We start from the raw sequence: 42,662 nt of genomic DNA, 5'->3' as shown, positions 1-42,662 counted from the left end.
CCTGGCGGGCGGCGCGTTTCGAGGTGGTGACCTCGCGGATGCAACTCGATGAAATTCGTCGAGCCAGCCGCTATCCCAAGCTTCAGGCCATCCTACAGCCCGCCAAGGTGGGCGCCATGATCAATAAGGGGTTGTACGCCGGAATCCCAGAAATTTCCGTCAGCCCAGCTCCAGTCCCGCCACGAGCGCATCCAGGTCGATGAACTTGCCGTCAGTCTGGAAGGTGTAATGCCCGTTCAGCAGGATGTGCCGCCAGGCCGCTGGCGACATCTGCGTGATCAACGCCAGCGCCTTGGCATTGCCAGCTGCCTCGTACTTCGTCAGCAGCAGGGACAGGATCGCCGAGTTGTAGAAGATGATCGCGTTGCCGATCAGCCTGGCGCACTGGTTGCTGATCTCGATTTCGATGTCGGTGCGGCCGGTCAATTCCTTCTTCCCACCGACTTGGGCGATGGTCGAGCGTAGCTGGTGATAGGACTCAATGCGGTTCTGCGAGCGGTGAACATTACGCTCCAGTTGCGGGTCGCGCAGGTAGCGCAGTGTGTAGATACTGCGGATGAGCTTGTCGAACTCGAAGATTGCGCGCCGCGTCGGGTTCGGCGCCGTATAGGTGCACAGCTTGCGGATCAGCGTGCCCTGCGTCATTTCCTTCAGGCCCAGTGTGGCGACGATTCGGTCGATGTTCGCCTTCTCACCGACGATGAGTTGCCGGTCGATCTGGCCAGCCGGCCGGATCAGGCATTTCTCGTACAATGCCAGATCATCGGCGCAATACAGCTCCTGCAACTGGTCGTCGAGGTCGGTGAAGCGCGGCTCGAAACGAAGTCCGAACCAGTGCAGGATGGCGAAGTTGGCCTTGTTGATGCTGTGCATGTCGCCGGTGATCGCGCTCGGCACGATGTCCGACGTGTTGCGGTACCAGATGTCGAACACGTGGTGAGCCTCGTACTCGTGTGCGCCTATCAGGTAGCCGTTCAACGGCACGTGATTGCACAGCAGCGTGTAGGCGACGACGCCCTTGCCGCGGCCGAAATATTTGCGCGAGTAGCGCGCCTTCACAGTTGGTCGCTCGACGCCGAATTTCTGCCCATCAACGGCACCGTACAACGAATCGAGGTCGAACGAGTAATGCGGGAAGATCGGCAGTGCGGCGATGGCGTTGCTGATGCAATCGTTGGCCACATGTAGCGTCGCCTGGCGCAGGTACTGCTGGTAGGTACTCTCCAGGACGTGGTACGGGATGTCGCTGGTACGTGCCATAACCTGGTTGCCGTGGTTCATGGCTTGGGCAATGATCACCGCCATCAGACTGTCGGCGTCGGCTACCTTCTTCGCATAGCGTGGCTGCAATGGTGTCAGCGCCGACAGGAACTGGCACTGGCCGTTGACGAAGCGAAACACGTCGGCGACATCGCAGTATGGCAGTTGCTCGTAGAGAGCTTGCTCGCGCGCCTTCTGGTTCTCCCCCTTGGGCTTGCGCCAGGTCAGTCTCTGCGTGTCCTTGTCGTATTCCAGGTGCGTCAGCTTGCCCTGTTTCAGCTCGCGATTGAACGCCACCCATTGCGCACGCAACTCGGCCGCCAGTGCATCGAGCTGGGCACTGACCGGCTGCCGCAGGAAGGGGATGTCCATCTGCGCGAGCACGGCGGCTTTCTCGTCCATCGAAACCAACTCGTCGGACAAATGCCGGTGCTGCAAGCTGTCGTCAATGTAGAGCTCGCCCGCCTGGAAGCGTTTCCTGACCTGACGGTAAAGCCAGAATTCGTAACGATCGGCATGCAGGCCTGTCGGCGTGCCTTCGGCATCGAACATCAGCAGGTACGGACGCAAGCGTTTCGGCAGCGTTGCCGCCGGACATTCGTCGAGTGGCCGTTGTGATAGGCGCTGCTGCTTGGCGAACACGCTCTTGGCCCAAGTCAGCGCCGCGAGCCATGGGTTATCGGGGGCCGTGCCGGCGAAGTCGAGCGCGACGTACAGCGGCCGTAGATGGCGTCGAATGCGTTCGGCCAGGCCGTCCACCGCCTGCCAGTGCAGCGCCAGTTTGTTCAGTGGCTTGACGCTCATGCGCTGCGCCGTGTTTTGCAGCAATTCCCTGGACATGATTTTGTAGGCGCGTTGGCGCACCTCGCCGAACGGCGTCGGATCGGCCACGCTGTCGTCCACGTACAGCGACAGCAGGCGGCCAACCTGCGGCGTTTCCTGATGGCGTCGCAGCTGTTCGGCGACAAAGGACTGTTTCGCACCCGTGCGGCTCTCGTCCTCAAGTTTTTTCATGTGGAAGGCCATCGCGTCGACCAGGTTGTCGGTGAGCTGCCGGTAACGTACCCAGGCATAGCACAGCAGGTAGAGCCGGGTCTGCTCCGCCTTCAGGTGGCGCAGGTCATGGACGGTATAGAAGTTCGCCAGGCTCGCGTAGTACAGCAGGTTCTGCTGCGAGATGCCGAGCTTGGGCAGCAGCGCCTTGGCGATCCCGTGCAAGGACTTCAGCGTGGCGCGCTTCTCGCGCTCCCCTGCCATCTGACGCCAGCCGAAATCTTTAGCGTCCTGCTTGAGCGCTGCCAGTTGAGACAGGGTGTCGTCACGCACCAGGAGCTGGCCCAGCGCAGCTTTGGCCGATTCGTCCAACACTTCTGCCAGCAAGCCGCCCAAGCGCCTGCGTTCGGTGGACAGGGCTTCACTGACCAGCTCTTGTAAGGTGGTGTGGCCGGGCCGGATGATTTTGTGCTCGCTGAGCCAAACGATCAGTTCGGCGGCCACGAATCCTGGCATTACGTCGCGCCGCACGATCTGTTCAGCCTGCTGTGCCAGTTGCGGCAGGAAGCTAGCCGCCCACGACCGGTAGCCGAACAGTTCGGCGATCTGACCCCTCTGGCTGTAGTGCTCATGCTTGGTGATCGCCTTGCGTTCGAACGCTTCGCCGTGGAAATAGCGACTCAGCACGAAGGCGCAATCGTCCTCGACCTCATGCCAATCGAAGCGGAAGAAAGCATGCTTGGCCTTGAAGTAGCCGATCTGCAAGACGCAATAGACTTGGGCCTGCAGGCTAGGCCGGCTGCTGGCGAACGCCAGTTCAGATTCGGCCAACGCCAGGTATTCCAGCCGCTGAGCATCGTCGAAGTCCGGTAGGCGGTACAAGGCTTCCTGCTCTGCGTCAGAAAAGACGGTGAGTAGCTTATTCTTGTTGCTCATCGACCGTCCTTCCCGCACCACGCCAACCTGCTCGCGTCAATGTTTCGATCAACGTAGTGCGCTTGACATTGAAGTTGCGGCACACCGCCGCCTTAGACATGCCGCCATCGAGCGCGGCGACGATGGCGTCCAGCTTCTCACCAGTGATCGCCTGCGGCCGGCCGCCGATCCGGCCGCGTTTGCGTGCGGCGGCCAAGCCCGCGACGACGCGCTCCTGAATCAAGGCGCGCTCGTACTGCGCGAGCGCACCGAACACCTGGAACAGGAATTCGCCCGAGGGCGTCGTAGTGTCCAGGTTCTCTGTCAGCGAGCGGAACGCCACCCGCTTGTCCTTGAGCGAAGTCACAATGGCGAGCAGGTGCGACAGCGAGCGACCGAGCCGGTCGAGTTTCCACACCACCAGCACATCGCCGGCTCGAACGAACTCAAGCGCCCGCGCCAAGCCGGCACGGTCATCCTTCGCGCCAGAGGCACGATCCTCAAACAGGTGACGCGGATCGACGCCGGCGGCGAGCAGCGCGTCGCGCTGCAAGTCCGTGCTCTGGCGGTCGGAGTCCGACGACACGCGCATGTAGCCAACCAACATAGGCGGATAACCATCAAAAACAGGTTTCCGCATAATAGTGAATAGCGATAGAGTTTTCCGTACATTTTTGAGGGGGTGTTGCACAGGTAGCACAGCGGCGGCTGACAGCCTGTCGCAAAACAAATGTTTTACGACACCTCCTTGAGGTTGCCGCGTTTACATCATTACCTGAACAGGTATAAAATTCCGTCATGACAAACAAAGAAAAACCGCTCGAATGGATCGCGAGCAGCCACAAGGATTTGATGGCGTTGCCGTCCGACGTGCGTCGCCGTTTCGGTTACGCGCTCTCGTTGGCGCAGATAGGCGATCAGGATGACGCAGCAAAGGTGCTCAAGGGGTTCGGTGGTGCCGGCGTGCTGGAGGTCGTCGAAGACGATGCCGGCGGCACCTATCGAGCGGTATACACGGTCAAGTTTGCGGAAGCGGTGTTCGTCCTGCACTGCTTCCAGAAGAAGAGCAAGAGCGGAATCGCCACGCCAAAGGCCGACATGGACATCATCCGCGCTCGGCTGAAGGTGGCCGAGGTATTGGCACAGGAGCTACGAAATGCAAAAACGAATCATTGAAGGCGTCGAGGTTCAGCGCAGCTCGGGCAACGTCTTTGCCGACCTTGGACTGCCTGACGCTGAAAAGCTCAAGATCAAGACCGGCCTGGTGGTCGAGATCAGGAGGGCCATGCGCGCCCTTGGGCTGACTCAACAAGCGGCGGCCAAACGCATGGGCATCCCGCAACCGAAGGTGTCGGGCATGATGCGCGGCGACTTCACCAATCTATCCGAACGCAAGCTGATGGATTGTCTGAATCGCCTCGGCTACGACATCGAAATCAAGGTACGGCCAGCAGCCGAGCCGATCGGGCATCTAACGCTCGCAACCGCTTAATCGGAGCTCTCCTGATGGCAGCCCGCATCACCGACGACGAATGGGACGAACTGACTCCCGAGAATTTCGATACCACGGCACTGCTGCGTGCAGTCGATGCCGTGGACGTGCTGCGCGGCGATTTGAATGACAGCGCAGACGGCGCACCTCCGCAACTGCGCACCGACCTGTTGAAGCTGCATCAACTGGCAATGGCCGCGTTCAACGAGGGATCACGCAGCCGAGTGGCTGAGCTATTTGATCTCGCCGTGGATCTTCAGGATCAGGTTGATCATCTGATGACCTCGCTGGAACAAGTGCAAGAAACCCTGTCCCGGTTGACGGCGCTCTACCCAGAAAGCCTGTCCTGAATGTTCTTGGAGACAACCACATCATGAGCCGCAGCCGCCGCAAAACGCCCATCGTTGGGCACACGACCTGCCGTAGCGAGCGCGAGGACAAGAAACTCTGGCATCAGCGCTGGCGAACCCACGAGCGCACCGCGCTGGCCAGCGCGTCGCCGGAAGCTCTATGCGCCCATCTGCCTCTACTGGAAAACCAGGTCAGCAACGTCTGGTCGATGGGTAAGGATGGCCGCTCCTACTGGCCCATCAAGCGCCAGGCCGCCACGGCGGATCGCATTGCCAACCACAAGGGACGCAATCCGCAAGAGCGCGCCTCCCTGAAAAAGCGTCTGCTGCGCAAGTGGATGAGCAAATGAACCTGTCCACCATCGAGGCGCTGGCTATCGCTTGGGCGCGAATCGCTGAAGAAGCAGAACTCCCAGCCGGCTACGAGGGCACGGCGACGCCAGAGGCGCATCGGGCCTGCGAGGTGATCCAGGAGCGGATTCGAGAGCACGTCGTCGCCACCAATGACATGCGGCTGTTCGGCCTGCTGCACCTGCTTGGGCAGGCGTCGCTGCGCATGGAGCAAGCGCTGTGGCCGGAAGAATATGCGCGGATGACCCGCGAGGTCGAGGAAGCTCTCCGAGAGGCCGACGACCCCAACGCCAAGTCGTACACCCACGAAGAAGTCATGCAGGCGATGCAGGAACGCATCGACCGAGCGCGAGACAAAGCCATGTTGATCGGCTGACGGAAATTTCGGCGGTTCCGGCTGATCCAAGAATCTTGGCGTGACCTTACCTCCGCTCTACCGCTGGGTGCCAGCCTCGGCGCACGCCTAACCACCCAACTCAGAAAGGAAAATAAGTTGGTAAAACGCATTCCCGTATCCGAGCTTCGTCTCGGCATGTACATCCACAAGCTCGCCGGCTCTTGGGTTCGACACCCATTCTGGCGCGGCAGCTTCCTGCTGACCGAGCCTCAGGATCTCTCTGCCATTCGAGAATGTGGCGTCGGGGAGGTCTGGGTCGACTTGGCCAAAAGCCAAGTCGACCCAGAGAGCCCAGAGAGCCCAGAGAGCCCAGAGAGCCCAGAGAGCCCAGAGAGCCCAGAGCCCAGAGCCCAGAGCCCAGAGAATTGTCGGAGGAGCAATCTCTGCCGTCTAGTCCACTAAGCAAGAAAAGTGACGGCGCAACCTCAATGGAGAGCGAAATGTGTTATGCACGGAAACTCTGTCTTGCGGCCAAGTCCCAAGTCATGGACATGTTCCAGGAAGCCCGGCTTGGCAAGGCCGTCGACCCAAGCACGACGTTGCCGCTGGTCGGAGAAATCGCTGCCTCGGTGCTGCGCCAACCTCATGCCCTCATCAGCGTCGCACGCATCAAAACGCACGACGATTACACCTACCTGCACTCGGTTGCCGTCTGCGCCCTGATGCTATCGCTGGCCCGGCATCTCGATCTAGACGAGGAGCAAACGCGCCTGGCTGGCATCGGCGGACTGATGCACGACCTAGGCAAGGCCGCGATGCCGCTGGAAGTGCTTAACAAACCAGGCAAGCTCACCGATGCCGAGTTCGCCATCATGAAGCGCCACCCTGTGGAGGGCGCAAAGATGCTGCGCGCAGGCGGGGCCGAGCCCGGGGTGGTGGACATTGCCCTGCACCATCACGAGAAGATCGACGGAACCGGCTACCCGGATCGCTTGGCCGGTGACGCCATTTCACTCCTGGCCCGCATGGGCGCAATCTGCGACGTCTATGATGCCGTGACGTCGGAGCGAGCCTACAAAAAGCCGTGGGACCCGTCCGCGGCGATGCGGCAGATGGCCAAGTGGGAGGGCCATTTCGACAAACGCATCTTCCACGCCTTCGTCAAGGCCGTGGGCATCTACCCCGTCGGCTCCTTGGTTCGCCTGTCCTCTCAGCGTCTGGCCGTTGTCGTTGAGCCGGGAATGGAATCACTGCTGACTCCCAAGGTTCGCGTGTTCTTCTCGCTACGCTCGAGAGAGCCGATCCCGATGCAGACCATCGACCTGGCGGCCACGAGTTGCAAGGACAGTATCACTGGCCCCGAAGACCCGACGCTCTGGAACTTCAAGAACCTCGACGACTTGTGGATGGAATAGCCCCCACAAAACGACGGCCCCGTGAGGGAGCCGTTGAACATCGTCGAGCGATGCCCGTCCAGGGAGGGATGGCCGAGCTCGATTCTCCAGAAGGTAGCTGGTGACACGAGTGTTGAGCCCACCCAACTAGGGTGACGGAAATTTCTGGGGTTCCGGCTTACATCCCCTCAAAGGAATTCCAGACTGCAGAACGCTTCGCCGCGCATTGGCAGCGCGTGTTGGCTCAACACTACGGTCATTCACACGGTACCTGCTGTTGTCCTGGAAGGGGTGACCGAAAGCTGGCAATCAAGCCTCGGGCGGGCACCTACCACCTGGCGCGATTCCCTCTGACCGGGTACGAACACGCCAACGAATGCCGGTTCTATGCGCCTGCCCCCGAGCATTCCGGGATGCAGGGTTACGACAAGGGCGTGGTGGAGGAGGGGGATGATGGACAGCTGCGGATCAGGCTTGCACGCGGCATCAGGATTCTCCCGGCCAGGGAAGCGGCTGATGACAGCGAGCCTGCTCCTTCCCGCCCCGGTGCTCGCAAACCTGCGATGACTCTGCTGGGCCTTCTGCATCTGCTATGGCAGGAATCACGGCTGAATACGTGGTACCCGGCGATGGCAGGCAAGCGCAACGCATTGGTAGTGGGCAGTGCCCTTCGCCGAGCAGCTGAACGCGTCGCAACGGACAGGCTGACCATCGCTGATGTTCTGCTGGTGCCTGCGCGCAAGGATGGAAAAGGCGCACTGGCCAACCAACGGGTAGCCGCACAAGCGCTGGAACGAAAAAGGCGCCTGGTTGTGGTCGCGCCGCTTGCTCGGTACGACGCCCAGAAACACGGTGATGGGCTTGAAAAATTGCCGCTGAGCTGGCCGTTTGGAATGCCGACCCTGTACCTGCAGAAAGGGCAGTGGGGCCGGGTGCACCAGAGTTTCCGGCAGGAATTATCCGCTTGGATGCGAGGCGATACCGTCATGGCTATCGCCCACGTCGAGATGAAAGCCGGTGCCAAGAGCGCCTATGGCAAGATCCTGGACATTGCCCTGATGCACCTCTCTGAGCAGTGGATTCCACTCGATTCTGGGTTCGAGGCCGTTATCGAGTCGAAGCTGCGCGCCGAAGGTCGGGCATTTGAGAAGCCAATGCGGTTTGACGCCGACGAGGATTGCGTCTTCCCCGATTTCTGGCTGCTCGATGTTGACGCAAAATTCCCGATGGAGGTGTTTGGAATGGGCACGCCGGAGTACCTTCAGCGCAAGGCGGACAAGGTGAACCATTACAACAGCGAATACGGCCCGACTGCCTGGTGGAGCTGGAATGCTTTCCGTGACCCCAGAGGGCTCCAGATCCCGGACTTTCCACCAGCGGCCCGCCGATAAGGATGCTTGTGTCGCCGGCTGAGCAAAATTGTTCTGCGACCGCTTGGGTTTCCCGCGAGGCGTGAGAGCCTGCAAATGCATCAACCTCGCTATCCCGCAGGGGCTTTTACCCAGATAAGATACTGCGCGAGCCATTGGCTTCTGTGGCCAGCACTGAAATGCTCGCATCTATGATCGTAGGGGAAACGAATTGCTCAGCCTGGACGCCCATTCCATCCTCAAGGCCATAGCCGTGCTTCTGATTTGGATCAGTTGCGCGGTGGTCGCCTCATTTTTCATGTTTCCCGCTTGGGAAGTGATGAAGATGATTCTTGTGGGGCTGTCTCCTCTTATCGCAGCAATAGCGGTGCTGGGCGTTACTTTCCTGGTATCGCTGCAGGATAAGCGCCGGTCGAAATCAGAATCCGACAATGAGCGTCAGTAGCTGCGATCCCGACTCAATGCCCCACCCAAGATCAGGATCGGCAGCGTCACCGCATAGCCTCAGCCCAATAGAAAGGAATCCCCTCCATGATCGAGCAGCCCATAAGCCCTGAAGACGAAGCCCGCTTTATGCAGATCATGGCCGGTTACGACGAGGCCATGCGCGAGCACTTCACCGGCCCGGCGCCGATGTGTCACTTCACGCCGATGGAGTTTCACGACGCCGAAGCCGGCGACGGCAGCGGCTACCAGTGTGTGCATTGCGGCCACACCGAAGACGCTGACGAAGCATGGGCCAAGGTCGCAGCGCGCAAGCAGCGTCAAGCCGCCACCAACTGAAAGGAACCTCTACATGACGCAACTAGAACAGACCATTATCGCCAACGCTAAACGGGAACTGGCCGTTGTGCTGGTTTACTACGGCCAGAAAGCGGCCGGCATCAAAGCCGCCAAAGGCGAGGACGCATGGCTGGAATACCTGGGGCATTACAACTCGCTGAACGCGCTACTGTCGCTTGCCCACCAGGCTGAATCAGGGCTCAGTGAAGAGGGCACGCAAGCACTGCTCGATATCGAAGCGCAGCACACTGAAGCCTATCGAATAATGGCGAGTTGAAAAGGAACCCGCCCCCATGTATGTGAACGACGCAGAATGCCAAGCTGCAGGCCTCGACCCCGCCGAGGTGGCCAGGATTACGCGCGGCCTGTCGCGCTACGCCAAGCAGGCGCAGGCGCTGGGGTTGTGCGTGTTTGGCGGCTCGGGCTCGGGCTCACTTCGCAAGGATGACCACCCGCGCGGCGCGCTGGTACTGGCTTCGCTTGACGGTGTGTTCGATGGCGGCGACGGTGCGTGCGCCCCAGACGATGACGGCCTGATGCGCGGTGAATATGCATGACGCAGTAGGTGGGTAAGAACGTCTGACGGCAGCGGCATGTGTAAGCGCTGCTATCACGGCACTCACGAGGCGGCACTAGACCTTGTGTGAGTCCTCAACGGGAATGTCCCGGACATAGAAGGCAATGCCAGCGAAAATGGCTTGCAACACCGTCCAGATCACCAGTTGGGTGTCGGCGCTGAAGATATGAGGCATCTGCTCCCAATCCTCCCGCATCCAAAGCGTTACGCTCCCCAGCAGTAGGAATGTGATCGTGCATTTCTGATGATTGCCGCTATAGCGGTGAACACAGGCCGCGATCACCGATACGAAAAAGAAGGTCCAAGTAATCATCCGGGTATTGGCCGCTCGAACTGGAATGGGCTGGACGCTATGGCCGTGAGCGAAGGCTACAGCATCCCTGATCCCTCAGAAACTCTCATCGGCCAGCGCGTGTAGGGCAAACATTTCACCGCACTGCTGGCGATAGCTCTCAAGCGTCATCGCTGGATCATCCTGACCGAGATCGTAGCCGACATTCTCCTCATACCAGGCTGACAATTCGGCTCGGTTCATCACGGCAAAATCGGGCGCCGCATCCGCCGCCGAAAGCTCATCCGCGAACGCGGTTTCCGTGGTTCCGTTCGGCAAGCTGATCGTGAACATCGGCCCGACCTCTTCTCGGTCGTATTCAGCTGGACTCAGAGGACCAACTACCGTGGCCACCACCGGCCCCGGCCCATCTGAATCAGTGCTGCTCCAGATAACACGAGAGTTGGGCTTGAACATGCTGCGTACCTCTGCGCAATGGTTTGGACGCGTTCAGCATCACTCCATCCTGCAGAAACCCAAGTGCCCGCCTCAGAAGCCGAACGCCGCCTGCTGCCCCCAGCTGTTGGCCTGACCGGAGTCGAACGCCAGATGGACCGGCACAGCAGGGGTGGCGTCGATACGTGCCCGCAGCAGCTCATCGTAGCGCTCAAGGATCGCTACCGGATCAAGGTAGCCCGCTTCTACCCCTACGAGTCCTGCAACCGTATGCCGAACCTCAGCCAGCCGCTTCGCCTCGTCCATCGTCGGCAGGCGAGTGGGCCAGCCCTTTTGGTACTCCAATCCGAGGGGGATTTTTTTCTCTGCAATCTCGCGCAGTTGTGCCGCCCGCTTTGCAGCTTGAAACCGATCTGCAAGCTCGCTGCCCAGCAGGTGTGGAGCGACATCGCCCAGCCAGTTGTTAGACTGGAATGCGAATGTTGAGCTGGTCTCAAGCTCGACCATCGTGCGGTAGATATCCTGGTTGTCGATGCAGGTGGTGGAGGCCTTCAGATCTGCCGCTGAGGACATGATGCAAAATGCGCAGGAAACCCGTGTCATCCCGTACCGGGTATAGGCCTCATGAAGCTCCAGGCCTCGCCGCGCAATCGCAGCCTTCACCTCATCGATCTTCCACTCGATCACCGGATTCCAGGTGAAACCTTGGGCGCCGCGCTGAGCAAGGCGTGGATCTGCCTTGGCAACGTCCGCTTTGCGGCGACCGGCGCTTTCTTCCCGGCGAATTCCGGTGACGTTGAGAATTTCCTGGCCTTTGAAACGCTTCTTGAGATAGCTGGCAATCACAGCGCTCTTCAGCTCTGAGGTGCAGAAACGCATGCTTGGAGTGCTCCAGGGCAGAATCAGCTTCGCGCACGAGAGGTTTTTATAGCGCTCAACGTTGTTGTTCCAGCGAGTCTGCCAGCGTTCCATCATCCCTCCGGCTTTACGCTCTACAACCACCACCTCCCAGCCCAGTCGTTCGCCCAGCGCGTGGCACTTGGGCAGGCTCTGCCGCCACTCCACCGATCCAAGGTCTGCGTGGATCAGTAGGCGCGCCCCGGTGTGACCGATACGGTCCAGATATTCGCTTGTGGCGATTGCGCAGGCGTCTGAGTCTTTGCCACCACTTACGCCGATGGCAACGACAGCGTTACGAGCGAGCATGTTTTCGACTTCGGGGGTTGTGGCGACGGCTGGGGATGACATTCGGCAGCTCCTGTTGCTTTGTTCATCCAGCATCTCGCGATCTGGATGAATCCCAAGCGTGGCCGCCAGCGCCTACCGCGAGCCAAGCGCTCGTCATCCACATCCTGGATGGGTAGATGCCTGTGGCGCTCGCAGCCGTAACCGTAAGCGCGAATGAGGTGATCCCGGCGCTGACGAAGTACGGCGACCGAGAGAGCACTTGGGTTCTTTCGAGCAGGTGAGACGCTATGCGTACCTACAACTCAAGGGGCTGCAGCATGACCACACAAGGCACACAACAACCAACCGAGCTGCTGGGCGAAACCTGTCTTGACGGCGGGAAATGCCATCATCGTTGCGAGCAGCGCTGTTTCCGGCGTGAATGCTGCTCTCCGTTCTCGACATACAGCGGGCCGTGGGCCTACGAACATCCAGGCACAGAGTGGGCCGAGGCTCCATCGTCTAAGGCGCGGCAGGACCAGGGTGAGTTCGAGATTGATGGCATTCAGGTGCGCCGCAACGAGGTCGGAGACTGGGAGTATCTGTGCGAGGGGCACGGCTTCGATCCAGATACCTGGAACGCGTGCATCGATATCTTTGGGCCATTCGGTGGCAGCGGGGTAGAGCGGCTGCTGAATGCCTACGCAGACCTTCTCGCTAAGCAAGCGCCAGAAGAGGTAATTGAGCCCACGGACACCCTGCCTGAGCAGAACCACGCATTCCATCGGGACGCAGGGGGATGGATCAGCGTCGCTGATCGTCTGCCTGAGCGTGACGCTGGCACGGTCTGGTGCTACGGCACATACGAAGGTCAGCATGCAGCGTGTGGGTTTGAGGGGCTGTACCGCGACGGGAAATGGTTCTGCCTGAACAACGGCGATTATATCGACGGTGGATACGGCGCTGACTACCAGGCGCAGGTAGCGTTCTGGATGCCGCTTCCATCAGAACCGAACGAGGATACCAAGGGAGCTGACGCATGAATCCGCGCATCTTGAAGAAGCTAAGCAAGCGTGTAGCGGTCCACGCGAAAGCGCTCGGCTACAGCATCGATCTGGACGGGCCGTGCGCGGCGTACCACACACCAAAGCGGGCAAGTCGAAAACCATCCCACCGCTCACGGTTCCGTCACCGGCAAGGCTCATTGCGCATGGGCGACATGCTGACACCCAAGCGCACGCCGTTCTTCTGCTGGACAGACTATGGCCCAGACGGCGGGGAAGGGGATGGCGATATCGCGTGGTCGCACGCCGTTCGGATTGTTCGGGAAGAGCTGCAAGCCAATGCGTTGGACTGGACGCATCCGTGCGTAGAGGATGGCGCTTATCCTCCCTACGTTGACGGAAAGCCGCCGAAGCTTCCACGCAATACCTGGGCCATGCTTCGCGCCATCGAGCATAAAGTGCTTGTGGAGAAGGAGCGCCAAGCCCTCAAACTGCTTCGGTATCAGCGTATGAGAGACGAATGTCGACATGCAGCAGCGAGGGAAAAATGATCTGCTTTGTTACTGATGTGAATGCTGGCGAGCCTGACATTCTAGTGGCCATCGCCAACGGCCCCTTGGAGATCTGCGATCTGCAGGGAACGCGGATTCATGCTGAGCCGGCTCCAGCATCTGGCTGGACACATGAGGCGTTGCTTGCCATAGCCGGCCTACTGAAAGACCGCACCCAGGATGGTGCAGATGCTTTCATAGCCGGCGAATGGGTAGGAAGCACGGAAGTCTGAAACTGACAACAATCGTGTCAGATAGCAGCCCAATTTCCGGGTTTCGATCTATAGCATGGCGTGAAACTACCCACGCCGTGCTCCATGAAAACCACTGCCCTCATTCTCGCTGCTTTTCCGGCTGCCATCTCACTGGTGTGCACTGCCGCACCGGCGACGTTCGACCAAGCGAAAGTTGAGCTACGCGAGCGCGTCTACTTCGACCGTAACCTTCAGGGTGACACCTACTGCGGCTGCACATGGCGCTGGGTTGGTCGCACGGGTGGACGCATCGACCCCCGGTCTTGCGGATATGAGGTTCGAGCGTTACCTGAGCGTGCGGCGCGGATCGAGTACGAGCACATAACGCCGGCCTGGTCGTTTGGTCACCAGCGCCAATGCTGGCAGAACGGCGGGCGGAAGAACTGCGTGGCGACCGATCCTGTGTTCCGCGCCATGGAGGCCGATGCACACAACCTCACCGTAGTCGTCGGTGAGGTCAACGCTGACCGATCCCATTACAACTACGCACAGCTCTCCAAAACCCCCTATCAGTACGGCGCATGCGCGACCCGCGTGGATTTCAACCAGCGTGCAGCCGAGCCTCGCGACGAAGCCAAAGGACTCGTGGCCCGCGTGCAGCTCTACATGCACGACTGGTACGGCTTGAGGATGTCCCGGCAGCAGCAGCAGCTTTTTACCGCCTGGGATCGCATGTACCCACCCAGCGACTGGGAACTCGAACGCGACCGGCGAATTACGAAGGTGATGGGGCACAGCAATCCCTATGTCACCGGCGAGCGCACCTGGACGGTGGGACAGCATCCGAGTGGCGACGGACTTGCGTCACCGGGCGTGGCCACTCATCCCTTCCAGGGGAAGAATTCCCGCTCCATTCCGCAGCACTCACAAATGACGGGCGCCACGGGAGGCAGCGTTATAGGCAACCGCAATAGCCGCGTCTATCACCTGCCGACTGGTTGCCCCAGTTATGACCTAGTGCGCGAGCACAACCGCGTTACCTTCCAGACCGCTGCACAGGCCGAACAAGCAGGCTTCCGCCTGGCTGGGAATTGCAGATAACCGAAACCTCAACGATCCGAGGGCCACATGCTCAAGATTGCCCAGCAAACCATTCACAGCAGCGACGGAGCCGCCGTCGCAACCGAGGTTCTGGCGCGCCTGCAGCTTGGCGACACCGTGCTAAGCCCACCTCGCTTCATGGCCGGCAAGTCGATGGCTTCATGGTTCGCGCTCGACATTGAGGTGCTGGACATGCTGCAGGCCAGCACGGCGCAGCTCCATTCACCGCTGCTCGTGTTCATGAACATATCGGCTGCAACACTCGACATTCGTACATTCTTCAACCTGTTCCAATCGAAACTGATGGCGCTTGATCCAGAAGTCCGTAATCGTCTGGTGATCGAAATTCCAGAGAGTTCCGGTATGCGTGGCGCTGAGCTTGTGAGGCGGCTGCGTGCGATCAAGAGCACCGGAGCCAAGGTAGCCATTGATGATTTCGGGCAGGAACACGCCAATCAAGAGCGCCTGGAGGCGTTCGATTGGGACTTCTGCAAGATCGATCTCCCGGCAATCCAGACCACGGAAAATCTGAACTGGGTTGATGCAGCAATCCGGCACTGCTATGCCAACAAGACGCACCTGATCATGGAGAAGGTCGAGTCGGTACAAGATATCGACCACCTGCTGCATCCGGTTAGGAATACTGCGTGGTTTCAGGGGTACTGTTTCTCGCGTCCTGAAGTTGTAGGGCCGACTCATGCTCTGGTGGGGCTTGAGCGATCTCGTGCTAACGCTGGGGTGTTGGCGTGGGGCTGATGCCAAAATGGTTTTGCCGGCACGAACAGCCGGGCATGACGGGCAATCTTCAGGTTACGGCCCCTATGGGCTCGCTGGTGCTCCTTTCGGACGCTGAGGGCTAGGACTACACGCCACACCCGCAGAACGACCTTGCGAGGCGTCTCCTGCGGGATTCTGGAAAGCGTAGCGGTCAGTCCCAGGCTTCATTTTGAAGTGGTTCGGCTGAATCACCACCGCCCTCAGCTTCAACAACAGGCCGCTATGCGGCGATCAAGGCCGCTACTTCCAGTGTGCCTGCGCGATTTCGCTCACCAACCACGACCAATAGCCGCAGATCGTGTCCTCATTGGCCACCGCCTCGCGCCACATTTGGCGAGTGAACATCGGATGCTCACCGGCGCCTTCGGGGTTGTACTTATCGTCAAGCTGATCGGCGCTCAGATGCGCGTCTTCATCGTAGCCAGTGTTGATCACCAGGCCCTCATGAAGCTGGCAGACGGGCATGAAGATTTCCGCCTCAGTATCCTCACACACCAGCCGCACGGTCGCCCGATCAGCCGCGAGGACCTTCCACTTCGATCCGGCCATAATCGGCTGGCCATCGCCATCTTCATAAGCAACGTCCTTCTCGGCTTTGAGAACGCACCCGAGGGGAAGCAGAGGGACATCCAGCATGCCACTGTAATCGCCGTCGCTTGGGAATGCCTGATGGCCCTCAGGGGGCGTCAGCCAGCTCTGTTTCTTGGGATCGAACACCATCAGGGTGAAATGTTCGGCTCGGTTCAGGGTGACATTCGCATTGAAGGCATTCAGCGCCGCCGTAGCCTGCTGGGAGGGGTAATCCATGACATCAACCTCAACGCCATGGACGCCTACCAGCTCGCGATCTGCCTCGTGGAGATGGATGGTGGCCTTGTTGGGCAGGACATGAACCTGAATTGAGTTAGTCGTAACCGACATGTGAAAACTCCGTTTTGTTGAAGGTGCAGCGCAATGCTGTCTCATGGGCGATTAAACCCAAGAGCAGGGAAGAGGGGGCTTAGCTGAGCAGGTGGGGAGTCACATAGCGCTCAAGATCCTGATAGGACCAAAAGTCCCAGGCCGCTTTCGCTAGTTCCTCGCAGCGGGCTTCAAGGCGAATTTGTTCCGCCTCAACCGTCATGACAACCGGATGTTCGGAGGTAATTCCTGCGCCCGTTGCATCGGGCCGATGCTCGACATACCAACCGTCCGCACGTCGAGGCTGCACGAAAGCCGACCAGCCGCTGATGATCGACAGTCGGCCGAAAGGAGAGTCCAGCCGGGCCTCGACAAGGCCGTGAGCGAAGTCCTGGTGATTGCCGGAAAATCTGCTCCTCGTGACCGACACCACTACGGGTCCGTCGATTTCGCCCTGGTGCTCCAACCAGTCCACGAAGGAGCTGAACTCAATCGACTCACTCATGGCTAAGCCGCTCGGCAACAGCCTTAGGGTTACAGCCGGCGAGACGGCGCCCGTAGATCGTGTAGTTGCGCCAACCATCGTTCAGGCACTCGGTCTGGTGCTCGATCATGTACGCCTGAATACGTTCAACGACATCAGGGTGCAACTCGAACCCGTACTGGGAACTGCTCGGCAAGATGAAGGCCAGCCAATGCTCGCTTCTGGAGCTAGGCATCACGGGCATCGGTACCGGCGTTAGTACAAGCTCAAGGCTGCAGGCGGTGACGATGGTCAAAGGCGACGGCTCGGACATCGGGGGCACTCCGGGAAGTTGGTGGTGCCCACACTACCGCTGCCTTGGTCAAACCCAAGGACTACGCCGCCTGTGCTTCGCGCTTAAAGGTGAGGGGGATATTCGGCCGCTTGCCGTCACGCCGGCCCACGAATTCGTGCATGATTTCCAGCACTGGACCGTTGATAGCCAGAACCTTCATCGCTCGCGTGCAGGCGACATACAGCAGGTTCATTTCGTCCTCGAACTGCTCAAGCGTATTTTCCGGGTTGAACGGCTCGAAGGAGAAGTCATCGCTTAGCTCCACCGCATCCCATTCCAGGCCCTTGGCTCGGTGCGCTGTACTGACCGAGATTGTGGCTTCCAGCTCGTCCTTGACTGCCGTGCGGCGAAGTTTGGCAAAGAGGTCGGGCAGGGCGTTTTTGTACTGCTCGACCACTCGTAGCGTGCGCTGCATCTCAGCATCTTGGCTCTCTGTAGCGATTTCCTCGTACAGGTCGAACGTAGGATATTCTTGCATCAGGCGCTTGTTCTTGATTTTGTCTCGCTGCTCGGCATAGAGCCAATACAGGTCTTCGATGTCCTGCAGGTGGTAGCTATCGATGCCGCCGACCCAGAAGATTTGCTCATTCTTGGCCTGTGCAATCAGGGCCGTCTCGATGACGCCGATTACGGTGCGGCAGAGAACGGTACGGTGCTCCAGGTCCTCGGGAAGGGCCTTTGTCACTCGGGTGGCCTCGCCCAGCCCTACCAGCGGCCGCGTTTCGCCCTTGAAGTGCAGGATCATGTTCGCCACCTTCGCGACGGCCGGGCCGAAGCGGAAGCTCTGGGTGAGGTAGTGCGTCTCGGCCTTGTCGAGCCAGTGAGCATCTAGCGCATCGACGGCTCCCCTGAAGCGATACAGCATCTGGTGGCCGTCACCGCACACAACAACACCCATACCGTAGCTCGCTTGGTCAGCAAGGACGCCGGCAAGCAGAGGGTTGATATCCTGCGCCTCGTCCGCCAGCACAATATCGAAACGCTTCGACAGATCCGGGCGGGTGAGCGCCCACGCCTTCAGGTACCCATCGTGGGTCTGGAGGACAGAGGTATCGCGCACATCGAGCATGCGATTCCAGAGATGATTGGCGCTGGCGACGATCTTTCCTGCGGCGCGCTTCATGCGTTCGTTCTTGAGCCTGCTCGATGGCACATGATCGATTGTGATGCTGTCATCCGCACTGGCCAGGAAGGCATTGAGCGTGTCTTGCACCGCGCGCACGAAATCCCAGCTCTGACTCGAAATCGCGCGGGCGATATCAGTCAGCCTGAGATTCCCGGTGAGCTTGTGCTGGTACTTCGCACCCATCGAACCATAAGCAAGCCCGTGTGAGGTCTTGCATGTCACATGGAGTGGGAATTTCTCTTTGGCCGTTATCTCGACACTCTTGTTGTAGCAGAGGTACAGAATGCGCTGCTGGGGATGAGCTTGGGCATACCCAACCAGTGTGGTTGTCTTGCCAGTTCCGGCGAATGCGACAAGCCTGATCAGGCGAGCAAGCGAGTTAATCGCAGGTTGTTGCTCGTGCGTGAATGGGAATGACATAGTTGATCCTCCAGGGCTGTTCAAAACTATGCCTCACCCAAAAGAAAACCCAAGCGGATACATAGGACTGATTACGCGCGAATGCGTGATTACAACTTTGTGCTTTTAAGCGCCGGGACCAGATGAGCGCAAGTGCCGCTTAGCCTTAACGATAAAATCGTACCAGTAGAACAGCACAACGATGCCACAAAGGTTTCTTACCCACTCTACAGTAGCCTTTAGCATTGGCCAATCATACCCTGCGTAAGCATGGAGTTTAGGCAGGAATGCAACACTGACGCACAACATAGCAAAGCCTATCGTTGATTTGAGGCCAATTTTTGCATCTTCTTTCAATCTTGAATTTAGTTGCTTAAACATAGTCTTTACCTTCCAAGCTGGAGACTACACTTTTATGCAACGTTCGATAGGTGGTGACAGATCCTGTTAGCGTAACCAACCAGACTAAGGCAATAAGTGCAACCGAACCAAAACCTACGTTCTGGGCGAAGTAATTGAAAACTGTCACAGCAAAAGATGCTGATGTAAAGCCGAATAGAAAGACGTGCCGCACCTGGGATCGAAGCAAGCGCTCTACCATGTGGCTATCCTCAGATTATCTTGAGCCAGCTTTTACGAGCCTGGTACTCAGTGAAAGGGTGGGAATGAACACCTTCGGGAATCTTGCCGCTGAAGCTCGGGAAATAGAAATCAGGATCGTGCAAAACAATCCCGAAAGCATCGTGTCTCTCAGCCACAACCCAGTGCCAGTTGCGAGTGGAAGAATCTAGTGATGATCCAACCGCCACGATGGCGATGTCATCAACGGCATCCCAGCTTGACCAGCGTCTGAGTTCCGACCGAACACCAAGGTGCTCCAAGCAGTGACGTAACTCGGAGAAATTTGTGGTAAAGGGTCGATTTTTTTCACCGAGGCCGCATGTGGTGAAAACACGTTTTGCTTCGCTGTAGCTCTTGCCGGCCACCATTGCGGCGCAGGCTATCCCGCATCCAAAGCGGTCACGTTGCATCACCTTCTTGACTCGGCAGGTCGCCTCCCAGTCATTCATCAAACTATCTCGCGGTTTGGTTTCGAATGTTCATAGCCGCACCTATCACGAGAATGGTCACGCCTGCGCAAACCAGAACAAGGGACAACGGCATGCCAGCCACCTCGATTCCAGCAAGCGTTTGGAAGATGCTCTCCCATTGAACACTGGGATCGGGCTGACCGAGCACAAAAAGTGTGACGCCAATGTGGATGCCCATTACGCCTGGAATGAAAGACCACCCAAAGAAATCAGCAATCGTGTGGAGCATCGTGTAGAACAAGTACAGAAATAACGCTGGCAATGCAAAGATGAAAATCAAAAACTCAACAAGTACGGACATACGGTTTACCTGACATAATTAGCTGATCGCCTTTACCTAAGAATAGTCTAAGCGGCGACTACTGGTATTTCTTCGACATCGAGCACAACAAAGCTGTTGCGTGTTCCTTCATCGCTTACAGCTATGTACTCAAACAACTCCTCTGTGATCAAGGTTTGATCTTCAGTGTCCATATAGCGCAAGAAGACATCACCTAATTCAGGTTTACCTGCAAAGAAAGCCTTCACTCTGGAACCGATAATTTCCGCCTCTGTACCGATAGTGCCAGTCGTACCGAACCGCGATTGCTCGGCTCCAGTAGCGAGATAGAACTGTTCAACAAATGACATGTTTACTGCAAGATCCAAGACAGACTCTCGGAATACTTTATCTTTTGCATAAACAGCCCGAAGATATTTGTTCAGCGCGTCATCTGCTGTAGCTGCAAATACAGACCGCGGAGGCCAATTTTTAACAGACTCGTCAGGTGAGCATATTAAGTAGCGCTTCATACGCTTCTCCTATCGAAGCTGAACGCAAATGGCTGTTGGACGGACTGGACTGTGCTCTTTAACGGCCGTATTTAACCATGCAGCCGCTGCCGCGTTGCACTTCTCCTGCGAGGAGAATCCAGGAACGTGTGTTATTGCCTGGCCACCGCTTGAACTTCCAGTCGCCAAGGACAAAATAAGTACCCAAACATTCATACAATTTCCTCAAAAACTTCAGCAGCCAATCGGAGATAAGATGCAGTAACGATCCTGCCAACCCATGTCAGCATTGATAAACCATAAGATCATCCCAGTGATGATCAAACTTGAAGCTACCCGAGTAATCCAAGGTTTACGGAGGAAATAGCCGTAGGCAAAAACGATAGGCGACAGTGCAACACACATGACGCCGATAGCCCGGAACAGGCTGAAATAGTCAGTAAGTGCGATGACACCAACGGTGATGCACAGCACCGCAGTAACTCGCAGAATGCGACCCATTGGGTCAGCGGCAATGATGCCCATGGTCGATGCCCTCGATCACTTCAGTCCGAAGTTGCGCTTCAGCTCTACGATGCGTAGGACGCGCTTTCGGTGGGCCTGGGCGGAGCCCTCATCAGCCTTAAACGCGCCGTATGCGACAGCTGCGGTGTACTGTTCGTCCTGCTTTACCAGATCCAGCAGTTCCTGAAGCTGTTCCCGCATCTCGTCGAAGATGGCCATTGTCGATTACCGTGGTTTGTTCGCTGAGGTAGGTTGATATGAGTCCAGCATGACGACACTTAGCGCAATCCCAATGCCATGCCGGCATTCTCCCATAGCCCGCATACATGGAAGGCCTGAAAGGTCACCACTTTCTGGTAAGAAAACTAGGACAATGCCAATGAGGTATTGGTAGCCCTGTATGGCCCGCACATAGCTCTCGACGCCTGCTTGCGGCAAGCACAGTCGATTAGGCGATCACCCGTGAGCTACTGCCTCCTGACTGGCAGCCCTTTGACGGAACTGGCCCGCTGATCATCAAGAGAGTTGTAGTAGACATCGACCGTGGTCCTCATGCTCTCGTGGCGCAGATCAGCCTGCAGATCTTTTGCATCACGCAGCGGTGCGTCGAAGGTTGCTGAGGTGTGGCGCAGCCAGTGCAGAGACGCATCACGGAGACTTTCGATTTCCGCCTCGTTCCAGGCGTCGTGTTTCATCCGTTCGATGGCTTGGTCAAATACTCCTTGGATGAGCAGACGAATTTGCCGATCACTCAACCCGGCGCGCCCATTGAGTGCCTGCAGAAGCGGCGTGCGCTCTCCAGGGGCAGGTGTAGCTGAGAGGCCAAGGTGGCGCCGGTATCGCGCCATGTAGGTGTTCATGTAGTCGTCACGAACGCTGATTTTGGCAGCTTTGTTGCCCTTTCCGACAACATGGAAGAACCAAATCCCCTGCCCATTGCGCCGGAAGTCACCCATTGTTGGCTCCCAGTTATCCCGGCCAACTAGATCGGACACCCGCAAGTACATTGAGAAGATGGTGGCTAGGATGAATAGGGTGCGCTCATGTGTGTCGTCTGCATCAGCCATCCTCTCGGCGGTTTCGATCACGTAGTCCCACTGCAGGGGCGTGAGCGACCGACTGCCCACCTCCCAGGTATTTCTCTGCTTGAACCGCGTCTTCTGCTTGATCGCCCGGAAAGGATTTGCCTCGGTGAAACCTTCATCATTGGCGTGCTGATAGAAGCTGCCGCAGACGGCGAAAATCTGCGCCACGGAGCCCTGAGATGGGGTGTATTTTTTTTCCTGGCAGGGCGTTCCTGAATTGAGTTTGGCGCGCTTCGGGGCGACCGCATTGAAGGGGCGCCAAGCCTCGTTGACCTGATAGACATCGCTGTCTTGGGCCTTGCGTCCGCCGATACGGTTGAATCGTGACTTGACCACCGGGCCGACCCATCCAGAAGGAGGATTCAGACAGAACTCCATGAAGGCCTCGGCATCGACGCGGGTCAGATCCAGGATGGGTTTGCGGCGGATCAGCAGCGACCATAGCAGCAAGCGCTCGGCATGCGTTCTGTAGGAGTTGAACGTGGTTTCGTTGCCGGCGTAGGAGTTGAGGAAGCTGCGAACGACTTGGTAACCATCTACAGCGCGAAGCTCGGCCGGAAATGCTTGAAGGTAATCGCGAACGGCCGGTAGCTCAGCGTTGAGGTTCAGGTGATTGAGGGCCTGAAATCTCTGGTACGTCTCGAACAGTGGCGCAGGCGCGGTTTTGTTTGGGCTCGGCATAGGACATTCCAGGCGATGAAATCTGTCCTGATTCTGCTGTGCAGCGGCCTTCTGTGCAATATCCGAGTCTGGTGATTATCGGATATTGCATATCTCTATATCCACTCCCCGGCCGCTGCCACTCCACCTGAATGGCCGGCATCAGGTCAGCTTGGGTTCCCTTGGATCGTTGGTAACTTGAGTACATCTCCCGCTGCAACGAGACACCCATGCAAGCCAAAATCATCAAGCCCAAGGCTCCGCACGCGAAGCTGCGCATGCTCGATCTGATCGAGCGCGGAATCATCATTGCAATCTCGCGCCTCACGGTTGATCAAGTGGAGACAGATCACGGCTGGGTCGTGCAGACGCTTGCCATCGGGGCAACGCACGACGCGCCATCTGCCTTCCCGGTGGTCGTCATCGATCAACACGCCGACGATTGCGAGGCCATGAAGTACGCCGTATCGATCTTTGAGGCATTGAAAGCCCGAGGTTTACTCAGCTCGGATCAGGCTGCTCGGTACCGACGCGCCCTGATCACGCTCGTGCCGCAAACATCCAGGACTGAGGGTTGAATCCATGACCACCACAGATAGCCAGCCCGCACCACATGAGTTGCTTCGTGAGGAGTTCTGCGCTTTGGCCAAGGCTGTTCGCCTGAGCAACCACGGCCGGCGCTGGAATGTGGAGCTAGGCGAGCGCTATTCAGCTTTCTCGGACGCTGAAACGGCAGTGCTTGCCCTTCTTGATGTGCATCGTGCTGCCGTAAATAACGCCCTCTTCTTCAACGATCCTGTGCAGTCGGGCTCGCTCTACGGCACAACCACCCTCCCCCCGGCCCATGTGCTCGATCAATACCCGGACTTGATAGAACTGTTCCCGGATGCCGTTGCGGTATAACGCTGGCCTCTTCTCTGAGCCCGCCTATGCGGGCTTTTTTGTACCTGCCGTAAAAAATGCTTATAAGTCTTTCCACGTAAGCTTTTTAGCTCTAATCAACGCTCGCGTATGACGCAGACTTGATTTACAACGCACACCGTGTAAAGTCTCACCAAAATCACTCAAGGAATCGACATGGAAAACACCCGACCGCCCTACCCTAACTACGATGAGATCGCTTACGCGCCTCAGTTTGCCGCCGACTGCCTGGGCATCTCTCAGCGCGCCCTGCGCCTGGTCGAAGAAGAGCCAGGAATCGAAATTCGTCGGATTAGTAGCGGCTCGGTTGCGCGTCGTGTGTACTCCCCTGCTGACCTGTTCCAGATCGCAGCCATGCGCCGCAGCAAAGGGCTTACCCGGACGCTCAAGCGGCCGATGACGATCTCCACATACGTGCAGAAAGGGGGTACGGCCAAAACCACCAACTGCGTGAATTTGGCGATCTATTTGGGGTTCATGGGGCTGAAGGTCCTGATCATCGATAATGACCCGCAGAGCGATGCAACGGAGATGCTCGGCTACTATCCCGACCTCACCCCGGAAGAGCTGGAGGACCTTGGAATTCCTGCAGATCGCGGCGTAGACGGAAGCCTTGGCAACGTGCTGGGCATTCGTGGACTTTTCGCCCCCAAATCCCTCGATGAGATCATCAAAAAGCCTTTTGGTGAGTATGGGCCTCACCTCATCCCATCGGAGGAGCAGCTGGAAGAGCTGGAGATTGGCATCAACGCATCGCAGAACCACGACTACCGCTACGCCACCCTCATCTCGAAGGGGCTGAAAGGCGAGTTCCCCGGTGTGGACCTGCGCTCTTATGACGTGATTATTTTCGACAATGCCCCTACAGCATCCCTTATGACTCGCAACAGTCTTGTCGCTTGTGACTTGATTGTCTGCCCAATCAGGATGGATAAATTCTCCTCGCGCGCCCTCGCCCGCCTGGGTGACCGTCTTCGCGCTTCCCACGAGGAGTACGGTCGCACCCCGGCCGTAGCAGCCATTCCTACGATGTTTATCAAGAATCGCCCACGGGCCATGGAACACCTGGCGAAGCTGGAAGATGTTTTCCCTGGGTGCGTTACGGAATCGAAGCTGTATATGTCCGAAGACTACTCCAAGGCCCTCGAACTGGGCCTGCCGATCCTTACCTGGAAGGGTGCTTCTGACAATTCCGCTGGCGCCATGCGGTCTGTTTACAGTGAAATTCTTGATCGACTGATTGCGCTGAGCTAATCAGGTCACCACAACGGAGGTTCAGATGCCCAAGAAGGTGCGGCCTTTCGGCCAGGACCGGCCCTCGGTCGAGGAGCTGCAGCAACTGCAGAAGCAGGAGAGTGCAAGCAAGATTCCACCGGCGAGCCTTGGAGTCACGCTTGACGACATTCTCAAGGCAAAAGATCAGCAGCAGCCCGCTGATGAACATTCTGCAAGCGCTACCGCCCTCCCCCAGTATCCTAGTGCTGATGAGCATGCTGATCAGGGTGACGCGACCGTAGCTCCCCTCTCCCGCATTGTCGTCAATCCTGAGATCCAACCGCGCCTCGCGCGTACCGACGATCAGCAGGAGCGTCTTACGACCTCGATTGCTGTAGCAGGCAAGATCACCAGGCCAGTTCTGGTTAGGTTGCTGGATGACGGTAAATTGGAACTGCTTGGCGGCTATGGCAGGTACCGAGCAGCCGCAGATCTTGGCTGGATATCGGTTCCAATCCGAATCATCGAAGCTGATGACGCTGAGGCCGAAATACTCGCGGTCGCCGACAACGAAGGTCATACCGACTTAACGGACTTCGAGAAGGGCCGGCAATACGCGAAGATCCTGAGCCGAGGCAAGATCAAGAATCAAAGGGCGCTAGCTTCTAGGCTTGGTGCAAGCCTAGCGTCCGTAACCCGCTGCTTGTCATTCATGAAGCTTCCTCCCCAGGCAATTCAGTATCTCGAAACCCACCCTTCCCTGGTTGGCGGCCGAAGCATTGCTGACTTTGTAACGGCCGGCGAATCTCATCCAGATCTGGTTTTGCAGGCGCTACAGAAGATCGAAGAAGAAGGCATCAGCCAAGAGGCGGCGTTAAGGTGGATCGAGAAGACCATTAAGGACGATAGCAACAAGCAGAGATCACCTAGCTTTAGCACCTCTGAATTGACGCTGGGTAATGGACGCGCTGCATCAATGACGGTCAGGAAGAACACGATCAGCCTCAAGCTTCCTAAGGATCTGGACATGAGCGCGGCTCAGGAAGTGATCCGCAAGGCTATTGAGTCGATCCAATAGCCAGCTTTATCGAAGCACTACCTTGGCCCTGCTCATGACGGGGCCTTTTTTTTCACTGTGAAACACTGCCCGTTATTATCGACTGAGCCCTCAGCTTGAGTGGCATATCGCCACCCCCCAACATTCAACCGCCCTGCCCTGCCCTGCCCTGCCCCGCCCTGATCTGCTGCTGCCGTTGTTTCACAGTGAAACATGGCAGGCTGAGCGCAGCATGCCCGCGCCTTTGAGCGCCCACTATGTGATGCTGATTATGATGGGTCACCCAGATCTCACTCCAATCACATAGAGAGCGAGTGAGGCGACTCTATCGTCTGCGTGTTTCACCGTGAAACATGTTGATGCGCCCCTCCCCTACGCCGCGATAAACAAATAGGAATGGGCTGGTGTGAAGTCAGGAGATGAAGCCTTATCAATGTTTCACTGTGAAACATCAGCATCTGCTGGAATTCTGATGCTGCCAAATTGGATGCCGTCTGGCATAACGCCCCAAGCGTGGACGGCCAATTGCCGTATTGGCAGCGCTTTGAGCATGCGCACTCATAGTAAAGGACTTCGAGCGCCGCCGTTGCCATAGTGGCCTGCATTCGACGACGCCCGACGCGAACTATTTTTTAAAGCGACAACAAAGCTGCAGGATTCCAGCGCACATAGCTGAAAAAAAACTCCAACATGTCCTCACTCACCACAAAGAGGACAGTCATGGAAAGCGCGCTGAAATTCGATGAAGAAGCCTTCGCACCTAAGGAACGTTGCAGCGACCTAAGCCTGCCGCTGGGATTGCGGGTAGGGCAGAGCACAATGAAATCAGTCTTGGAAGATTTCATAGTCACGAGCGAACAAGGGTTCAGCTTCACGAATGGGCCAGTAGTAGAGGTCATATCGGCGAATGATCTGTACCCAGAGGTGCAGCACATTCTGCTGGCCTTCGACGAAACAAGCATCCTGGATGCGGCCTGGCTGACGCTGGATGCTTCACAGTACGAACAAATGAAAACGAACCTTTCGCAGGCCCTAGAGGTGATCAATACCAACGACCCTATAAGAGGCAGCAGGAGCGTGCTCTTCAAGCTCGAAGATGGGCAGCTGGAGCTTCATGCGCCGCTGTTCAGCCAAGAAATGACCCTTGGCTACAGCACCAGAAAGTTTCATTTAGCAAAAATGTCTAGAACGACGCTTATATATGAATAAATGAGTGAGGTGATCGGAACGAACGGCGTACTAAAATATCAATATGATGTGCCTATGTTTCTTGCATGATGGCACAATGCCAGCCGAGCATTTCGGAGGCGAACATGGAACAGCCAACCAAAACCAGCACACCAGTTTCTCATCGGGCAATCTCTCGATTCGATAGCATGCGCTTGACGGAAACCCTAACCCGTAATGACCTTATTGACGAATCCACTGCTGAGCTGTACGCAGCCGTGATGGAGCACTGGAGAAAATGCACACCCTGCGCGAAACGAGAACTCCTAGAATCCAGCTGCCGTCCCATCAGGGATAATGCCAAATTAATGCAAAAGATTTTTGATATTACCCAATCTGACATGATACGCCTGGTCTGAAAGCACCCGCGCAACAGGTGGCCTTTCAAAGCTGAGTGTCACATCAGCCAGCGTGCCGCAACTGTTGATATTGCTGACTGAGCAAGAGGTTAGCCACAATGAAGAAAAAGTCAGAGCCTAGCGTCGTGCATTCTTTCCCTTATTGGGTCGAACCGCCCGCGCCGGGACAAGATCTCCGAAGCATCGACTGGTGCGTAATGGAGGTCCTGTCTGATAAAACGCTGAGGATCGTCGAAACAAACCCCGATCCTAAGGAACTTGAGGCACTGATCACTGCCCTTGAGAAAGAGAGGGTTTGACGGGTAGATACAAACAACGAAGCACAATGAAGACCAATCAAAGGCCGCTCGACGCGGCCTTTTTTGTTGGCAGGAAACCTACCAGAATCTGGTAGGTTTAAAGCACCGGATCATGTTGATGACTGATAACGTAAGTCCATCAACTAGCCAGGCTCCGCATCATGGTCACACAGTACGAAATTCATCCTTACGCCAAGCTGTTCCCGATGATGCAAGAAGATGAATACGTCACATTCCGCTCAGATATCAGCACCAATGGCTTGCGACATCCTATCGTTCTTTTCCAGGGCAAGATTCTTGACGGTCGTAATCGTTATAGGAGCTGCTGTGATCTCGATATTGAGCCAGCGACGGAGGAGTACACAGGCGACGACGCGTTAGGCTTCGTGCTGTCGTTAAACCTCTATCGTCGGCAACTGAGCGTTGCGCAGCGAGCATTGATCGCAGCAGAGGTTTCCTCCTTGAAGTCCGCAGATGAAGAGGCGAGCATTACGATTGAGGACGCAGCAACCATTATGGGCGTTAGCCCCAGATCCATATCTTCAGCTTGCAAGGTCGTTCGCCAGGGTGTGCCCGAGCTGCTAGACGCTGTGAAGTCTGGCGAAATCAGTATTTCAGCTGCAGAAAGAATCAGTGGACTGGAAGACCAGGAACAAAAAACACTTTGCAACGATGGACCCAAAGCCATATGCAAAGCTGCGAAGCAAATGCGAGAGAAGAGCAGGCCGGCCCCCAAGGCTGCAAGTAAACCCATAACTGCACCATCGCTAATTGATGCAGCTGAATCCAATCCTGCATCCCTCGATGCATCTACTTTTGATACAAACTCCGCATCAGACGATTTGCTTCAGCCAACGATGAAGTCTCCGTCCAGCACCGAGTTGCTATTTGCACTAGCGAAGGAAGCTATGGAGCAGGGCTATGAGGCCGAGACACTGGTGGGACAGATTCTGGATGAGGTAGAACAGGGATTGGATATGCAATTACTACTGTTTACCTCCGAGGCCATGAGTCTTCTATACCCCCGCCTTAAAGCTATGTCGTTCAGGCGTTAAACCTCGCTTGGGTTGTTGCTGGTCCGTGGTTAGATGAAGCTGTACAGATAGAACGAACCGACCACACCAGTTGACTCCAAAGAGGGCGAGTAACACTCGTGAACACAAATGAACACATTTCAGCTCATACGCGGTAAATTTTGGTATGCAGGCATATTTGCTTTCGGTACGCTTGCAACCTACGGATGCCTTACTCTTGTCGGGTTTGGCTCACACGCGATCTAATTGCGCATTCCCAACATAAGGAAAGGATCGAAAATGTCTCTCATCACTGAATACCGCCAGACCGAGGAAGCTATCAAAGAGCTTCAGGCCCGATTGGAAAGCATGAACAATGATGACCGCCTGAAAAAGGAAATGGAGTTCGAAGAAAAGCTGCGCGCTCTGATGGCTGATTACAACAAGTCCCTACGGGACATCATCGCAATCCTGGACCCCGATTCCCGTCAGCGCCCAGCTGCTGCGGCGCCCAAGAAGCGTGGAGAGCGTAAGGTCAAGACCTACGTGAATCCCCACACCAACGAATCAATCTCCACCAAAGGGGGCAACCACAAAACCCTGAAAGCCTGGAAAGCCGAACACGGCAGCGATGTGGTTGAAAGCTGGGTTACCGAATGACCGTTAAGGTTAAACAAAAAAGTCAGCGCTAAGCTGGCTTTTTTGTTTCTATTCTTTTGCTGAGTTTCAGTAGATTTCAAATAACCTTATTGTGCTCGGCTACAAGCTCTTCCTCCTTGATCTCCCCGCTATCGAGCGCTACCTTTAGTGCTGCGTTAAGTTGTTTGGTCTTATGCATGTAGACCGCTGCCCCTCGACACATAGGGTTATCGCCACCGTCAGCAACGTCAGCGTGCTTGCGGCAGTTGGGGCGATAAAATAGGTCGCCTTTCATTTCAGACAGATGATGCCGGCGAATACTCAATGCTTCAGCATCACGGTTACTTTTCAGAAACGGGCACTCATTGCATATCTCTTTTACAGAGCAAATGTGCTTTAAGATGTTTTCCATACAGGCTCTCCAGTCAATGCCTAGATCGACTGTACGGCCAAGCTGCTATATCCCAAGCCATTGGGTTTCTGGTCATCTAGGATAGATTTAAGAAAAACCGGAGGGTTCCATGAATAGCTCAGTCGCACTCAATCAGAATCCAACTCTTGCCCAGATCAATCACCAGCTAATGCGCTTCAGCTTGCCAGTGATCCCGCGCGAAAAGATCCAGGTGGTTCTTGATCATGCTGATCGCGGTAAGTTGATCGCCTCGCTCAACCAGCTCGATGACCCGAACGCATTGGAATATGTCAGATCATCGCTAACAGCCGCGCAAATACTGTCGGCCAATGAGGAAGATGATCAAGGTGGTATGGATGGCCAAACTAACGATGATGACCAGGGCCGTAGCCAACGTGACGAGAACAATCTGATGAGTGATCGTGCGAAGTTCCACGTCTACGGTGGCAAAGCCGCGCTATGCTTTGAAGCCGATGTTACCCGTGGTGGGGTGCCAACCATTGCACTCGATGCTGCAAGTGCAACGGGACCGCGATCCTACAACTGGGGGCAGAAAACTCGCATTCAAATGACGCGCGCTGAGCTACCCGTGGTTGCGGCCGTACTGCTTGGCGCTCGCCAATCCTGCGAGTTCTCTTCTCACGGTGCCGATAAAACGAAAGGCTTCTCTATGGAGCGCCAGGGTACTAAGGTGTTCACGAAGGTCTTCGAGAAGGGCGGGGGTGTGAAAGCTGTACCGATTGAGGCTGCAGACGCCTTCTTTGTCACGAGCTTGTTTCTCTTGCAGATCCGTAAGATCTCTCCATGGTTGGATGCCAGTTCAGCTATCGCACTGGTTCGCTCAACAATGCACATGCAGCAGGCTACCTGATGCATGGTGCAACGCCGACCTAGCTACTTTGGCACGCTGCTGCAGATGCAGCTGCTGCTCATTGCCTGGGGCAGAGAATTAAACCCGCCATTGCCCAGCTCCGGCCTACAACCACAGTCATCTACATGACGGCCACCATTGCTCAAATGGAGGCCTCCCATGAGATGCCTATCCCAGCGTGTTTGCATTAAGCAGCCTCTTGCTGCTCTCTGGTACCCATCAAGAAATCGTTCCACTGCTGCATAAGCAGCCGGCGTTTATCGATCAACTCCGCGCGGTTGTACGCTGCTTCTACCCTGTCACTCAGACCGTGCGCCAAAGCCATTTCGCAGACCTCTCGCGGGAAATCGGTAGCGTCTGCCGCCCACGTCCTGAAGGTCGAGCGGAACCCATGCGGGACGCAATCACCGGCCTTGATCTTCTTCAGCACGCGGCCCAATGCATTCCCCGCCAAAGGGCCTGAGCCCCGACCCTTCTTAAAAACCCAGACAGGATCGAGCCCTTTCACACTGTCGAGAACTTCGATCATTGCCTCGGTGAGCGGTACCCGATGTGTTACCCCAGACTTCATGCGCTCTGCAGGGATCGTCCAGATGCGCTCTGCAAAATCGAACTCATGCCATTGGGCATTACGGACCTCACCGCTTCGGCAGGCAGTGAGAATCACCATCTCCATTGCGCGGGCAGCACTCCCATCCAGGGTGATGAGATCGCTGTATAGCCCGTGGATCTTCTGCCAAGGGTAGGCGGGGAAGGGCCGCTTACTCTTTGATTGCCTGGCCAGCAGCTTGTCGAGGTGGCCACGCCAGCGGGCCGGATTCTCGCCCTCACGCAGCCCCTTGGCTTTGGCAGCATCCAGAATCAGCTCGATGCGATTGCGGACCAGCTTTGCGGTAGCTGGAATCTGCAGCCAGATGGGTTCGAGAACAGCCAGGACGTTATCGGTGTGTACATCGCGTGGGTGCAGCATGCCGATAACATTGAATACGTGATTCTCCAGGCTCGATTCCCAATCCTGAGCATACGCCGGGCTCCAAGAGGCAGAGTGAGTCCTGACGTACTGCTTGGCTTCAGACTTGAACGTCTTTCCCGCCTTTTTGCTGGCAGCCGATTTCTGGCGAATGGCGTAGCGCTGGTCCAGCGGATTTTTCCCCTGCGAGATCGTCACTCGCTCAGCGTCGGCGGCAAGCCGGGCATCACGCAGAGAGAGGGCAGGGTAGGTACCCAACGAGATGTCGTGCCGATCCCCGTGGAATGAATATCGGAACACCCAGCTTTTCCGCCCTGTCTCCGCGATACGCAGTATCAAGCCCCGCCCATCCTGATAGGCGCCGGGTGTGGTCGTGTCCTTCACAAACTTCGGGGTCAGTTTGCTCATGGTTCGATTCCAAGGAAGGTTTCAAGTTGCGGCTTGGCCGGGTGGCTGAAGCCTGCCTGCCAGCCGGCGAGCGTGTCGGAAGATCCGTGCGCACCAACCGGGCAGCCCAGCCAGGCGCGGACAAAACCTGCACGGCGGTTGCCTGTGAACCCCTCGGACTCAGCAAACGCACCGATGGCTTCGATGACCAGGTGAGCGACTGCATCCTTTATGAACAACGGACGCTGCGATGCGCTGAGGTATATCGCGCGCACCTCCATCTCCGCGCGCACCTGGGTGAAGTCCTGATCCAAGGCCATGCTGATGGCTGCTGCGCATATGCCGTCCTCGATCACTGCACTGACGGTTGCAACTACTGATTCCATGCTGATCCTTTTATGCAAAATTCAAATCTCGGCACCGCAGGGCCAGCAGCAGGGTCAGATTTCACGCTTTGTACGCAGATAGAGTATCTGCGTACAAACGACCTGTAGAGCGCATATTTACAGCCCATTGCCCGTTCCGGCTCAATCTGTCCCACAGCCTCTCCCACATTTACACCTGATAGACGTGCCGGGCGCCGTTCGGCATCAGCTCGATCATGGTCAACCGGCCGCCCTCAAAGCAGGCGCCAGTGTCCAGGTAACAGACGTTGCCAATGGTTTTGACCTGATCGACCCGCGTGTGGCCAACGAACACCGCTTCAACACCGCGCACCAGGGAAGCGTCAAGTTGCTGGTAGCGCTTTCGGCTCCAGATAGCCTTGGAGGCGAAGTGGGCGCACACATTGTTGCCCCACTCACCACAAAGTATTTCCTCAAAGTGGGTCCAGTCGTGATGCGGGCATTCGGCATGAACTAATCCGTATTTCTTTCCGCACGGCCCAATAAACGAAAGTGCAACTGGAAGCTTATTTAAAAGCCTTGCGACCATACTTCGCTCAAGTACGTTTAATTCATAAAACCAGTCGCCACCATTATTGATATGCCCCGGCGCATCACCTTCTAAACCTGCGTCAATACACCACTGATCATGATTCCCGCGCACAGCGATGAAGCCTTGCTGGCGAGTCATCAATGCCATTCGGAGTGAGAGAGGGCCACGATCAACCAGATCGCCAGCAGAAAAAATCCTGTCAGAATCCCAGTCAAACCGCGCCATGCAGAGCAGTTCATTGAGCTTTTCAGCCTCTCCGTGAAGGTCGCCAACTACAAAGTCACGACCAACACGATTGGCACCGTACTCGTGATAAAGCCCGTTACCCGAAACAACTGGCGTCCGACCGATCATTGCTTTTCCCACTGAATGTTATTCAATGGACTCTACCTCAGGACCGTAATAACCCAAGCACCCCAAAAAAAAAGACCTGCTGAAGGCAGGTCTTGATCTACGGTACGTGCTTCCTGCGCCCTACAGCATGACGTTGTTGTGCTCGTAGTAGAACGAAAGAATCCACTTGGCGTACTTTTCTGCGTCATTAGCACAGGAGTCCAATGTTTCAAGTGCACTCTTTAGAACATTCACGCACGGGGTCAATGCAAATTGCTCAACAAGATTGGCAATGCGCGCACGAATCTGACGAATAATCATCAGCGCACTTTCTACACGCGGAACGTCTTGTGCAGTGAGCACTTCTGAAAGATTGTAGAATCTCCACAATAAAGCTCTTTGCTCTTGGGCAAGGTCCATCCAACCCCGGAGCGCCGCGTGCATTTTTACTTGGTCATTACCATCGAAGCGCAACAGCGTGTCAAAATTAATCTCTTCACTCACCAGCATACCCACCTCATATCAATTTAAACTCTAACGCCAACAATATAACAATAATCGAATTAGTCAAACCTTTATTTTACCGATTATAGTGAGCAGCTGCAGACTCCATTCGCGCCTGTGCCACAGCGCTTAACTTCGCAGTGGGCTGAGCAATCAGTCGTTCTAGCCCGATTTCTTCGCCGGTATCTTCACACCATCCATACTCATCATCTTTGATTGCCTGGATAGCTCGTGTAATTTCGGCACTCTGCGCATTCAAACGCACCAAGGTGCGATAAAGCGTGTTTCGTTCTTCTTCGATAAGGCCTTGATCTAACGCGTCCGCTGCAATGCCAAGGCCTGCCAATGCTTCTTTGGCAGCACGCGCTGAATCAGCCACTTCTCCAAGGCGAGCCCGCAGCACGCCCTCGAAGAATTCTTTCTGTGCTGGGTTCATATAGTCGCCACCCGGAACGCGATTGATAGTGAAGCTGCTCATATGTCATTTCCTTCTTTGGATATTTTTTCCTGTTTGTGTGCCCGATACATATAGATCCAAATCAGTAACTGAGTGATGATACTGACGGCATTCCAATGACTCTGTGATCTGACCGCACCATAAAGAGCGATCATCAGGTACAGCACAATTAGCCAATAAAACCATTTCATAAAGCACCGATATTTCTCTTAGCCCAATATCTGCGCCTATCCGCTGATAGGCGCGATAAGTCGTGCTCGATTACAATGATCGAGCTTTGGCGAATCCCAACTCTTAGCGCTTAGTTGCCTTGAGAAGGAGCACGCTTATAGACGTACCGGCAAATGCGTTCTCGATTGGCTGCGAAAACTCAAGGTCGAAGCCTGGAAGGAGATCCGCAGCCTTGCCGCGAGCACTCAGAGGGAGCACCGCACCAATACGCCCGCCCTGGGCTACCAGAGTGCCCGCATGCTGCAGATGCGCCTGCCAACGCCCCTCGCTATAGGGTGGGTTCATCGCGATCACAGAGAAGGCGTCACCAGCGCTCCAGGCGAGGAAATCGCCCTCGATGACCTGATGTCCCTTCTTGCGCAGGATTTCGCAGTGCAGGGGGCTGATCTCTACGCACCGGGTACGATCCTTCGGTAGTAGATCCGCAATGCCTCCTTGACCAGCCTGAGGCTCACACACGGTATCCAGCAGGCCGATATCCAGCCAATCCACCAGTTGGCGTGCTACCGCCTCGGGGGTGGGGAAGAATTGATGTGACCGCTGGTCCGGCAGGACCCCCAACGCGGCAGTTTGGTGGATCAGGTCCAGTGCATCAAAATCGAACTGCCAATACGTGATCCTGGGTTGTTCCGCGCATGGCGTCAGCACGCCGCCGAGCGCCTGCATGACGGCTCCGACCTCGGCCCGTAGATGCTTGCTGTGCTCACGGCAGGAGAAGGGCAGGGACACCGCGTTACGCACCGGAATGTAGTCGTATTCGCGACGGAAGCTTTCAGACTTAACCATCTTCTTGAAAGGCTCGATCTGGGCCAGCAGAGCCCCTACCGCATTTGAAAATGGCCGATCAAACAGTGGCCTGTTCTTGGATGTGCCTGTAGGTGCCCGCTTCGGCCGCTTGCGGAACGATTCAGGTATGGCTGCAGGGTGCAGATAAGCAAGGATGCTATTGAGCCGATACGCCATCTCAGGATGCACATCCAGGTGAGCTGTGCCCACCTTGAACGCCTTGACCCGAAATGCGCCGGCGTCAGCTTCGATCCACTCTCCAGACGCCGCGCGAGCGGTCTGCAGTAGTCGTCCCGTTGAAGATCGGCAGGGATCGTCGCGACCCATGAATTTCGCGATCACCATCCGCAGGTCGTGGATATACCCCTCGCGATCATGCGACGTGCTTCCCCACTCGTTGAACACGCCACTCATGATCATGCGCTTGGAGAATCCCTCTGGAACATTCGTTACGTGCTGACGCGATAGTCCCTTGAATATTCCATCTACCCGCTCAGCCAAGAACTCGGCTCTCCGAGCCTGCAAAGAAGTTATCGTGCTCCGAAGATTGTCGATATTAAAATCCGGCATATCACGTTCTGGGTTCTGGCCCTTTACATAATTATGGTCACGCCAAGCGTTCAGGATTTCATTCCACTGATTACGGCGCTCCTGCGGCATATAGTCCATCAGGTCCGTTTCCCGCAGCGCTTTATCCCAGTATGTGGCTTCCAGCTCAAACAGGGCGCCTTGGAGTTGAAATATCTCGGAGAACGAGTTTGTGTGACGAAGACTTGCCGAGTGGCCATACTTGTCTTTGCTGTTCCCATTGAAAAAGTAGTGCATAACACCCGAGACATTCTCTTGGGTGTAGATAGCATGCACTTCCACTATCTTTTTCTTGGTTGTCTCGTAAGCAGAGACAAGGGAGGAGAATCGGTCGAAAGCGACCGGAGCATAAAACGTATCAATAATATCGGCAGGGATTACTTCTGGCTCAGTTGCGGGTATGTTGTTCAACATGGTCATCACCTATAAGGGAATGACCAAATTGTCCCGCGCGACCTGAAATACCCAAACCAGCGCTACCTAACTTTCGGGCTCAGCAATGATATCGTTCATATCTTGCTCAAGATCCTCAGGCGGAAAACTCCCATTCTGGAACTGGAGTGTCATTTGATCGAGCAATCTAAAGTTGAATTTAATTGCCTTAACTGTCCGATGCTCTTTTATTAACTCGTAGTCCAGTTCCATGCTGCATTTATTGCGCAGCTCTTTAACTGAAGCATCGATTACACGACTGCGAAGATTACTAAAGCGCTCATAGGCCTCGCCGAGCTGGAGGCGCCGACGCAGCTCCTCAACTGTGATGTAAAGCCATCCTTTCGACTTGTACTGCATCAGCATCTCAAAGAGTCGAAAGCTATAGGTTGATTCGATGCCGGAAACACGCCAAAGGTCGTAGGACGTGTAATGGCCGATCAGCCTGGAGAGATATGGCTTAACGGTCGTGGAGAAAAGAAGCTCTACCCGGCCTTCGCCTTTGACATAGGTGCAGCGCTCGACCCAGCGAACCTCGTGGATCGCCCGGCCTTTGCCAGTCCCGGTGATGGAGGTGATCTTGGCGTTGAACAGCTGCTTGGCGGCATCCTGGAGCTGGGTGTAGGCATCGCTCTTGTTGACCGTGTACCGGCTCATGAAGTCGTGCGCGGTGACTACGATCCCGTTGGGCATGGGCTTACGCGAATCGATCTTGGCGATGGCCAACAGGATCAGCCGCTGCTCAGCCACGGACAAGCGATAGGACGCGCCCACCAGATCGTTGTGCTTGGAGACAACGTGAGGCGAAATCATCGTTTCATTGCTGGTGTCGCTGTCTGGCTCTGTGGCGACGCTATCAGTCGTGATGATGTCTCCCATGCCTCAATCCCGGTCAAAAGTCATTCAGGGTGTTGAGCATAAAGGCCTTTCCCGGAAACCCCAACCGACCATCCAGCAGATATCTCGCACGGTGCGGGCAGGTAATGGAATCTGTAGTCACGACAGCTCGATACGGGCCATCTTCTCGACCTGGAATCTGTAGTCATGAGGTTTTCCTGAGGTCATTTCAGCATGGAATCTGTAGTCATAAGGCCACGCCGCCTTGGTTGGGAGCATGGAATTTGTAGTCATGAGACGTTCCGGCCCGATCACTTTGCATGGAATCTGTAGTCATGACGCCGAGAGGGGGGAGGTTTTCCACCTGGAATCTGTAGTCATGAAGCCTGGAATTTGTAGTCATGAGGGCTCCAAAGCCGGGGTTATGACATGGAATCTGTAGTCATGAGCCCGTTCGGAGCGCTGTTTAACATGGAATTTGTAGTCATGACGCCGCACCCATCGACCGATCTGCGGCTCAAAATCGTGACATTGATCATGCTCACAGCATGGAATTTGTAGCTGTGAGGCCAGCGGGACAATCGGAAGTAGTTCAAGGTTCCGATAAAAGGAAAACTGTTTGCAGATCAATGATTTAGCGGCCTTCAGAGGTGCCGGAAGCCTAAACCTACAACAAAAGCGTAAGATTGAGCCTTACAAATTGGTTGTTTTGTTGTAGCCCTGAACTCGCCCCTTCAACCCGCGTTCGCACCTGCCTGTGGATAGCGCATGGAATCTGTAGCACGAAGCATGGAATCCGTAGTCATGAGGACTGGAATCTGTAGGCATGAGACATGGAATCTGTAGTCATGAAGGTGGGAATCTGTAGTCATGACCCCTCTGAAACCCGCATGGTAGAAGGGCTGGAGCGTTCCGATAAAGCTTTTAAAAACAAGCCATAAAACAAGAAAAAAAGATTTAAAAGGGCAGGTGGTTGTGGACAAGGTGGGATCGAGCCCCGTCGTGGGACATGATCCCACGACGCCGACCACCTGCGGACCAACTTTGCCAGCTAGCAGCGACAGGGCATCCCTACCAGGGGAAGAGCGGACCTTGGCTGCTCGCACCTCTGATCTGGTAACTATGGAGCACGCAAATTTGCGAGCAACGAATGCTGCTTTGCATGCAGGTACCCAGTGAAATCAGAGTCCCAGACCCAAACCGAGTAGGGCGATCAGAACAGCGCCAACTGACCGCACATCGGAGCGATGTCCATCCACGTTTCACCGTCAACCTTGAAGCCGAACGCCATCAGTGCGGCAGCGCAAGCTTCACCGGACACAAACCCTGCCGCTTCGGAGGACTCCGCGGTTGCCAGCAGCACCTGACCGCAGACATGTGAGGGGAAGACACCGACATACATCATGTGTCCGCCATACGCCTGCCAGCTCGCCACGTATGGCCGCTGCCCACTAACACGCTCAATGTTCATCTCGGTGCTTCCTGGTTCGGCAATCGGATCAAATCCACACGTTTAGGATCTTCCCCGCCATCTGGGAAGAACAGGTTGAACTCAACGATGGCAGTGATCCCTTCCAAGCGCAGCTGGACAGTGGTCTGCCAATGGTCCGTTTGTTCACCGGACCAAGGCGCAACCTCAACAAGCTCTTTTCCTTGGAAGCATCCCCGCAGCACCAGGGAGGCGGCACTGGTACGCCGCCCGAGCAAATGAAATCTTTCAAGGGCCACTGGCACTACCACTCGTAGGTCTTCAGGACATCAACGGAATCCCAGTCCCGATCCAGGCGCACCCAGCCATCGAGCCCCTGACGCTTGAGCCACTGGCGAATATCAGCGGCACACTGCGGCAGCTCGGCTTCCAGCCCCTCTTGCTCCAAGAAGCGAATGAACATGCCAGCGCCGTAATTGGCGACGATGGCCCAGCTACAAGCGTCCGGCTTTTCGCTCAGCTCTTGAGCAGTAGCTTGGTCCAGGTGCGCAGTCGAGATAACGGGCATGGCCATCATGTCAAATCGGCCTTCAGTGATACGGACGCGGTGAGAGTGATCTTCGAGAGTGGCGGGCGTGTCACCAGTGACCAGGCCCTTGCCTGTGATATCGCAAACGATCTGCTCAAGATTGGCGTACAGCTCGCCGCGTTGCATGGCGATCCCAGTGGCCTCCTCATCACCACCATTCGGGTTGACGGTGCCGCTGAAGATCAATGAAAAGTTGAGGGGTTGCATACGGATGTCCTCGCTGTTTGGATGCTTCCAGGCTATCGCTGACCCGATGAAACCCAAGCTGAGCCGGCGCGCCTTTGCTTAGCTACCGGCAGCGAGGGCCGTACATGCCTACAAAGCCCAGAAGAAAATTTCTCCTGGAGCCGGAGCTATGCAGGCCGCTCACTCGGGTTATTGATCAAGTGCTCGAACAGCACACGCGCGGAAAAACGTTCCAGTTCGGCGGGTGTAATGGGGGAGGGGTTACCAGCTGCACCTGGCTTCAAAATGCGCGCGCCCTGAGCGGTATGCCAATCGAAGACCATGAAGTGCAGCGACAGGCCACCTTGAAGCTTTGGCAAAGCCTTGAGCGTCTGGGTATGGCTGGCATACAAAGCCAAAGCCAGAGCCAGATCACGAGAGGATGTCCGATCCCGCCTTTCAGGGCACAACGCATCGTAATGAGCCAAGGCGCCTCCAAGGACACCAACAGGACTCAGGCCGGCAGCGTGTTTCAGCATTTCGCCCGAGCACATAGCGCGATACCCCTCGGGTGTAAGCTGAGCAACTAGCCGCGAGCCCTGCGGAATGCTGTAGGAATAGAGCCAGAAGCCTCCAGAAGACGTTTCATCCTCCTGACCGGCGTCCAGCACCCATCCAGCGTTCTCAATTTGGGCCGCAAATTTGCGACCGCGTGCTTTTCCAAGCTCGTCCATCTCAGTGACTCCGCTGTGATTATTTGCGGGACCAATCCCCGCGAGAACAGGCTTGCATGGAGTCGGAGAAACCCAAGGCGAGCAATCACTGGTATCCCCAGGAGAAAAACTCGTTTCAGGATTCAGGGTGCCGCACTAGAATACTGTCCATATGTACAGTATTGGTTTCGCATGATGATCCAGCTCACTGCCAAGCTCTCGCCCAATGCCTCTCGTCAACCACTCCCCCTGGCTGGGCCTGTGAGCTGCGGGTTCCCCTCGCCAGCGGCCGACTACGCGGTACCGGATCTATCGCTCGATGAGCTGGTGGGTATCAGGCCGACCGGCTCGATTTTCCTCTTTCGCGCGTCAGGGGACTCGATGCTCGGGACGGGCATCCGCGACGGCGACATCCTGGTGGTGGATAAGGCGAAGGAGGCCAAGGTCGGCGATGTGGTGCTGGCCATCATCGGATGCGAGTTCACCGTCAAGGAGCTGGCCAAGGATGAACAAGGCAATTTCTCCCTCGTGGCCACGAACCCGGCGTATCCGCCGATTGTGCTGGGCGAGGCAGAAACCTTGGAGGTTTGGGGGGTGTGCATCTGGGTGTTGCGCCAGATGGGCGCCGCCAGATGAGTTGCGGGGTGTTGGGTTTATGCGGGATTATGCAAAAATGAATAATTATTCAGAATCGCATAAAGGTGCATATTCATGACCATCAAGGATCGTCTGCACTTCCCCCGGCTCGCGCTGGCCGAGTCCATTTTGCTGGGCTTCGAGAACAACATCCAGACTGCCACGACCATTTTCGCTCCGCGTCGAAAAGGCAAAACCACGTTCGTGCGCAACGATCTGATTCCAATGGCCAGAGACAAGGGGTTTCTCGTAGCGACCGCTGACCTATGGCTGGACAAGGATCACCCGGAGCGGGTTATCGCGCGAGCGTTGCAGGAGGCCATTCATGGTACCGGCTTTGTCCGGCGCACCTTGCTACGGTTTACGAGGCCCGGTCAGGTGATAAGTGGCGTGAACGCCGGTGCCGGCGCGGACGGAGTGACCGTTGGCCTCGATCTAGCCGATGACGCGGGCCTTGTCCTACCCGAGCTTTTCGAGCGATTCAGCCAGCTTGGCAAAGGCAAAGCCCTGCTGATCATCGACGAGGTTCAGCACCTCGCCACGCGCAAGGAATTCGAGACGTTCACCGCCACGCTGCGCACGCTTCTGCAGGGCGCGCAAGGTAAGGTCTATGCCGTGTTTACCGGCTCTTCTCAGCATGGTCTGGCGCGCATGTTCCGGCGCAGCAAAGCCCCTTTCTACCAGTACGGTTCCGAGGTCAGTTTCCCTGAGCTGGGTATGGAGTTCGCGCAGCACCTTGCCGCCTTGTATCTCGAAGCCACCGGCCGAACCTGGGAAGCCGCCGAGGCGTTCTCGTTGTATGTGCGGCGGGGAATGATGCCCAAGCATTTGCGCGAGATTTACAACCTGAGCCTGACGCAAAACCTGCCCGTAGTTGAGGCGGATAAAATCGTCTGGGCTTCCATGCTGGACGAAGGCCAGTTTGCCACCCTGATCGAGAGCTTGGCTCCGCTGGATCAGGCATTGCTTGTGGGCATTCTCACTGGCGAATCCTTGTTCTCGGCTGAATACCGCAAGAGGCTCGGTGATGAACTCCCCAGCGGAATAGCGCCTACGACGACTCAGGTGCAGTCAGCGCTCAAACGCCTGCAGCGAGCCGAACTGATCGGTAACCTCGACCACGGCAGTTGGAGCATTGAGGACGGCGCCTTGCAAAGCTACCTGCGGCGGGTTTTGCTGGACGATGACCAAGACTGACCCCGCTGGCTGGCTGCCATGACTATCGCCTTGATCGACGCAAACGCCTTCTACTGCTCGGCGCAGATCCTGTTCGAGCCGTGGCTGCGTGACTCTGCCGTGGTGGTCGCCAGCAACGGAGATGGATGTGTGGTCAGCCGTAATGACCAAGCCAAGGCGCTCGGCATAAAAATGGGCCAGCCGGTGTTCGAGCTGCGCTGTGTATTCCAGTGATGCTGCCCACCGGTTCCAGTGATTGTGACCCGCCCGTGCTGGAGGTTCTGCCTAGCCATTCCAGTGGTTGTGATCCACTGCGCCGACGATCCTGCCCCATCCCTAAGGCATGTAGGTGCGTAATTGCACGGACTTGACCACCTTATTGCATCCGTACTGACCACTCATTTGCATTGCACTTGACCAGGCGGTTGCATTCGATTTGACTACCGATTTGCATCGGGTTTGACCCGCACGCTTAGTAACCATGATCGGCTGAGAGCTGGCCATTGCTGCCGGTGGCGACAGGCAGAAATCGGCCGATTCTGTTGAAAAAGTAGGTTTAGCGGCGGCCTGCCGATCAGGTGTGCCTGCTGTCGAAGTGACTGCAAGCCACTTCAGGTTGCCTTTCGGCGTTTCGCTGAGCGTCCTTGCTCAGGCCTGAGGGTTAATTTGAAGGTTTCTGCTCTCAGCAGGCGTACCTATCCCGTGAGCGGTGGCCCTTGAGGCAAAAGCTTGGCCATGCGTCGCAGGTTCTGCACCGCCGCCGCCAAAGTGAATTCGTCAGTG

General features: G+C 56.4%; 56 protein-coding genes and 1 pseudogene. 30 read left to right on the top strand and 27 right to left on the bottom strand.

The window, feature by feature from the left end; all coding sequences use genetic code 11:
• A pseudogene (locus G7020_RS19785) lies at positions 1-125 on the top strand (putative toxin-antitoxin system toxin component, PIN family); the annotation flags it as partial.
• 34 nt (positions 126-159) lie between these two features.
• Here G7020_RS19785 and G7020_RS19780 read toward each other — a convergent pair.
• Positions 160-3,189 (bottom strand): Tn3 family transposase, encoded by a 3,030-nt coding sequence (locus G7020_RS19780; RefSeq protein ID WP_010465834.1) that lies wholly within the window; start codon positions 3,187-3,189, stop codon positions 160-162.
• Positions 3,173-3,775: a recombinase family protein gene (locus G7020_RS19775; protein ID WP_010465829.1), complete on the bottom strand. Its 603-nt coding sequence runs from the start codon at positions 3,773-3,775 to the stop codon at positions 3,173-3,175. The genes G7020_RS19780 and G7020_RS19775 overlap by 17 nt, the downstream gene beginning before the upstream one ends.
• A gap of 191 nt (positions 3,776-3,966) precedes the next feature.
• Here G7020_RS19775 and G7020_RS19770 point away from each other — a divergent pair, with 191 nt between their 5' ends.
• The 12 genes from G7020_RS19770 to G7020_RS19715 all read left to right on the top strand — a co-directional run bounded on the left by G7020_RS19770 (position 3,967) and on the right by G7020_RS19715 (position 9,802).
• Positions 3,967-4,344: a type II toxin-antitoxin system RelE/ParE family toxin gene (locus G7020_RS19770; protein WP_003151133.1), complete on the top strand. Its 378-nt coding sequence runs from the start codon at positions 3,967-3,969 to the stop codon at positions 4,342-4,344.
• On the top strand, positions 4,325-4,660 hold the full coding sequence (locus G7020_RS19765) for a helix-turn-helix domain-containing protein (protein WP_001172026.1): 336 nt from the start codon (positions 4,325-4,327) through the stop codon (positions 4,658-4,660). Before G7020_RS19770 ends, G7020_RS19765 begins: the two co-directional genes overlap by 20 nt.
• A 14-nt stretch (positions 4,661-4,674) precedes the next feature.
• The gene (locus G7020_RS19760; protein WP_000741275.1) at positions 4,675-5,010 is read left to right on the top strand and encodes a hypothetical protein; all 336 of its coding nucleotides are present in this window, start codon (positions 4,675-4,677) and stop codon (positions 5,008-5,010) included.
• Positions 5,011-5,033: 23 nt separating this feature from the next.
• A complete protein-coding gene (locus tag G7020_RS19755; RefSeq protein WP_000091614.1) occupies positions 5,034-5,360 on the top strand; it encodes a hypothetical protein in 327 nt (108 codons plus the stop codon).
• A complete protein-coding gene (locus G7020_RS19750; RefSeq protein ID WP_001054412.1) occupies positions 5,357-5,737 on the top strand; it encodes a hypothetical protein in 381 nt (126 codons plus the stop codon). Before G7020_RS19755 ends, G7020_RS19750 begins: the two co-directional genes overlap by 4 nt.
• 156 nt (positions 5,738-5,893) lie before the next feature.
• On the top strand, positions 5,894-6,160 hold the full coding sequence (locus G7020_RS24310; RefSeq protein WP_336509734.1) for a DUF3391 domain-containing protein: 267 nt from the start codon (positions 5,894-5,896) through the stop codon (positions 6,158-6,160).
• An 83-nt stretch (positions 6,161-6,243) separates the two neighbouring features.
• Positions 6,244-7,113 (top strand): HD-GYP domain-containing protein, encoded by an 870-nt coding sequence (locus G7020_RS19740; RefSeq protein WP_223198360.1) that lies wholly within the window; start codon positions 6,244-6,246, stop codon positions 7,111-7,113.
• A gap of 131 nt (positions 7,114-7,244) precedes the next feature.
• Complete coding sequence (locus G7020_RS19735) at positions 7,245-8,483, top strand: DUF1173 family protein (RefSeq protein ID WP_336509733.1); 1,239 nt, start codon at positions 7,245-7,247, stop codon at positions 8,481-8,483.
• A gap of 190 nt (positions 8,484-8,673) precedes the next feature.
• Positions 8,674-8,907 carry a hypothetical protein gene (locus G7020_RS19730; protein ID WP_181086720.1) on the top strand — a complete coding sequence of 78 codons (234 nt, stop codon included), beginning with the start codon at positions 8,674-8,676 and terminating at the stop codon, positions 8,905-8,907.
• A gap of 86 nt (positions 8,908-8,993) precedes the next feature.
• A complete protein-coding gene (locus tag G7020_RS19725) occupies positions 8,994-9,245 on the top strand; it encodes a hypothetical protein (protein WP_019405868.1) in 252 nt (83 codons plus the stop codon).
• Between the two features lie 13 nt (positions 9,246-9,258).
• Complete coding sequence (locus G7020_RS19720; RefSeq protein WP_040138036.1) at positions 9,259-9,522, top strand: hypothetical protein; 264 nt, start codon at positions 9,259-9,261, stop codon at positions 9,520-9,522.
• A gap of 16 nt (positions 9,523-9,538) precedes the next feature.
• On the top strand, positions 9,539-9,802 hold the full coding sequence (locus G7020_RS19715) for a hypothetical protein (protein ID WP_019405866.1): 264 nt from the start codon (positions 9,539-9,541) through the stop codon (positions 9,800-9,802).
• Positions 9,803-10,210: 408 nt separating this feature from the next.
• Here the strand turns inward: G7020_RS19715 and G7020_RS19710 are convergent, their stop codons facing one another.
• Both G7020_RS19710 and G7020_RS19705 read right to left on the bottom strand, forming a co-directional pair.
• Positions 10,211-10,570, bottom strand: a complete 360-nt coding sequence (locus G7020_RS19710) for a hypothetical protein (protein WP_155268736.1) — start codon at positions 10,568-10,570, stop codon at positions 10,211-10,213.
• A gap of 72 nt (positions 10,571-10,642) precedes the next feature.
• Positions 10,643-11,797 (bottom strand): phosphoadenosine phosphosulfate reductase family protein, encoded by a 1,155-nt coding sequence (locus G7020_RS19705; RefSeq protein WP_181086719.1) that lies wholly within the window; start codon positions 11,795-11,797, stop codon positions 10,643-10,645.
• A gap of 257 nt (positions 11,798-12,054) precedes the next feature.
• Here G7020_RS19705 and G7020_RS19700 point away from each other — a divergent pair, with 257 nt between their 5' ends.
• From G7020_RS19700 to G7020_RS19680, 5 genes are all read left to right on the top strand, one after another.
• The gene (locus G7020_RS19700) at positions 12,055-12,759 is read left to right on the top strand and encodes a DUF551 domain-containing protein (protein ID WP_138299256.1); all 705 of its coding nucleotides are present in this window, start codon (positions 12,055-12,057) and stop codon (positions 12,757-12,759) included.
• A complete protein-coding gene (locus G7020_RS19695; protein WP_181086718.1) occupies positions 12,756-13,271 on the top strand; it encodes a hypothetical protein in 516 nt (171 codons plus the stop codon). The genes G7020_RS19700 and G7020_RS19695 overlap by 4 nt, the downstream gene beginning before the upstream one ends.
• Entirely contained in the window at positions 13,268-13,504 is a 237-nt protein-coding gene (locus tag G7020_RS19690; protein WP_181086717.1) for a hypothetical protein, read from the top strand. The genes G7020_RS19695 and G7020_RS19690 overlap by 4 nt, the downstream gene beginning before the upstream one ends.
• An 84-nt stretch (positions 13,505-13,588) precedes the next feature.
• The gene (locus tag G7020_RS19685; RefSeq protein ID WP_181086716.1) at positions 13,589-14,566 is read left to right on the top strand and encodes an endonuclease; all 978 of its coding nucleotides are present in this window, start codon (positions 13,589-13,591) and stop codon (positions 14,564-14,566) included.
• A gap of 27 nt (positions 14,567-14,593) precedes the next feature.
• The gene (locus tag G7020_RS19680; RefSeq protein ID WP_181086715.1) at positions 14,594-15,322 is read left to right on the top strand and encodes an EAL domain-containing protein; all 729 of its coding nucleotides are present in this window, start codon (positions 14,594-14,596) and stop codon (positions 15,320-15,322) included.
• A 261-nt stretch (positions 15,323-15,583) separates the two neighbouring features.
• Here the strand turns inward: G7020_RS19680 and G7020_RS23910 are convergent, their stop codons facing one another.
• From G7020_RS23910 to G7020_RS19625, 11 genes are all read right to left on the bottom strand, one after another.
• Entirely contained in the window at positions 15,584-16,264 is a 681-nt protein-coding gene (locus tag G7020_RS23910; RefSeq protein ID WP_219852770.1) for a hypothetical protein, read from the bottom strand.
• Positions 16,265-16,343: 79 nt separating this feature from the next.
• Complete coding sequence (locus G7020_RS19670; RefSeq protein WP_019406670.1) at positions 16,344-16,748, bottom strand: hypothetical protein; 405 nt, start codon at positions 16,746-16,748, stop codon at positions 16,344-16,346.
• The gene (locus G7020_RS19665; RefSeq protein WP_181086714.1) at positions 16,741-17,040 is read right to left on the bottom strand and encodes a hypothetical protein; all 300 of its coding nucleotides are present in this window, start codon (positions 17,038-17,040) and stop codon (positions 16,741-16,743) included. Before G7020_RS19665 ends, G7020_RS19670 begins: the two co-directional genes overlap by 8 nt.
• 61 nt (positions 17,041-17,101) lie before the next feature.
• Positions 17,102-18,607 carry a UvrD-helicase domain-containing protein gene (locus tag G7020_RS19660; protein ID WP_181086713.1) on the bottom strand — a complete coding sequence of 502 codons (1,506 nt, stop codon included), beginning with the start codon at positions 18,605-18,607 and terminating at the stop codon, positions 17,102-17,104.
• Positions 18,608-18,712: 105 nt separating this feature from the next.
• Positions 18,713-18,967, bottom strand: a complete 255-nt coding sequence (locus G7020_RS19655) for a hypothetical protein (protein WP_181086712.1) — start codon at positions 18,965-18,967, stop codon at positions 18,713-18,715.
• A 230-nt stretch (positions 18,968-19,197) separates the two neighbouring features.
• Positions 19,198-19,656, bottom strand: coding sequence for a hypothetical protein (locus G7020_RS19650; RefSeq protein ID WP_181086711.1), 459 nt, complete (start codon positions 19,654-19,656; stop codon positions 19,198-19,200).
• A 4-nt stretch (positions 19,657-19,660) separates the two neighbouring features.
• Positions 19,661-19,978: a hypothetical protein gene (locus G7020_RS19645; protein ID WP_125869322.1), complete on the bottom strand. Its 318-nt coding sequence runs from the start codon at positions 19,976-19,978 to the stop codon at positions 19,661-19,663.
• Positions 19,979-20,025: 47 nt separating this feature from the next.
• Positions 20,026-20,469, bottom strand: a complete 444-nt coding sequence (locus G7020_RS19640) for a hypothetical protein (RefSeq protein WP_181086710.1) — start codon at positions 20,467-20,469, stop codon at positions 20,026-20,028.
• Between the two features lie 213 nt (positions 20,470-20,682).
• Positions 20,683-20,973, bottom strand: a complete 291-nt coding sequence (locus tag G7020_RS19635; RefSeq protein WP_044316032.1) for a hypothetical protein — start codon at positions 20,971-20,973, stop codon at positions 20,683-20,685.
• A gap of 15 nt (positions 20,974-20,988) precedes the next feature.
• Complete coding sequence (locus G7020_RS19630) at positions 20,989-21,171, bottom strand: hypothetical protein (RefSeq protein ID WP_044316033.1); 183 nt, start codon at positions 21,169-21,171, stop codon at positions 20,989-20,991.
• Between the two features lie 248 nt (positions 21,172-21,419).
• Positions 21,420-22,718: a tyrosine-type recombinase/integrase gene (locus tag G7020_RS19625; protein ID WP_125869325.1), complete on the bottom strand. Its 1,299-nt coding sequence runs from the start codon at positions 22,716-22,718 to the stop codon at positions 21,420-21,422.
• Between the two features lie 209 nt (positions 22,719-22,927).
• On the opposite strand from G7020_RS19625, the gene G7020_RS19620 reads away from it, so the two are divergent.
• From G7020_RS19620 to mvaT, 8 genes are all read left to right on the top strand, one after another.
• Positions 22,928-23,275 (top strand): hypothetical protein, encoded by a 348-nt coding sequence (locus G7020_RS19620; protein WP_063542359.1) that lies wholly within the window; start codon positions 22,928-22,930, stop codon positions 23,273-23,275.
• Between the two features lie 4 nt (positions 23,276-23,279).
• Positions 23,280-23,600 (top strand): hypothetical protein, encoded by a 321-nt coding sequence (locus G7020_RS19615; protein WP_063542357.1) that lies wholly within the window; start codon positions 23,280-23,282, stop codon positions 23,598-23,600.
• Between the two features lie 174 nt (positions 23,601-23,774).
• On the top strand, positions 23,775-24,872 hold the full coding sequence (locus tag G7020_RS19610) for a ParA family protein (RefSeq protein WP_063542355.1): 1,098 nt from the start codon (positions 23,775-23,777) through the stop codon (positions 24,870-24,872).
• 25 nt (positions 24,873-24,897) lie between these two features.
• On the top strand, positions 24,898-25,911 hold the full coding sequence (locus tag G7020_RS19605; protein WP_044314871.1) for a ParB/RepB/Spo0J family partition protein: 1,014 nt from the start codon (positions 24,898-24,900) through the stop codon (positions 25,909-25,911).
• Between the two features lie 699 nt (positions 25,912-26,610).
• Positions 26,611-27,099: a hypothetical protein gene (locus tag G7020_RS19600; RefSeq protein WP_044314872.1), complete on the top strand. Its 489-nt coding sequence runs from the start codon at positions 26,611-26,613 to the stop codon at positions 27,097-27,099.
• A gap of 104 nt (positions 27,100-27,203) precedes the next feature.
• Positions 27,204-27,476 carry a hypothetical protein gene (locus G7020_RS19595; RefSeq protein ID WP_141239065.1) on the top strand — a complete coding sequence of 91 codons (273 nt, stop codon included), beginning with the start codon at positions 27,204-27,206 and terminating at the stop codon, positions 27,474-27,476.
• 460 nt (positions 27,477-27,936) lie between these two features.
• On the top strand, positions 27,937-28,830 hold the full coding sequence (locus G7020_RS19590) for a ParB/RepB/Spo0J family partition protein (protein ID WP_063542353.1): 894 nt from the start codon (positions 27,937-27,939) through the stop codon (positions 28,828-28,830).
• A 258-nt stretch (positions 28,831-29,088) separates the two neighbouring features.
• On the top strand, positions 29,089-29,448 hold the full coding sequence (gene mvaT, locus G7020_RS19585) for a histone-like nucleoid-structuring protein MvaT (protein ID WP_044314875.1): 360 nt from the start codon (positions 29,089-29,091) through the stop codon (positions 29,446-29,448).
• 76 nt (positions 29,449-29,524) lie between these two features.
• Here the strand turns inward: mvaT and G7020_RS19580 are convergent, their stop codons facing one another.
• Positions 29,525-29,839: a hypothetical protein gene (locus G7020_RS19580; protein WP_040138111.1), complete on the bottom strand. Its 315-nt coding sequence runs from the start codon at positions 29,837-29,839 to the stop codon at positions 29,525-29,527.
• 109 nt (positions 29,840-29,948) lie between these two features.
• Here G7020_RS19580 and G7020_RS19575 point away from each other — a divergent pair, with 109 nt between their 5' ends.
• A complete protein-coding gene (locus G7020_RS19575; protein ID WP_052816814.1) occupies positions 29,949-30,710 on the top strand; it encodes a hypothetical protein in 762 nt (253 codons plus the stop codon).
• Positions 30,711-30,897: 187 nt separating this feature from the next.
• Here G7020_RS19575 and G7020_RS19570 read toward each other — a convergent pair whose 3' ends face one another.
• The 11 genes from G7020_RS19570 to G7020_RS19520 all read right to left on the bottom strand — a co-directional run bounded on the left by G7020_RS19570 (position 30,898) and on the right by G7020_RS19520 (position 40,088).
• Positions 30,898-32,088: a tyrosine-type recombinase/integrase gene (locus G7020_RS19570; RefSeq protein WP_044314876.1), complete on the bottom strand. Its 1,191-nt coding sequence runs from the start codon at positions 32,086-32,088 to the stop codon at positions 30,898-30,900.
• Entirely contained in the window at positions 32,085-32,453 is a 369-nt protein-coding gene (locus G7020_RS19565) for a hypothetical protein (RefSeq protein ID WP_044314877.1), read from the bottom strand. The genes G7020_RS19570 and G7020_RS19565 overlap by 4 nt, the downstream gene beginning before the upstream one ends.
• A gap of 169 nt (positions 32,454-32,622) precedes the next feature.
• Positions 32,623-33,357 carry a metallophosphoesterase gene (locus G7020_RS19560; RefSeq protein WP_044314878.1) on the bottom strand — a complete coding sequence of 245 codons (735 nt, stop codon included), beginning with the start codon at positions 33,355-33,357 and terminating at the stop codon, positions 32,623-32,625.
• Positions 33,358-33,477: 120 nt separating this feature from the next.
• Positions 33,478-33,840, bottom strand: a complete 363-nt coding sequence (locus tag G7020_RS19555) for a hypothetical protein (protein ID WP_181086709.1) — start codon at positions 33,838-33,840, stop codon at positions 33,478-33,480.
• 76 nt (positions 33,841-33,916) lie between these two features.
• Positions 33,917-34,318 (bottom strand): TraR/DksA family transcriptional regulator, encoded by a 402-nt coding sequence (locus G7020_RS19550; protein WP_181086708.1) that lies wholly within the window; start codon positions 34,316-34,318, stop codon positions 33,917-33,919.
• A 273-nt stretch (positions 34,319-34,591) separates the two neighbouring features.
• Entirely contained in the window at positions 34,592-36,316 is a 1,725-nt protein-coding gene (locus tag G7020_RS19545) for a DUF4942 domain-containing protein (protein WP_181086707.1), read from the bottom strand.
• Positions 36,317-36,382: 66 nt separating this feature from the next.
• Entirely contained in the window at positions 36,383-37,213 is an 831-nt protein-coding gene (locus G7020_RS19540) for a replication initiation protein (RefSeq protein ID WP_019406693.1), read from the bottom strand.
• A 1,171-nt stretch (positions 37,214-38,384) separates the two neighbouring features.
• Positions 38,385-38,642 carry a hypothetical protein gene (locus G7020_RS19535; protein ID WP_019406696.1) on the bottom strand — a complete coding sequence of 86 codons (258 nt, stop codon included), beginning with the start codon at positions 38,640-38,642 and terminating at the stop codon, positions 38,385-38,387.
• Positions 38,639-38,905 carry a hypothetical protein gene (locus G7020_RS19530; RefSeq protein ID WP_157786434.1) on the bottom strand — a complete coding sequence of 89 codons (267 nt, stop codon included), beginning with the start codon at positions 38,903-38,905 and terminating at the stop codon, positions 38,639-38,641. Before G7020_RS19530 ends, G7020_RS19535 begins: the two co-directional genes overlap by 4 nt.
• A complete protein-coding gene (locus G7020_RS19525) occupies positions 38,905-39,396 on the bottom strand; it encodes a hypothetical protein (protein ID WP_019406697.1) in 492 nt (163 codons plus the stop codon). The genes G7020_RS19530 and G7020_RS19525 overlap by 1 nt, the downstream gene beginning before the upstream one ends.
• 146 nt (positions 39,397-39,542) lie before the next feature.
• A complete protein-coding gene (locus G7020_RS19520; RefSeq protein WP_019406698.1) occupies positions 39,543-40,088 on the bottom strand; it encodes a hypothetical protein in 546 nt (181 codons plus the stop codon).
• A 171-nt stretch (positions 40,089-40,259) separates the two neighbouring features.
• Here G7020_RS19520 and G7020_RS19515 point away from each other — a divergent pair, with 171 nt between their 5' ends.
• From G7020_RS19515 to G7020_RS19505, 3 genes are all read left to right on the top strand, one after another.
• A complete protein-coding gene (locus G7020_RS19515; RefSeq protein ID WP_019406699.1) occupies positions 40,260-40,703 on the top strand; it encodes a LexA family protein in 444 nt (147 codons plus the stop codon).
• A 75-nt stretch (positions 40,704-40,778) separates the two neighbouring features.
• A complete protein-coding gene (locus G7020_RS19510) occupies positions 40,779-41,900 on the top strand; it encodes a hypothetical protein (RefSeq protein ID WP_019406700.1) in 1,122 nt (373 codons plus the stop codon).
• Positions 41,901-41,918: 18 nt separating this feature from the next.
• Positions 41,919-42,113 carry a hypothetical protein gene (locus G7020_RS19505; protein WP_181086706.1) on the top strand — a complete coding sequence of 65 codons (195 nt, stop codon included), beginning with the start codon at positions 41,919-41,921 and terminating at the stop codon, positions 42,111-42,113.
• The last annotated feature ends 549 nt before the right edge of the window (positions 42,114-42,662 follow it).

The sequence above is a fragment of the Stutzerimonas stutzeri genome, assembly GCF_013522825.1.
GTDB classification, from domain to species: domain Bacteria; phylum Pseudomonadota; class Gammaproteobacteria; order Pseudomonadales; family Pseudomonadaceae; genus Stutzerimonas; species Stutzerimonas stutzeri_AK.
This window is presented reverse-complemented; position numbering and strand designations above follow the sequence as displayed.

Bases quoted from the DNA above. Each gene is read 5' to 3' on its own strand.
- G7020_RS19780 (WP_010465834.1), bottom strand. From the start codon at position 3,189: ATGAGCAACAAGAATAAGCTACTCACCGTCTTTTCTGACGCAGAGCAG.
- G7020_RS19775 (WP_010465829.1), bottom strand. From the start codon at position 3,775: ATGTTGGTTGGCTACATGCGCGTGTCGTCGGACTCCGACCGCCAGAGC.
- G7020_RS19770 (WP_003151133.1), top strand. From the start codon at position 3,967: ATGACAAACAAAGAAAAACCGCTCGAATGGATCGCGAGCAGCCACAAG.
- G7020_RS19765 (WP_001172026.1), top strand. From the start codon at position 4,325: ATGCAAAAACGAATCATTGAAGGCGTCGAGGTTCAGCGCAGCTCGGGC.
- G7020_RS19760 (WP_000741275.1), top strand. From the start codon at position 4,675: ATGGCAGCCCGCATCACCGACGACGAATGGGACGAACTGACTCCCGAG.
- G7020_RS19755 (WP_000091614.1), top strand. From the start codon at position 5,034: ATGAGCCGCAGCCGCCGCAAAACGCCCATCGTTGGGCACACGACCTGC.
- G7020_RS19750 (WP_001054412.1), top strand. From the start codon at position 5,357: ATGAACCTGTCCACCATCGAGGCGCTGGCTATCGCTTGGGCGCGAATC.
- G7020_RS24310 (WP_336509734.1), top strand. From the start codon at position 5,894: ATGTACATCCACAAGCTCGCCGGCTCTTGGGTTCGACACCCATTCTGG.
- G7020_RS19740 (WP_223198360.1), top strand. From the start codon at position 6,244: ATGGACATGTTCCAGGAAGCCCGGCTTGGCAAGGCCGTCGACCCAAGC.
- G7020_RS19725 (WP_019405868.1), top strand. From the start codon at position 8,994: ATGATCGAGCAGCCCATAAGCCCTGAAGACGAAGCCCGCTTTATGCAG.
- G7020_RS19720 (WP_040138036.1), top strand. From the start codon at position 9,259: ATGACGCAACTAGAACAGACCATTATCGCCAACGCTAAACGGGAACTG.
- G7020_RS19715 (WP_019405866.1), top strand. From the start codon at position 9,539: ATGTATGTGAACGACGCAGAATGCCAAGCTGCAGGCCTCGACCCCGCC.
- G7020_RS19710 (WP_155268736.1), bottom strand. From the start codon at position 10,570: ATGTTCAAGCCCAACTCTCGTGTTATCTGGAGCAGCACTGATTCAGAT.
- G7020_RS19705 (WP_181086719.1), bottom strand. From the start codon at position 11,797: ATGTCATCCCCAGCCGTCGCCACAACCCCCGAAGTCGAAAACATGCTC.
- G7020_RS19700 (WP_138299256.1), top strand. From the start codon at position 12,055: ATGACCACACAAGGCACACAACAACCAACCGAGCTGCTGGGCGAAACC.
- G7020_RS19695 (WP_181086718.1), top strand. From the start codon at position 12,756: ATGAATCCGCGCATCTTGAAGAAGCTAAGCAAGCGTGTAGCGGTCCAC.
- G7020_RS19690 (WP_181086717.1), top strand. From the start codon at position 13,268: ATGATCTGCTTTGTTACTGATGTGAATGCTGGCGAGCCTGACATTCTA.
- G7020_RS19685 (WP_181086716.1), top strand. From the start codon at position 13,589: ATGAAAACCACTGCCCTCATTCTCGCTGCTTTTCCGGCTGCCATCTCA.
- G7020_RS19680 (WP_181086715.1), top strand. From the start codon at position 14,594: ATGCTCAAGATTGCCCAGCAAACCATTCACAGCAGCGACGGAGCCGCC.
- G7020_RS23910 (WP_219852770.1), bottom strand. From the start codon at position 16,264: ATGTCGGTTACGACTAACTCAATTCAGGTTCATGTCCTGCCCAACAAG.
- G7020_RS19670 (WP_019406670.1), bottom strand. From the start codon at position 16,748: ATGAGTGAGTCGATTGAGTTCAGCTCCTTCGTGGACTGGTTGGAGCAC.
- G7020_RS19665 (WP_181086714.1), bottom strand. From the start codon at position 17,040: ATGTCCGAGCCGTCGCCTTTGACCATCGTCACCGCCTGCAGCCTTGAG.
- G7020_RS19660 (WP_181086713.1), bottom strand. From the start codon at position 18,607: ATGTCATTCCCATTCACGCACGAGCAACAACCTGCGATTAACTCGCTT.
- G7020_RS19655 (WP_181086712.1), bottom strand. From the start codon at position 18,967: ATGTTTAAGCAACTAAATTCAAGATTGAAAGAAGATGCAAAAATTGGC.
- G7020_RS19650 (WP_181086711.1), bottom strand. From the start codon at position 19,656: ATGAATGACTGGGAGGCGACCTGCCGAGTCAAGAAGGTGATGCAACGT.
- G7020_RS19645 (WP_125869322.1), bottom strand. From the start codon at position 19,978: ATGTCCGTACTTGTTGAGTTTTTGATTTTCATCTTTGCATTGCCAGCG.
- G7020_RS19640 (WP_181086710.1), bottom strand. From the start codon at position 20,469: ATGAAGCGCTACTTAATATGCTCACCTGACGAGTCTGTTAAAAATTGG.
- G7020_RS19635 (WP_044316032.1), bottom strand. From the start codon at position 20,973: ATGGGCATCATTGCCGCTGACCCAATGGGTCGCATTCTGCGAGTTACT.
- G7020_RS19630 (WP_044316033.1), bottom strand. From the start codon at position 21,171: ATGGCCATCTTCGACGAGATGCGGGAACAGCTTCAGGAACTGCTGGAT.
- G7020_RS19625 (WP_125869325.1), bottom strand. From the start codon at position 22,718: ATGCCGAGCCCAAACAAAACCGCGCCTGCGCCACTGTTCGAGACGTAC.
- G7020_RS19620 (WP_063542359.1), top strand. From the start codon at position 22,928: ATGCAAGCCAAAATCATCAAGCCCAAGGCTCCGCACGCGAAGCTGCGC.
- G7020_RS19615 (WP_063542357.1), top strand. From the start codon at position 23,280: ATGACCACCACAGATAGCCAGCCCGCACCACATGAGTTGCTTCGTGAG.
- G7020_RS19610 (WP_063542355.1), top strand. From the start codon at position 23,775: ATGGAAAACACCCGACCGCCCTACCCTAACTACGATGAGATCGCTTAC.
- G7020_RS19605 (WP_044314871.1), top strand. From the start codon at position 24,898: ATGCCCAAGAAGGTGCGGCCTTTCGGCCAGGACCGGCCCTCGGTCGAG.
- G7020_RS19600 (WP_044314872.1), top strand. From the start codon at position 26,611: ATGGAAAGCGCGCTGAAATTCGATGAAGAAGCCTTCGCACCTAAGGAA.
- G7020_RS19595 (WP_141239065.1), top strand. From the start codon at position 27,204: ATGGAACAGCCAACCAAAACCAGCACACCAGTTTCTCATCGGGCAATC.
- G7020_RS19590 (WP_063542353.1), top strand. From the start codon at position 27,937: ATGGTCACACAGTACGAAATTCATCCTTACGCCAAGCTGTTCCCGATG.
- mvaT (WP_044314875.1), top strand. From the start codon at position 29,089: ATGTCTCTCATCACTGAATACCGCCAGACCGAGGAAGCTATCAAAGAG.
- G7020_RS19580 (WP_040138111.1), bottom strand. From the start codon at position 29,839: ATGGAAAACATCTTAAAGCACATTTGCTCTGTAAAAGAGATATGCAAT.
- G7020_RS19575 (WP_052816814.1), top strand. From the start codon at position 29,949: ATGAATAGCTCAGTCGCACTCAATCAGAATCCAACTCTTGCCCAGATC.
- G7020_RS19570 (WP_044314876.1), bottom strand. From the start codon at position 32,088: ATGAGCAAACTGACCCCGAAGTTTGTGAAGGACACGACCACACCCGGC.
- G7020_RS19565 (WP_044314877.1), bottom strand. From the start codon at position 32,453: ATGGAATCAGTAGTTGCAACCGTCAGTGCAGTGATCGAGGACGGCATA.
- G7020_RS19560 (WP_044314878.1), bottom strand. From the start codon at position 33,357: ATGATCGGTCGGACGCCAGTTGTTTCGGGTAACGGGCTTTATCACGAG.
- G7020_RS19550 (WP_181086708.1), bottom strand. From the start codon at position 34,318: ATGAGCAGCTTCACTATCAATCGCGTTCCGGGTGGCGACTATATGAAC.
- G7020_RS19545 (WP_181086707.1), bottom strand. From the start codon at position 36,316: ATGTTGAACAACATACCCGCAACTGAGCCAGAAGTAATCCCTGCCGAT.
- G7020_RS19540 (WP_019406693.1), bottom strand. From the start codon at position 37,213: ATGGGAGACATCATCACGACTGATAGCGTCGCCACAGAGCCAGACAGC.
- G7020_RS19535 (WP_019406696.1), bottom strand. From the start codon at position 38,642: ATGAACATTGAGCGTGTTAGTGGGCAGCGGCCATACGTGGCGAGCTGG.
- G7020_RS19525 (WP_019406697.1), bottom strand. From the start codon at position 39,396: ATGCAACCCCTCAACTTTTCATTGATCTTCAGCGGCACCGTCAACCCG.
- G7020_RS19520 (WP_019406698.1), bottom strand. From the start codon at position 40,088: ATGGACGAGCTTGGAAAAGCACGCGGTCGCAAATTTGCGGCCCAAATT.
- G7020_RS19515 (WP_019406699.1), top strand. From the start codon at position 40,260: ATGATGATCCAGCTCACTGCCAAGCTCTCGCCCAATGCCTCTCGTCAA.
- G7020_RS19510 (WP_019406700.1), top strand. From the start codon at position 40,779: ATGACCATCAAGGATCGTCTGCACTTCCCCCGGCTCGCGCTGGCCGAG.
- G7020_RS19505 (WP_181086706.1), top strand. From the start codon at position 41,919: ATGACTATCGCCTTGATCGACGCAAACGCCTTCTACTGCTCGGCGCAG.